56 protein-coding genes (2 of these 56 only partly in view) are annotated in these 56111 nt (G+C 58.5%); 27 read left to right on the top strand and 29 right to left on the bottom strand.

The features are described 5' to 3' along the window. Positions 1 to 471, top strand: partial view of a saccharopine dehydrogenase family protein gene (locus AC2FFE_RS17665; RefSeq protein WP_496847252.1) — the 3' portion only. The gene continues 672 nt to the left of window position 1, outside the view; only the last 471 of its 1143 coding nucleotides appear in the window; its start codon lies beyond the left edge, outside the window; its stop codon occupies positions 469 to 471. A 95-nt stretch (positions 472 to 566) separates the two neighbouring features. On the opposite strand, the gene AC2FFE_RS17660 is transcribed toward AC2FFE_RS17665, so the two are convergent. After that, positions 567 to 884 carry a DUF3775 domain-containing protein gene (locus AC2FFE_RS17660; protein ID WP_170655855.1) on the bottom strand — a complete coding sequence of 106 codons (318 nt, stop codon included), beginning with the start codon at positions 882 to 884 and terminating at the stop codon, positions 567 to 569. A gap of 87 nt (positions 885 to 971) precedes the next feature. Continuing rightward, the gene (locus tag AC2FFE_RS17655) at positions 972 to 1742 is read right to left on the bottom strand and encodes a DUF1365 domain-containing protein (RefSeq protein WP_496847251.1); all 771 of its coding nucleotides are present in this window, start codon (positions 1740 to 1742) and stop codon (positions 972 to 974) included. Positions 1743 to 2032: 290 nt separating this feature from the next. On the opposite strand from AC2FFE_RS17655, the gene AC2FFE_RS17650 reads away from it, so the two are divergent. After that, a complete protein-coding gene (locus AC2FFE_RS17650) occupies positions 2033 to 2548 on the top strand; it encodes a sigma-70 family RNA polymerase sigma factor (RefSeq protein WP_496820651.1) in 516 nt (171 codons plus the stop codon). Between the two features lie 10 nt (positions 2549 to 2558). Next, on the top strand, positions 2559 to 3209 hold the full coding sequence (locus AC2FFE_RS17645) for a ChrR family anti-sigma-E factor (RefSeq protein WP_496820650.1): 651 nt from the start codon (positions 2559 to 2561) through the stop codon (positions 3207 to 3209). 7 nt (positions 3210 to 3216) lie between these two features. Here the strand turns inward: AC2FFE_RS17645 and AC2FFE_RS17640 are convergent, their stop codons facing one another. The 7 genes from AC2FFE_RS17640 to AC2FFE_RS17610 form a co-directional block, all read right to left on the bottom strand. Further along, positions 3217 to 4521, bottom strand: coding sequence for an adenylate/guanylate cyclase domain-containing protein (locus tag AC2FFE_RS17640; protein WP_496847250.1), 1305 nt, complete (start codon positions 4519 to 4521; stop codon positions 3217 to 3219). A 50-nt stretch (positions 4522 to 4571) separates the two neighbouring features. After that, a complete protein-coding gene (locus AC2FFE_RS17635; RefSeq protein ID WP_496847249.1) occupies positions 4572 to 5801 on the bottom strand; it encodes a DNA recombination protein RmuC in 1230 nt (409 codons plus the stop codon). Between the two features lie 57 nt (positions 5802 to 5858). Beyond that, a complete protein-coding gene (mutL, locus tag AC2FFE_RS17630) occupies positions 5859 to 7715 on the bottom strand; it encodes a DNA mismatch repair endonuclease MutL (RefSeq protein WP_496847248.1) in 1857 nt (618 codons plus the stop codon). 290 nt (positions 7716 to 8005) lie between these two features. After that, on the bottom strand, positions 8006 to 8935 hold the full coding sequence (locus AC2FFE_RS17625) for a metal ABC transporter permease (RefSeq protein WP_496847247.1): 930 nt from the start codon (positions 8933 to 8935) through the stop codon (positions 8006 to 8008). Further along, positions 8932 to 10137, bottom strand: coding sequence for a metal ABC transporter permease (locus AC2FFE_RS17620; protein WP_496820636.1), 1206 nt, complete (start codon positions 10135 to 10137; stop codon positions 8932 to 8934). The genes AC2FFE_RS17625 and AC2FFE_RS17620 overlap by 4 nt, the downstream gene beginning before the upstream one ends. 3 nt (positions 10138 to 10140) lie before the next feature. Then, positions 10141 to 10944: a metal ABC transporter ATP-binding protein gene (locus AC2FFE_RS17615; RefSeq protein WP_496820635.1), complete on the bottom strand. Its 804-nt coding sequence runs from the start codon at positions 10942 to 10944 to the stop codon at positions 10141 to 10143. 3 nt (positions 10945 to 10947) lie between these two features. Next, positions 10948 to 11901, bottom strand: coding sequence for a metal ABC transporter solute-binding protein, Zn/Mn family (locus AC2FFE_RS17610; protein WP_496820634.1), 954 nt, complete (start codon positions 11899 to 11901; stop codon positions 10948 to 10950). Between the two features lie 202 nt (positions 11902 to 12103). Between AC2FFE_RS17610 and deoC the strand changes: the two genes are divergently transcribed. The 4 genes from deoC to AC2FFE_RS17590 all read left to right on the top strand — a co-directional run bounded on the left by deoC (position 12104) and on the right by AC2FFE_RS17590 (position 17108). Beyond that, positions 12104 to 13102 (top strand): deoxyribose-phosphate aldolase, encoded by a 999-nt coding sequence (gene deoC / locus AC2FFE_RS17605; protein ID WP_496847246.1) that lies wholly within the window; start codon positions 12104 to 12106, stop codon positions 13100 to 13102. 10 nt (positions 13103 to 13112) lie between these two features. Continuing rightward, the gene (locus tag AC2FFE_RS17600) at positions 13113 to 15446 is read left to right on the top strand and encodes an aldehyde dehydrogenase family protein (protein WP_496847245.1); all 2334 of its coding nucleotides are present in this window, start codon (positions 13113 to 13115) and stop codon (positions 15444 to 15446) included. Between the two features lie 23 nt (positions 15447 to 15469). Then, a complete protein-coding gene (locus AC2FFE_RS17595; protein ID WP_496820631.1) occupies positions 15470 to 16285 on the top strand; it encodes an SDR family oxidoreductase in 816 nt (271 codons plus the stop codon). A gap of 88 nt (positions 16286 to 16373) precedes the next feature. Continuing rightward, entirely contained in the window at positions 16374 to 17108 is a 735-nt protein-coding gene (locus AC2FFE_RS17590) for a Crp/Fnr family transcriptional regulator (RefSeq protein ID WP_496820630.1), read from the top strand. 3 nt (positions 17109 to 17111) lie between these two features. On the opposite strand, the gene AC2FFE_RS17585 is transcribed toward AC2FFE_RS17590, so the two are convergent. From AC2FFE_RS17585 to AC2FFE_RS17555, 7 genes are all read right to left on the bottom strand, one after another. Then, positions 17112 to 18416 (bottom strand): M16 family metallopeptidase, encoded by a 1305-nt coding sequence (locus AC2FFE_RS17585; protein WP_496847244.1) that lies wholly within the window; start codon positions 18414 to 18416, stop codon positions 17112 to 17114. Continuing rightward, positions 18413 to 19753 carry a M16 family metallopeptidase gene (locus AC2FFE_RS17580; protein WP_496820628.1) on the bottom strand — a complete coding sequence of 447 codons (1341 nt, stop codon included), beginning with the start codon at positions 19751 to 19753 and terminating at the stop codon, positions 18413 to 18415. Before AC2FFE_RS17580 ends, AC2FFE_RS17585 begins: the two co-directional genes overlap by 4 nt. A gap of 79 nt (positions 19754 to 19832) precedes the next feature. Next, positions 19833 to 20348 carry a DUF3035 domain-containing protein gene (locus tag AC2FFE_RS17575; RefSeq protein ID WP_496820627.1) on the bottom strand — a complete coding sequence of 172 codons (516 nt, stop codon included), beginning with the start codon at positions 20346 to 20348 and terminating at the stop codon, positions 19833 to 19835. Between the two features lie 49 nt (positions 20349 to 20397). After that, positions 20398 to 20874 carry a signal peptidase II gene (lspA, locus tag AC2FFE_RS17570; RefSeq protein WP_496820626.1) on the bottom strand — a complete coding sequence of 159 codons (477 nt, stop codon included), beginning with the start codon at positions 20872 to 20874 and terminating at the stop codon, positions 20398 to 20400. Then, positions 20874 to 22463: a bifunctional phosphoribosylaminoimidazolecarboxamide formyltransferase/IMP cyclohydrolase gene (gene purH / locus AC2FFE_RS17565; protein ID WP_496820625.1), complete on the bottom strand. Its 1590-nt coding sequence runs from the start codon at positions 22461 to 22463 to the stop codon at positions 20874 to 20876. The genes lspA and purH overlap by 1 nt, the downstream gene beginning before the upstream one ends. A gap of 22 nt (positions 22464 to 22485) precedes the next feature. Beyond that, entirely contained in the window at positions 22486 to 24225 is a 1740-nt protein-coding gene (locus AC2FFE_RS17560) for a heparinase II/III family protein (protein WP_496820624.1), read from the bottom strand. A 90-nt stretch (positions 24226 to 24315) separates the two neighbouring features. Next, positions 24316 to 25575 carry an RsmB/NOP family class I SAM-dependent RNA methyltransferase gene (locus AC2FFE_RS17555; protein ID WP_496820623.1) on the bottom strand — a complete coding sequence of 420 codons (1260 nt, stop codon included), beginning with the start codon at positions 25573 to 25575 and terminating at the stop codon, positions 24316 to 24318. A gap of 89 nt (positions 25576 to 25664) precedes the next feature. On the opposite strand from AC2FFE_RS17555, the gene AC2FFE_RS17550 reads away from it, so the two are divergent. After that, on the top strand, positions 25665 to 25841 hold the full coding sequence (locus tag AC2FFE_RS17550) for a DUF1674 domain-containing protein (protein ID WP_496820622.1): 177 nt from the start codon (positions 25665 to 25667) through the stop codon (positions 25839 to 25841). Positions 25842 to 25845: 4 nt separating this feature from the next. Here AC2FFE_RS17550 and AC2FFE_RS17545 read toward each other — a convergent pair whose 3' ends face one another. Next, positions 25846 to 26700, bottom strand: coding sequence for a LysR family transcriptional regulator (locus tag AC2FFE_RS17545; RefSeq protein WP_496820621.1), 855 nt, complete (start codon positions 26698 to 26700; stop codon positions 25846 to 25848). A gap of 99 nt (positions 26701 to 26799) precedes the next feature. On the opposite strand from AC2FFE_RS17545, the gene tmpA reads away from it, so the two are divergent. Both tmpA and tmpB read left to right on the top strand, forming a co-directional pair. Beyond that, complete coding sequence (gene tmpA, locus AC2FFE_RS17540) at positions 26800 to 27936, top strand: 2-trimethylaminoethylphosphonate dioxygenase (RefSeq protein ID WP_496820620.1); 1137 nt, start codon at positions 26800 to 26802, stop codon at positions 27934 to 27936. After that, complete coding sequence (gene tmpB / locus AC2FFE_RS17535; RefSeq protein WP_496820619.1) at positions 27933 to 28523, top strand: (R)-1-hydroxy-2-trimethylaminoethylphosphonate oxygenase; 591 nt, start codon at positions 27933 to 27935, stop codon at positions 28521 to 28523. Before tmpA ends, tmpB begins: the two co-directional genes overlap by 4 nt. 507 nt (positions 28524 to 29030) lie before the next feature. Here tmpB and dapB read toward each other — a convergent pair. Continuing rightward, positions 29031 to 29840, bottom strand: a complete 810-nt coding sequence (gene dapB / locus AC2FFE_RS17530; protein ID WP_496820617.1) for a 4-hydroxy-tetrahydrodipicolinate reductase — start codon at positions 29838 to 29840, stop codon at positions 29031 to 29033. Between the two features lie 90 nt (positions 29841 to 29930). Here dapB and rbfA point away from each other — a divergent pair, with 90 nt between their 5' ends. The 6 genes from rbfA (at position 29931) to rpsO (ending at position 34079) form a co-directional block, all read left to right on the top strand. After that, a complete protein-coding gene (gene rbfA, locus AC2FFE_RS17525) occupies positions 29931 to 30326 on the top strand; it encodes a 30S ribosome-binding factor RbfA (RefSeq protein ID WP_496820616.1) in 396 nt (131 codons plus the stop codon). Then, positions 30323 to 31066, top strand: coding sequence for a phosphodiester glycosidase family protein (locus AC2FFE_RS17520; protein WP_496847243.1), 744 nt, complete (start codon positions 30323 to 30325; stop codon positions 31064 to 31066). Before rbfA ends, AC2FFE_RS17520 begins: the two co-directional genes overlap by 4 nt. A 54-nt stretch (positions 31067 to 31120) precedes the next feature. Beyond that, the gene (gene truB / locus AC2FFE_RS17515) at positions 31121 to 32026 is read left to right on the top strand and encodes a tRNA pseudouridine(55) synthase TruB (protein ID WP_496847242.1); all 906 of its coding nucleotides are present in this window, start codon (positions 31121 to 31123) and stop codon (positions 32024 to 32026) included. Positions 32027 to 32047: 21 nt separating this feature from the next. Further along, positions 32048 to 32551 (top strand): DUF1643 domain-containing protein, encoded by a 504-nt coding sequence (locus AC2FFE_RS17510; RefSeq protein WP_496847241.1) that lies wholly within the window; start codon positions 32048 to 32050, stop codon positions 32549 to 32551. Between the two features lie 95 nt (positions 32552 to 32646). Then, a complete protein-coding gene (locus AC2FFE_RS17505; protein ID WP_496847240.1) occupies positions 32647 to 33666 on the top strand; it encodes a calcium-binding protein in 1020 nt (339 codons plus the stop codon). Positions 33667 to 33809: 143 nt separating this feature from the next. Continuing rightward, positions 33810 to 34079, top strand: coding sequence for a 30S ribosomal protein S15 (rpsO, locus tag AC2FFE_RS17500; RefSeq protein WP_170428415.1), 270 nt, complete (start codon positions 33810 to 33812; stop codon positions 34077 to 34079). Between the two features lie 66 nt (positions 34080 to 34145). Here the strand turns inward: rpsO and AC2FFE_RS17495 are convergent, their stop codons facing one another. The 3 genes from AC2FFE_RS17495 to AC2FFE_RS17485 all read right to left on the bottom strand — a co-directional run bounded on the left by AC2FFE_RS17495 (position 34146) and on the right by AC2FFE_RS17485 (position 37740). Next, the gene (locus AC2FFE_RS17495) at positions 34146 to 35048 is read right to left on the bottom strand and encodes a hypothetical protein (RefSeq protein ID WP_496847239.1); all 903 of its coding nucleotides are present in this window, start codon (positions 35046 to 35048) and stop codon (positions 34146 to 34148) included. A gap of 138 nt (positions 35049 to 35186) precedes the next feature. Continuing rightward, positions 35187 to 36788 (bottom strand): BCCT family transporter, encoded by a 1602-nt coding sequence (locus AC2FFE_RS17490; RefSeq protein WP_480826303.1) that lies wholly within the window; start codon positions 36786 to 36788, stop codon positions 35187 to 35189. 187 nt (positions 36789 to 36975) lie between these two features. Then, positions 36976 to 37740 (bottom strand): DUF3299 domain-containing protein, encoded by a 765-nt coding sequence (locus AC2FFE_RS17485; protein ID WP_496847238.1) that lies wholly within the window; start codon positions 37738 to 37740, stop codon positions 36976 to 36978. Between the two features lie 281 nt (positions 37741 to 38021). On the opposite strand from AC2FFE_RS17485, the gene pnp reads away from it, so the two are divergent. The 5 genes from pnp (at position 38022) to AC2FFE_RS17460 (ending at position 43569) form a co-directional block, all read left to right on the top strand. Beyond that, the gene (pnp, locus tag AC2FFE_RS17480) at positions 38022 to 40169 is read left to right on the top strand and encodes a polyribonucleotide nucleotidyltransferase (RefSeq protein ID WP_496847237.1); all 2148 of its coding nucleotides are present in this window, start codon (positions 38022 to 38024) and stop codon (positions 40167 to 40169) included. Between the two features lie 229 nt (positions 40170 to 40398). Further along, entirely contained in the window at positions 40399 to 40764 is a 366-nt protein-coding gene (locus tag AC2FFE_RS17475) for a MerR family transcriptional regulator (protein WP_496820606.1), read from the top strand. Then, complete coding sequence (locus AC2FFE_RS17470; RefSeq protein WP_496847236.1) at positions 40761 to 41471, top strand: transporter substrate-binding domain-containing protein; 711 nt, start codon at positions 40761 to 40763, stop codon at positions 41469 to 41471. Before AC2FFE_RS17475 ends, AC2FFE_RS17470 begins: the two co-directional genes overlap by 4 nt. A 215-nt stretch (positions 41472 to 41686) precedes the next feature. After that, complete coding sequence (locus AC2FFE_RS17465) at positions 41687 to 42691, top strand: Hint domain-containing protein (protein WP_496847235.1); 1005 nt, start codon at positions 41687 to 41689, stop codon at positions 42689 to 42691. Between the two features lie 188 nt (positions 42692 to 42879). Beyond that, the gene (locus tag AC2FFE_RS17460) at positions 42880 to 43569 is read left to right on the top strand and encodes an outer membrane protein (RefSeq protein ID WP_496820602.1); all 690 of its coding nucleotides are present in this window, start codon (positions 42880 to 42882) and stop codon (positions 43567 to 43569) included. Positions 43570 to 43736: 167 nt separating this feature from the next. Here the strand turns inward: AC2FFE_RS17460 and AC2FFE_RS17455 are convergent, their stop codons facing one another. Next, positions 43737 to 44387: a peroxiredoxin gene (locus AC2FFE_RS17455; RefSeq protein WP_496820601.1), complete on the bottom strand. Its 651-nt coding sequence runs from the start codon at positions 44385 to 44387 to the stop codon at positions 43737 to 43739. A gap of 212 nt (positions 44388 to 44599) precedes the next feature. On the opposite strand from AC2FFE_RS17455, the gene AC2FFE_RS17450 reads away from it, so the two are divergent. Next, entirely contained in the window at positions 44600 to 46039 is a 1440-nt protein-coding gene (locus AC2FFE_RS17450; RefSeq protein ID WP_496847234.1) for an aldehyde dehydrogenase family protein, read from the top strand. Positions 46040 to 46097: 58 nt separating this feature from the next. Here AC2FFE_RS17450 and AC2FFE_RS17445 read toward each other — a convergent pair whose 3' ends face one another. After that, positions 46098 to 46532, bottom strand: a complete 435-nt coding sequence (locus AC2FFE_RS17445; protein WP_496847233.1) for a glyoxalase superfamily protein — start codon at positions 46530 to 46532, stop codon at positions 46098 to 46100. A gap of 177 nt (positions 46533 to 46709) precedes the next feature. Continuing rightward, the gene (locus tag AC2FFE_RS17440; protein ID WP_496820598.1) at positions 46710 to 47552 is read right to left on the bottom strand and encodes a bifunctional helix-turn-helix domain-containing protein/methylated-DNA--[protein]-cysteine S-methyltransferase; all 843 of its coding nucleotides are present in this window, start codon (positions 47550 to 47552) and stop codon (positions 46710 to 46712) included. 128 nt (positions 47553 to 47680) lie between these two features. Here AC2FFE_RS17440 and nth point away from each other — a divergent pair, with 128 nt between their 5' ends. Both nth and AC2FFE_RS17430 read left to right on the top strand, forming a co-directional pair. Further along, positions 47681 to 48325, top strand: a complete 645-nt coding sequence (gene nth, locus AC2FFE_RS17435) for an endonuclease III (RefSeq protein WP_496820597.1) — start codon at positions 47681 to 47683, stop codon at positions 48323 to 48325. Continuing rightward, positions 48322 to 49311 (top strand): adenosine kinase, encoded by a 990-nt coding sequence (locus AC2FFE_RS17430; RefSeq protein WP_496847232.1) that lies wholly within the window; start codon positions 48322 to 48324, stop codon positions 49309 to 49311. The genes nth and AC2FFE_RS17430 overlap by 4 nt, the downstream gene beginning before the upstream one ends. Before the next feature lie 52 nt (positions 49312 to 49363). Here the strand turns inward: AC2FFE_RS17430 and trhA are convergent, their stop codons facing one another. Together trhA and AC2FFE_RS17420 are read right to left on the bottom strand one after the other, a co-directional pair. Further along, positions 49364 to 50011 (bottom strand): PAQR family membrane homeostasis protein TrhA, encoded by a 648-nt coding sequence (gene trhA, locus AC2FFE_RS17425; RefSeq protein ID WP_496847231.1) that lies wholly within the window; start codon positions 50009 to 50011, stop codon positions 49364 to 49366. Positions 50012 to 50101: 90 nt separating this feature from the next. Next, positions 50102 to 50587, bottom strand: coding sequence for an RNA pyrophosphohydrolase (locus tag AC2FFE_RS17420; protein WP_496820593.1), 486 nt, complete (start codon positions 50585 to 50587; stop codon positions 50102 to 50104). Positions 50588 to 50723: 136 nt separating this feature from the next. On the opposite strand from AC2FFE_RS17420, the gene AC2FFE_RS17415 reads away from it, so the two are divergent. After that, a complete protein-coding gene (locus AC2FFE_RS17415) occupies positions 50724 to 52751 on the top strand; it encodes a 2,4-dienoyl-CoA reductase FMN-binding domain-containing protein (protein ID WP_496820592.1) in 2028 nt (675 codons plus the stop codon). A 6-nt stretch (positions 52752 to 52757) separates the two neighbouring features. On the opposite strand, the gene AC2FFE_RS17410 is transcribed toward AC2FFE_RS17415, so the two are convergent. Next, the gene (locus AC2FFE_RS17410; RefSeq protein ID WP_496820591.1) at positions 52758 to 53366 is read right to left on the bottom strand and encodes a LysE family translocator; all 609 of its coding nucleotides are present in this window, start codon (positions 53364 to 53366) and stop codon (positions 52758 to 52760) included. Between the two features lie 73 nt (positions 53367 to 53439). Next, a complete protein-coding gene (locus AC2FFE_RS17405; protein ID WP_496847230.1) occupies positions 53440 to 53880 on the bottom strand; it encodes a DUF4399 domain-containing protein in 441 nt (146 codons plus the stop codon). Positions 53881 to 54106: 226 nt separating this feature from the next. Here AC2FFE_RS17405 and AC2FFE_RS17400 point away from each other — a divergent pair, with 226 nt between their 5' ends. Beyond that, the gene (locus AC2FFE_RS17400; protein WP_496820589.1) at positions 54107 to 55012 is read left to right on the top strand and encodes a LysR family transcriptional regulator; all 906 of its coding nucleotides are present in this window, start codon (positions 54107 to 54109) and stop codon (positions 55010 to 55012) included. Positions 55013 to 55063: 51 nt separating this feature from the next. On the opposite strand, the gene AC2FFE_RS17395 is transcribed toward AC2FFE_RS17400, so the two are convergent. After that, complete coding sequence (locus AC2FFE_RS17395) at positions 55064 to 55981, bottom strand: LysR family transcriptional regulator (protein WP_496820588.1); 918 nt, start codon at positions 55979 to 55981, stop codon at positions 55064 to 55066. A gap of 99 nt (positions 55982 to 56080) precedes the next feature. Between AC2FFE_RS17395 and AC2FFE_RS17390 the strand changes: the two genes are divergently transcribed. Beyond that, positions 56081 to 56111 carry the 5' portion of a sodium-dependent bicarbonate transport family permease gene (locus AC2FFE_RS17390; RefSeq protein ID WP_496847229.1) on the top strand. 932 nt of this gene lie beyond the right edge of the window, so the window shows 31 of its 963 coding nt (coding positions 1–31); the start codon lies at positions 56081 to 56083; its stop codon lies beyond the right edge, outside the window.

Raw genomic sequence — 56111 nt, 5'->3', positions numbered from 1 at the left:
GCACAGTACCATTTCGAAGATCACTGGCCGGTCAAAGAATTCGTCCGCGGCACCCTGCGCCTGAACGGCTGGGCCGACGCCTGGTCGAACGTATTCACCGAGATCGAAACCCTCTCGGGTCCCGAAGGCGACGCCCGCCTGAAAGACATGTCCGATCAGTTCTGGGCCGAGAACGCCTATGACGAAGGTGAACCGGATCGCGTGGTTCTATGCGTTGCCCTCAAGGCCGAGAAAGACGGCGTTGAAGTCTGGCACAAAACCTATGTGATCGACGCCTGGGGTGATGAACGGGGTACGGCAATGGCCCGTCTGGTGTCGATCCCGGTATCCCTGGCTATCGAAGCCGTTTTGAACCGCGCGATTCCAGCAGGCGTCCACGCGGCCCCGAATGATCCGAAACTGGTCCATCACTGGATGATGGAAATCGACACTCTGGCCCAGCATCTGCAGATCGTGGATCATCTGGCCTGACAATACCTACCCAAGCAGACCAACCATTTCTTCTTCTGTTCAAAAATACCTCGGGGAGCGCGAGGGGCTGGCCCCTCGCCCCCCTCAACACAGCACTACATCAGATCGTTCTCAACATCCTCGGCCGAAATCCCCAGCGCATCCAGCCCATTCTCCAGATGGTCTGACAGATGCGGCGTTCCGATCAGGTAGTCAGCGCACGGGGTTGAAGCTTCGGACCTTGCAGTTGCGATCGCCTCAGCTAGATCCTCAGCGAAAAAACTCTCGCGCCCGATCCACATGATCGCAACCAGCTCGGCCTGTTCGTCCTCACTCATCCGGTCGACAAAGGCGCGCAGTTCTCCTTCGGCCCGGTCCAGCTCACGGCCCATCATGGCCACCTGTGCGACTTTTCTTGCCGAGATTTCCAGCATGTTTCCAGCTCCTTCTGTTCGCGGTCTCAGACCATCAGACCCATTCCAAAGGCCCGCGTCTTTGATCTTACGCAAACAAAAGTCAGCTTAGTGCCGGGTGCGTGATACCGGGTGATCGGGCACGGGCGCGCTGCGGAACGGGCGAAACCGGGCTTTCTTGAGCCAAAGTTTCAGCGCCTGCCAAACGATCAGGGTAAACGTGCGCCGCGCTCCAAAAGGGCGGCGCAGCAAAGACCACAGGATCGTGCGATTGGTCAGTGGTTGGCGCGGCCCGGTCAACGTGGCAATCAGCCCCCCATCCGCACGTTCATAGTCAATCCAGACGCCCACGCGATCAGGGCGATAGTCAAACCGGAACGTATAGCTTCCTTCGATTTGCTGGAACGGAGACACATGCATCAGCTTGTCAGCCACCACCCGGTCAGACGGGCCAATAGGTGAAAAATTCGGCTTATGGCAGACATAGCTGTGACGGGTTCCATAGGTATTGGTGACCTCGGCAACAACCGCGTATAGCTGCGCGTCATTGTCAAAACAAAGCCAAAAACTGACCGGATTGAACACGTGGCCCAGCACGCGGGGCTGCGTCAGCAACATGATCTGCGCGGGCTGCGGCACCTCCAACTCATCAAAGCGGGCGCGCAGCCAGTTTGCACCGACACCTTGCTTTGGCACGCCTCCGTGATCAGTGCGCCGCCAGTTGAAGATATTCGCCCGATCCATCGAAAACAGAAGGGGCGTTGTCAGCTGCGCCTCGGGATCAAACAGGATGTAATCAACCGAATAGCGAAACGCATTCTCAATTGCGCCTTTGCGACCATGATAAGTATGGCCTGCGATATGGTCGATATTCTTCATGTCGTCGCGTATCCTGTCTGACCTGTAAACTGTTCGAATGGCGCTCTTTTCCCCAAAGAGCTGTCATAACTGATACGAAATCTAGCGCCGATTGGATTATTTTGTCTCAGGAAAGTGATCCGCCTTGGGCCGCCCTGCGTAATGTGGTTATGTTTACCGAGATCAATACCGTGACCTTGGACGAACCTGCGGCTGAACAGGCCGCCCGTCAGCCTTGGCGCGCGAAGAAACGCACCAGGGGTAGACAGGTGAACGGAACGAATCGCAGTTGCGACGCCAGAACCGAGTGGGTGGATCATGTCAGGCGTATCCGGGATGCGCAGGATCAGGCGGCCTTTGCCGAGCTGTTCCAGCATTTCGCGCCACGTATCAAGGCGTTCCTGATGAAATCGGGGTCAGACGCCACGCTGGCTGAGGAATGCGCGCAAGAGGTGATGGCGACCTTGTGGCACAAGGCCCATCTTTTCGATCCATCGCGGGCCACAGTGGCCACCTGGGTGTTCACGATTGCTCGGAACAAACGCATTGACGTACTGCGCAAGCAGCGCCGCCCCGAACCGGAAGAGTTGGGATGGGGTCCCGAGGCCGAGCCTGATCAGGACGATGTCCTTGCGTTACAACAGGAAACCGCGCAACTGCGCACCGCCCTGTCGGCGTTGCCAGACGCGCAGAGACAGCTGATCGAGAAGGCGTACTTCGGAGATCTGAGCCATCGAGAGATTGCATCTCAGACCGGATTGCCGCTGGGCACGATCAAATCACGGATACGGCTGGCGCTGGACCGCCTGCGCCATGCGATGAATTGAGATGAGTAAGATGAAGAACCCGATCAAACATCACCTGACGGACGATCTGCTGATGGCTTATGCCGCTGGCACTCTGCCGGAAGCGTTCGACCTGATGGTCGCGACCCATCTGTCACTGTGCGACCACTGCCGCGCGCGCGCCGAAAGCTTTGACGCTGTGGGTGGGCATGTGCTTGAGGAGCAGCTGGAGACAGCAAGCATGAGCGACACATCCCTGGCTGCCACCATGGCTTTGATCGCCCAAGGCGCACCGACCCCTAAGCCCGCGAAACCGGGCTGCGCCGTCCTGCCAACGCCACTGCAGGACTATGTTGGCGGAACCGTAGATGACATCCAGTGGAAATCCATAGGTATGGGCGTGAAACAGGCGATCCTGCCCACATCCAAGGATGCCACAGCGCGGCTGCTGTTCATTCCGGCGGGCGTTGCCGTGCCGGATCACGGGCATCACGGGACCGAGTTGACCATGGTTTTGCAAGGCGCCTTCTCGGACGAGGTCGATCGCTTTGCCCGCGGCGATGTCGAGATTGCGGATGAGGATCTGGAGCATACTCCGGTGGCCGACATGTCAGAGGATTGTATCTGTCTCGCCGTCACAGATGCGCCATTGAAGTTCAACAAGCTGATGCCCCGGCTGTTCCAGCCCTTCCTCCGCATCTGAAGTTCAGTCAGGCACTGCGATCCTGCCGGGGTATTCCGTATACATCCAACGCACCGCTGCGCCCGCGTACTTCTACCGGGGGTAGCGATAGCAGTTCGGTTTCAGCCACCGAAGCGCCTGCGGCGTCGATCAACGCGGATGATAGGATCAGAGCCATATCTGTTGAGCGCGTCTGACTTTCCAACCGGGCCGCGATGTTGACCGTGTCACCAAACACCGAATATTCCAGCCGCTCCTGATCACCAATCACTCCAACAAAAACTTCGCCCCAATGCAGGCCGATGCCCGTATCCAACGTGGGCAGCTTTGCCTGCCTGCGCTCGGTGCTCCAATCGCGCATCTCACGTGACAGCCCAAGCCCACAGCGCAAACAGCGTTCGGCCGCCCGGTCACCCTGAAAAACAATCATCACTGCATCCCCGATGAACTTGTCGATGATGCCGTTCTCTTGCCGAACCACCTTGGAGACACGGCTGCGATACGAGGTGATCAGCTCGGATACCTGCTCGGGCTGCAAGTTTTGCGACAAGGTCGTGAAGCCGCGCAGGTCTATAAAAATCACGCCGGCCAGCTGCCGCCGCCCCTGTTTCAGCGCTGACAAACCGCTTTCGCCCAGATCTCCGACCACTTGCGCAGGCAGGTATCGGGTCAGGTTCGCGCGGCGTTGCGCTTCGGTCACCGACTGGAACAACAGCGCATTTACCCGATAGGCGGCAACGATCAGGACAACACCCGCAAGCGTAATCATGAACAATCGGATCAGGTTGGGCGGCCGCGACAGGAACAACCAGATCGGGTTTGTATCTTGCCCCCGCGAAAGCCCCGCATCCTGACCGATCAGATACAATAATCCCAGTACAAGCAGCGTAACTTGCAGCGCCATGACCTTGGGATTGCCCCGCAAAACGCCAAAGGCCAGCACGACGGGCACCAGCCACACCGCTGGCAGCACAAACACCGCGTCGCCGGATAGGCCGACATTGCGCATTCCCAGCCAGACATTGAAAACCAGAAACAGCGCGTCTGCGGCGGAAACCGGCCAGGCCATCCAGCCGGCAAAGCGCTGTTGTCGCGCAACCGTCCACGTGACCAAGCCAAGCGCAAAATAGGCGAACATAGTGCCAAGGGCGGATACCCATTGCCGTTCCAACACGGCATGACCCGTATTCTGGACCGGTTGCACTGTTACCAGAAAGAAGACCCCCAAACCAAAAGCCACCAGCATACGCAACAGACCAACAATCTGTTCAGCATCCTGCTCAGCCTTGCCCAGCAGTTCGGCAACCTCTGACGGCGGAACATCTTTTGCCATATCTCTGCCAGTGCGCCCCATGATCTTGCGACGCCGATACAAGCGCAGGCTTAGCCTTCTTGGCGCGCCAGCGGAACAACGTCATGTGAGTCGTCCGGAGCTAACTCCTCAAAGTCGAAATTGTCCAGCCGGCGCGCCCTGCGCCCGGCCTTATCGGCGCTGATCTTGATCTCAGAGATATCCTTGGCCGCCTGTCCGAAATGACGATCCAGATTGATCACCCGATCGCCCAGACGCTCGACATCCTTGTGCAGCGCACCCAGTTCCTTGCGGATCGCGCCCGCCTGTTCGCGCATACGGGCATCTTTCAGGATCGCGCGCATGGTGTTCAGCGTCGCCATGCAGGTGGTGGGCGAAACGATCCATACCCGTTTGTTAAAGCTTTCCTGCACCAGTTCGGGGAACTTGGCGTGCAGCTCGGCATAGACGGCTTCGGACGGCAGAAACATCAGCGCGCCATCGGCGGTTTCGCCATCCAGAATATACTTCTCGGCAATGTCGTTGATGTGCTTGCGCACGGTGCTACGGAACATCTGCAGCGCCGCTTTCAACTCCATATCATTGGTCGAGCCAATAAGCGCCTCATAGGCCTCCAACGGGAATTTGCTATCGATCACGATGGGGCCCGGCGGGTTCGGCAGATGGATCAGGCAGTCGGCGCGCCGCCCGTTCGACAGCGTTGCCTGCAACTGAAAGCTGTCTGACGGCAGCGCCTTAGAGACGATGTCATTCAACTGAATTTCACCAAACGCGCCGCGCGTCTGTTTGTTCGACAGGATATCCTGCAGCGAAAGTACATCACCAGACAGTTTGGTGATATTGTCCTGCGCCTTGTCGATGGCCGACAGACGTTCCTGCAATTGGGTCAGCGAGGTTGCCGTCTGTTTCGACGAGCCATGCAGCGATTCCTTCATCCGTTCCTGCATCTCGGCCAGCGCACGCGCCGATTTCATCGCGTTATCGGCCAGCCGATCGTTCATTTGCTGCTGGACCGAGGACAGGCGCGCCTCGACCGTCTGAATCACCTGCACCTGCGCATTGGCCTGCGTGTCCGAAACATGCTGCAATCCACCGCGCAACTGTTCCTGCCCCTGCCCCAACTGCTGCACATGCTGACCCAGATGCGCCATCTGCCGCGCCAGCGGTTCTGTCATACGGGCCGAACGGTTGGCCGCCCGCAGCGACAGGAACAACATCAGCACAATTAGCGCAACAAACCCGGCTACGGTCAGGACGACCGGGTCATTTATTGGGATCTGTGCGCCTGCAATCTGGATCATGTGATTCAATATGTTCTCGTTTTGTTTTCGTCTTCTTAACGGGTCTGGAGCATCGGATCAACTGCGCCCGAACAGCCGCTCGATATCGCTCAGTTTCAATTCCACGTAAGTGGGCCGCCCGTGGTTGCATTGGCCGGAATAGGGTGTCGCCTCCATCTCGCGCAGCAGGGCGTTCATCTCTTCAGCGCGCATCCGGCGACCCGAGCGGATCGAGCCGTGACAGGCCACCCGGCTCAGGATCGCCTCGATCTTGGCCTGTACCATTTGGCTTTCGCCCTGATCTACCAGTTCGTCGAGGATATCCAGGATCATCGCGCGGGCATTGACCTCACCCAAAATGGCCGGGGTCTCGCGCACGGCGATAGCCCCGCCACCGAATGGCTCTAGCGTCAAGCCAAGGCGGGACAGATCATCGGAAACGGCCATCAGGCGGGCGCAATCGCCCTCGGACAGTTCTACGATCTCGGGAATCAGCAGGGCCTGCGCGGCGACGCCACTCTCGGCCATCTGAGCCTTGAGTTTCTCGTAGACCAGCCGTTCATGTGCAGCGTGCTGGTCGACAATCACCATGCCATCGGCGGTCTGGGCGATGATGTAATTCTCGTGCACCTGTCCGCGCGCCGCGCCCAAAGGCAGGTCCTGTGCCGGTGGTTCTTCGGCGACCGGTTCGATCGGGGTCGGTGCAACAATGCTGCCGCTATAGTCATTGGCCAGTTCCGCAAAACCCGGAGATTGCGCCCGGTACGCGGCCTGGCGCGCCACAGGGGTTGGCCGGTCCATCTGATAGACCCGCGCCGGGGTCGCCTGTGCCGGTTCCGGGCGCATCGCCCCAAGCGTTGCATTAGCCACGGTCGAGGATGCACGATGCCCAGCCTCGGCCAGCGCATGGCGCAGGCTGGACACGATCAGCCCGCGCGCAACGCCCGGATCCCGGAACCTCACTTCGGACTTGGCCGGATGGACGTTCACATCGACCAGCATAGGATCACAATCAATGAACAACGCCGCGGCCGAATGGCGATCCCGGCTGAGAAAATCGAAATAGGCCGCGCGCAGGGCGCCAGTCAGCATCTTGTCCCGGACCGGGCGACCATTGACGAACAGGTACTGCGCCACCGCCGCGCCACGGGAATAAGTCGGCAGGGCGGCATATCCGTACAGGCGCAGCCCTTCGCGTGTGGCATCGATACGCAGAGCGTTTTCGGCGAACTCGCGGCCAATCACGCGGGCCAGGCGGGCGTGCAGTGCGTCAAATAAATCGCCATTCTCACGGTCAGCACGAAAGGTCACGCGCCCCTCACCGCCACCCGAGACATCGCGCAGGGAGAAGGTCACGGCCGGTTCCGCCATCGCCAGCCGCTTGACGGTATCGGTGATCGCCTGACCCTCGGCCCGATCCGTGCGCATGAATTTCAGCCGGGCGGGCGTAGCGTAGAACAGATCGCGCAGTTCAACCACCGTGCCCACGCGCAGAGCAGCGGGTTTCACCGCCTCCATCTTGCCACCAGCTACGTGGATTTGCGCAGCCTCGGCACCGGGCACTCGGCTGGTGATCGTCAAACGCCCGACAGCGCCGAGCGAGGGCAGAGCCTCGCCTCGGAACCCGAATGTATGGATATTCAGCAGGTCCGAGCCGTCGATTTTCGAGGTCGCATGCCGCGACAAGGCCAGCGGCAAATCCTGGGCGGAGATACCGCAGCCATCATCCGTGACCCGGATCAAGGTCTTGCCACCATCGGCGATATCGATGGCGATCCGGCTGGCGCCAGCATCAATGGCATTCTCGACCAGTTCCTTCACAGCCGACGCCGGGCGTTCCACCACCTCGCCCGCTGCGATCCGATTGATCGCTGCATCGTCGAGTTGCCGAATAACCGGGCGAATGTCGCTGATATTGGGGTTTGCTTGCGCCATACCACCACAACTAGCACATGGCACTACGATTCCGCCACCGATTTTGGCATCGGCTTCGATTTGATTTTAAACCTGAGAGAGGGGGTGTCCGGGCAGTTGCGGGCGGGTTCCAAATAAGGTGCCGCTTGTCCTCAACCACCCGGACGTTCTGAAGTGAGTGGTAGGTAACGAAATCTTACCGTCACGCGTACCATGCGCATTTTCAGAAGGCTCATTAAGAGTCACATTCGAACAATCTGGGCAGAGTCCAGCCGATGACCTGCGGAAAGCACTGGCAGGAAAGCGCCAATTCACGCTGTCGTGTGCGCACCAACTCTGGCTCGGCAAGGGCCGAACATCGCACTCAGAGCCAGAATCACACCCGACATTGTGGCAATCATACCGGCCGCGCTGACCGCATCCGCCGCGCCCAGCCAAAGCGGTCCGTAACCGGCCAGCACATATCCCGACACAGCAGAGATCACGGCGAACACAACGCTCCAGGCGACCTGAGCCTCAAGCCGGTTGGTCATCATCCGCGCCGCAGCGGGCGGGCAAATGAACATGGCGATCACTATGATCGAGCCGACCGCATCAAACGCCGCCACAGCAGCAATTGCAGCCACAATCACCAGCGCCAGACCCAATGCATTGGTGCGAATTCCCAAGGTGCGCGCAAAGCCTTCGTCGAAGGTTGAGATTTTCAGCGGGCGCCAGAACAGCCAGGTGAACAGCAGAACCCCCAGCAATGCAATTGCGATCCGGGGCAGTTCGGGCGGCAAGCCCACCAGCGCTTCGATATCCCAAAGCGAGGACCAACCTGTGGCATCCAGCCAGATCAGGCTTTCCAGATTGCCATAGAGCGCGTGCTCCACGTCCAAATGCACGGTCGAGGTATCGGTCTGTTCCAGAAGCAGTACACCGCCTGCGAACATGGTGGTGAAGACAACGCCCATCGCCGCACCGGGTTCGATCTGACCCAACCGCCGGATCGCCTCGATCAGGATCACCGCGACAATCGCCGCACCTGCCGCGCCCAGCATCATGGGCCAGGTTGAGATTGCACCGGTGACCAAAAACGCCACAACGATACCCGGCAACACGACATGGCTGATCGCGTCCCCGATCAGCGCCTGTTTGCGCAGCACCAGAAAGTTGCCAGGCAGCGCGCAGGCAATGGCCGCAAAGGTGCCAATCAACAACGGTGTCAGGGACAGCGGAACGAACTCTTCACCACTCATGCCGGAATCTCCTGAGGGCCACCGATCTGCCGGTCGATCTCAGCGATTTGATCGCGGGTCAGTACGGTTTCGATGTCCCTCAAACCGTCATAGAGCGCTGCCGTCGCCTCATGCGCCTGATCCGCGCGCACAACTTCCCAACGCTTTTCGTCTCGCAACGCCTTGGCCGCCCGCGCCTTTCCGGCCTCGGTTGCCACCCCATCAGCACGAACCAGATCGGCACGACGCAGCAGGCGCAGCGTGAGCGGCTCGTATATCTTTTGATCTTGTGCCAGGGCCAGCAGCCCTTGCCGGATATGCACACGGCGCTGAAACCGCAGGTGACGCATAACAGCGGCCAAAACACCTCGGATCGGGGCAAATAGCAGCGACAAGACAAAGAAACCAAAGCTGACCAGAACAATGATCGGTCCGGTCGGCAGGTTCGGTGCTGTGGCGGACAACGCGGCCCCAATATAGCCTGCCACTCCACCTGCCATACCGGCAAGGACCACCACACGATCAGAACGGTCAGACCAGAACCGCGCCGTGACAGGCGGGATAATCAGCAGGGCGACAATCAGGATCAGGCCAACGATCTTCAGCCCGACCACGGTCACCGCCATCACCAGCCCCATCATCGCCAGATCAATCCGATGCACTGGCAAGCCCTGGGCCGTCGCATAGTCAGAATCAAACGCTACCAGCGTCATTGGACGACGCAGAATCATCACCAGCACCAGCGTTGCCGCGCCGCCAATCGCAATGATCATCGCATCCGCCCAAAGCATCCCGGCGGTCGAGCCCAGCAAGAACCCTTCGAGCCCTGCCTGACGACCAACGCCAATGCTCTGGATGACGGTCAGCAGGACAATGCCAAAGCCGAAAAACACCGACAGAACCGCGCCAATCGCGGCATCTTCGGCCAGCCGCGTGTGGCGTGTCAGCCAATTCATGCACAGCAGACCAATCCAGGCCGAAACCGCCGATCCGGCCAGTAAGCCCAACAGATTGCGACCATCCCCACCGAATGCGACCAGCAGCATGAAGGCAAGGCACACACCCGGTAGGGTCGCATGGCTGATCGCATCGCTGACAAGCGCGCGTTTGCGCAAAAACAGGAAGGTTCCGGTGACACCTGCTGACACCCCCAGCAGGGTCGCACCAATGGCAACAAGCGTGGCGTTATAGCCAAGCTGCAGGCTAAGCGCATCCCAAAGCATATGTTACCCGACTGCGCGCGAAATCTGATCGATCTGCGCGGTTGCCAGACGCCCACCGTAAGCGGATTGCAGGGTTTCAGCAGTGAACGCGTCAGATACCGGACCTTCAGCAATCTTACGGGTGTTGATCAGGAAGACATGTTCGAAATAGTCGGTGACGGTTGCCAGATCGTGATGCACAACCACCACGGTCTTGCCCGCCTCTTTCAACGACTTCAACACGGCAATGATGGCCTTTTCCGTCGCCGCATCGACCCCGGCAAAGGGTTCATCCAGCAGATAGAGATCAGCGTCCTGCGCCAAAGCACGGGCCAGAAAGACCCTTTGTTGCTGCCCGCCCGACAATTGCCCGATCTGGCGATCCGCAAAATCGCGCATGCCAACGCGGTTCAGGCAGTCCATCGCGCGGGCTTTGTGGCGCGCTCGAACCCGGCCCAACAGGCCCAACTGCCGCGACAAACCCATCAACACCACGTCAATCACACGGGTAGGGAAATCCCAATCCACACTGGCGCGTTGCGGTACATAAGCGATCCGGGCGCGCTGATCTTCCAGCGACTTTCCGAACACGGTCACCCGACCGGACAGAGGTTTCACGATCCCAAGCGCCGCTTTCAAAAGGGTCGATTTTCCCGCGCCGTTTGGACCAATGATCGCTGTCATGGCACCGGGTTGAACGGTCATATCGACCGAGAACACCGCCGGTTTCTGACCATAAGAAACGGTTAGACCTCGCACGGCCAACGGGCTGGATTCAACGCTCTGATCTTCGATCGAAACACCCTGTGAAGCGGCCAGTTCCAGCATCGCTCAGAACCCCGCCGACAGTTTGCCGTTCAGACCGCGCTCGGGCACGTCGGCACCCAAAGCACCTGCAATCACGGTAATATTATGGTCCAGCATGCCGACATACGTGCCTTCATAGGTGCCATCGACGCCCATGGCGTCCGAAAACAGCTCGCCCCCAACCGAAACCTCGTGCCCCTTGGCCGCAGCCCCTTCGATCAGCGCGCGCATCGAACGGTCGGAGACTGAGCTTTCCACGAAGACAGCGGTCAGTTGACGGTCGACCAACGTATCGACCAGCTCTCCGATCCGGTTCAACCCGGCCTCAGACTGGGTGGAGATCCCCTGAACGCCCATCACCTCATAGCCATAGGCCGCACCGAAATAGCCAAAAGCATCATGGGCCGTCAGCAGAACACGGCTTGCTTCCGGCACCGCCGTCAAAGACTGTTCTGCATAAGCCGCCAAAGCGTCCAACTCGGCCAGATGAGCCTCGGCATTTGCCGCGAATAGGTCTGCCGAGTCAGGGCGGGCTTCGGTCAATGTGGCCTGAACCTCAGCGACAACCTCGCCCCACAAGGCTGGGCTCATCCAGATATGCGGGTCGTATTTGTCGGCATAGTCGTCATGGGCGCGCAGCTTGGATTTATCGACGCTTTCTGCCACAGCAACCACAGTTTGTTTGCGCGCGAGGTCTTCAAAGAAGTCCTCCATCTGCGCTTCCAGATACAGGCCATGCCACAGAACCAGATCCGCACGGGTCATTGCGACGATGTCGCTGCGGGTCTGGCGATACGCATGCGGGTCAACGCCTGGCCCCATCAGGCCCTTCACGTCCACCTGATCCCCGCCAACCTGACGCACCGCATCTGCGATCATGCCGGTTGTTGCGACGACTTTCAGAGGAGCTTCGGCCCATGCGGCGAGCGGAAGCGATGCAGCAACGGCCAATGCGGCAAGGAAATGACGACGAATCATATTCAGACCTCGGATCAGGCGTTCAGTTGAGATTGAATATGAGAACCATTCGCAATTAAGTCAACGCTATTGAGAACTATTCGCAACAAATTCCACATTATTTGTCCAAATGGTCAAATAATTCCGTACCTCGCGGTTCTGATGCCTTCCATTTGGGCGCGGCCCGTGCGATTTTGGCGCAAACCTCCCAAAGGACGTGACGATGGAAACGCAGAGCTCAGACAGCCCCGTGCGCACCGCGCATCTGCCGCAAGTGACCGAACCCCGAAACCCCGGGATGGACCTCGATCTGGAATGGGTCCGCGCCGTGCAGGCAAACACCTCAGCGATCGAGCGCCGCGCAGCAACCTTGCCCGGCCGGCGATCGGTGAAGAAAGACTATCAGGCGGCTTGGCTGCTGAAAGCGATCACTATGATCGACCTGACCACACTGTCGGGTGACGACACTGTGGGACGGGTGCGTCGACTGTGCGCCAAGGCACGCCAACCGGTTGCAACCGCCACTTTACAGGCGCTGGACATGCCTGCGATCACTACTGGCGCGGTCTGTGTGTATCACGACATGATCGAAACCGCCGTCGATGCGCTCAAGGGCACTGGGATTCCGGTGGCTGCCGTTTCCACCGGGTTTCCGGCTGGCCTGTCGCCATTTCACCTGCGCGTGGCCGAGATCGAGGAAAGCGTGAAAGCCGGGGCCGAAGAGATCGACATCGTCATCTCACGCCGTCATGTGCTGTCGGGCGATTGGCAAGCATTGTATGATGAGATGAAGGCGTTCCGCGTCGCCTGTGGCGATGCCCATGTCAAAGCCATTCTGGCAACCGGAGAGCTGGGCAGCCTGCGCAACGTCGCCCGCGCCTCGCTGGTCTGCATGATGGCGGGCGCGGATTTCATCAAGACCTCGACCGGGAAAGAAAGCGTTAATGCCACTTTGCCTGTGTCACTGGTGATGATCCGGGCAATCCGTGACTATTACGACCGCACCGGCTATCGCGTGGGCTACAAGCCCGCGGGCGGGATTTCCAAGGCCAAGGACGCGCTGGTTTACCTTTCGCTGATCAAGGACGAACTTGGTGACCGCTGGCTGGAACCCGACCTGTTCCGCTTTGGCGCCTCGTCGCTGCTGGGCGATATCGAGCGGCAGTTGGAACATTATGTCACCGGGTCCTACTCCGCTGGCTATCGTCACTCCATGGGCTGAGGACAAAACAATGACAGTCAAAGAGATTTTCGAAACCATGGATTATGGCCCTGCCCCAGAAAGTGCTGCTGAGGCGTTGGCCTGGCTGGTCGATCAGGGCGACAAGTTCGGCCACTACATCGACGGGGCCTTCACCAAACCCGGCAAGGGGTTCGACAGCCGCAACCCTGCAACCGGAGAGGTTCTGGCCAAGCTGACCCAGGCCAAGCAGGCTGATGTGGATTCTGCAGTCACCGCCGCCCGCAAGGCGCAACCGAAATGGGAGAAACTTGGCGGCGCAGGCCGTGCGCGGTATCTCTATGCCGTAGCACGTCTGTTGCAGAAGCATTCCCGCCTGTTTGCGGTGCTGGAGAGCATGGATAACGGCAAGCCGATCCGCGAGTCGCGCGATATCGACATCCCACTGGCCCAGCGGCATTTCTACTATCACGCGGGCATGGCGCAGCTGATGGAAAGCGAGCTGCCCGACGCGCAGGCCTTGGGCGTGTGCGGCCAGATCATCCCGTGGAACTTCCCACTGCTGATGCTGGCGTGGAAGATCGCGCCTGCGCTGGCGATGGGGAATACGGTGGTTCTGAAACCGGCCGAATATACCTCGCTGACCGCGCTTTTGTTTGCCGATATCTGCACGCAGGCCGGTCTGCCGAAGGGCGTGGTCAACATCGTGACCGGAGACGGCGCAGTGGGTGAGATGATCGTAAACGCAGACGTAGACAAGATCGCCTTTACCGGCTCGACCGTCGTGGGTCGCCGCATCCGTGAGGCGACGGCAGGCTCGGGCAAGGAGCTGACCTTGGAGTTGGGCGGCAAGTCGGCTTACGTCGTGTTCGACGACGCTGATATCGACAGCGCCATCGAAGGGCTGGTCGACGCGATCTGGTTCAATCAGGGTCAGGTCTGCTGTGCTGGTTCGCGGTTGCTGGTGCAGGAAGGCATCGCCGACCGGTTCCACGAGAAACTGCGCGCTCGGATGGACGGCTTGCGCATCGGTGATCCGCTGGACAAATGCATTGACGTCGGCGCGGTTGTGGACCCGGTTCAGTTGCAGACCATCAAGAGCATGGTCGAAAGCAACACTGTTGGACAGATGCATCAAGCCGCCTGTGAGTTGCCGGAAAATGGCTGTTACTACCCGCCGACGCTGATCTCGGGGCTTGAGACCTCGGACCCGCTGATGCAGGAGGAAATCTTCGGCCCGGTTCTGGTGTCGTCCACCTTCCGCACCCCGGAGGAGGCGGTCGAACTGGCCAATAACACCCGTTACGGTCTGGCCGCGACGGTCTGGACCGAGAACGTGAACCTTGCACTGGACATCGCGCCCAAGCTTGTTGCGGGCGTGGTCTGGGTCAACGCCACCAACCTGTTCGACGCCGCCGCCGGGTTTGGTGGTGTACGCGAAAGCGGTTTTGGTCGCGAAGGCGGTTGGGAGGGGCTGACGGCCTATACCAAACCCAAAGGCAAGGCGAAACCTCTGGCCAAGGTCGAGGCGGTCATGGGTGAAGGGGCTCCGGTCGACCCCATCGACCGGACCGCCAAGATGTATATCGGCGGTAAACAAGCGCGACCCGATAGTGGATACTCGAAGCCCATCTGGGGTAAATCCGGCCTGTTGGGCCATGTGGGTCTTGCCAATCGCAAGGATGTGCGAAACGCGGTTGAGGCTGCGGCGGGTGCCAAAGGCTGGTCCAAGACCACCGGCCATCTGCGGGCACAGATCCTGTACTATATCGGCGAGAATCTCTCCGCCCGCGCCGGTGAGTTCGCTGCGCGTATTGACAGCATGACCGGCAAGAAGGACGGCGCGAAAGAGGTCGAAACCTCAATCCAGCGCCTGTTCACCGCTGCTGCCTGGGCCGACAAATATGACGGTCAGGTGCATGGTGTACCGATCCGGGGCGTGGCCATCGCCATGAAAGAACCCGTTGGCGTGATCGGCGCGCTTTGCGCGGATGAGGCCCCGCTGCTGGGCCTGGTCTCGGCCATGGCCCCGGCGATTGCGATGGGTAACCGGGTGGTTCTGGCCGCCTCTGAGCCCTATCCGCTGGCCGCGACGGATTTCTACCAGATCCTCGAAACCTCGGACGTGCCCGCCGGTGTGGTCAACATCCTGACCGGCAGCCATAACGAACTGGCGAAACCGCTGGCCTCACACCTGAACGTGGACGCGGTCTGGTCCTTCTCATCCACCGACCTCTCGAAAGAGATCGAAGCCGTCTCAGCCGGGAACCTGAAACGGACCTGGGTCAATAACGCGACAGCAATCGATTGGAGCGTGGACCAGTCGCGCCGCTTCCTGCAAGCTGCGACCGAAGTCAAAAACATCTGGGTGCCCTACGGCGAGTAGGGCTCCTGCCAACGGAGGCCTACATGGATTTTTCAGGAAAGACCGTCATCGTCATTGGCGGGACCAGCGGTATTAATCGTGGCATTGCCGAGGCCTTTGCAGCCTCGGGCGCGAAACTGGCTGTGGCCAGCCGGTCGCAGGAAAAAGTGGATGATACCATCGCAGCTCTGAAAGAGGCGGGCGCTGAACAGGTCATCGGAGCAGCCTTTGATGTGCGCGATCCCGAGGCCGTTGCAGAAGGCCTGAAACAGTTCCACGATGCGCTCGGCGCATTCGACGTTCTGGTTTCGGGCGCGGCGGGCAACTTTCCGGCGCTGGCGGCTGAGATGTCGATCAACGCCTTCAAGACGGTGATTGACATCGACCTGATGGGCACGATCCATGTGATGAAAGGGGCCTACCCCTATCTGAAACGTCCCGGCGCAAGCATCATCAACATCTCAGCCCCACAATCCTATCTACCTTACGAAGGCCAATCCCATGTCTGCGCCGCCAAAGCAGGCGTAGACCAAATCACGCGGACGCTGTCGATGGAATGGGGGATCGAAGGCATCCGGGTGAACTCGGTCGTGCCTGGGTTCATCGAAGGAACCGAAGGCGCCAAGCGCCTGACACCTTCCGAAGACGCGCATGAAGAAATTCGCAAGGACATCCCACTAGGCCGCTGGGGGCAGCCGCAGGATGTGGCCAATGCCTGTCTGTTTCTCAGCTCGGACCTGGCCAGTTACATCAGCGGAACGGTAATGGCCGTGGACGGAGCGCTTTATCAGCGCGGTTCGGGAAAGTTCGGGCAGATGATGGGGGGTATGCTGCGCGCTCAGGCAAAAACACGGACTTAATGATTAATAGCCTGTGAAGCTGTTCATATACAGCGCATGGTCTTGAACACAATCTTGGGCCCATCACATCGCAAGGGTGGGCCTGAAGATGCTAACACTGCCGACAGACGTCACAGACATTGCACAGCTGATCGTTATGATCGGCGTATTTGGAGCCGGGTTATACATCCTCAACTACTTTCTTTTGCAGATGGGGATCGTGCGCGGGTCCGGCGTTCTATATCCCGTTCTGGTCATCGTTGCGGCAAGTTGCGTGCTGATCAGCATGGCGGAAGAGTTCAATCTGGCAGGATCAATCATCCAGCTGGCTTACATCCTGATCTCGGTGCTGGGCCTGTTGCGCGGATATCTGTCGCATCATCTGGTGCGATTTTCCGAGCCCGAACGACAGTTCGTTGACAACTACCTTGAAACGCTCAAACCCCATCACGCGCGCAAGCTGCTGAATACGGCAAAGCTGATCACATACGAACCCGGCGTTACCCTGATCGAAGACGGCATGACCATTGACTTTCTCGCTTACGTCCTGTCGGGCCGAACAACGATCCTGAAGAACAGTCAGGTCATCAATCAATGTGGCCCCGATCAGATATTGGGAGAGCTGACATTCGGCATCGGCCTGCCCGCCACAGCCACGGTGCGCACCGACGAACCGACCACCTGTCTGGTCTTTGACAGCCAGCGCCTTGGCCAAGTATTGCGACGCAACCAACAGATCGACGATGCGCTCAAGGCCGCGCATTTCCGGCATGCGCGCCAGAAACTGCTGAGCAGCAACAATCACACGGTGAAGGCGCGCACGATGTTGGCGGCCGCGGCCTGAACGTTATCCGTCCAGGCCGACCGGCTTACCCACAACGGTGAAATGCAAACCTTCTGGGTCCAGCAGTTCACTCGCGACCCGATTCACATCCTCCAAGGTCACCGCATTCACCTGATCGTTGCGGGTTGCAATATAATCGATAGGCAGACCTTCCATCTGCATTCCAACCATGATCCCGGCGATCTGACCATTGCCGTCAAAGCGCAAAGGGTACGCCCCCGTCAGATAGGTCTTGGCATCATCCAGTTCTTTCTTTGTCACGCCTTCGCTAGCGGCGCGTGCCCATTCGTCACGAATGACCTCAACCGCTTCGGCGATGCGATCATTGGAGGATGAGACCGATCCAATATAGACCGAGGCCAAATCCTTGGGCACAAGATAGGTGCCGACACCGTAAGTCAGGCCGCGCTTTTCGCGCACCTCCTGCATCAGGCGACTTTCAAACCCACCGCCGCCAAGGATGTGATTCAAGATATAGGCCGCGAAGAAATCCGGATCGTCCCGGTCGATCCCTTTCTGGGCGAACAAGGCAACCGATTGCGGCGTGTCAAAGTCGACAACGGTGACCCCGCCTTCGATCGACACTTCTGCCTTGCCCGGAATTGGCTTTGCGCTGTCAGGCAGATCAGCCAGCAATTTGTCCAGAAGCACGCCCAGTTCTTCGGCGGTGATGTCACCAACCGCACCGACATAAATCCGGTCTTTGGCGAAGACATTGTCATACGCCTCGACCACGTCATCGCGGGTCAGGGATGCAACACTGTCGATGGTGCCTTTCCCTTCGGTCCCGTAGGGGTGATCGCCATATGCCATGGCCGAAAAGCTAAGGCCAGCAATGTCATTGGGGTCGTTGGCATCTGATTTGAGTCCGGATAGGATCTGCGCCTTGACCCGCTCGACCGCGTCCTCATCAAACCTGGGTTCGTGGATCGTGGTGCGCAGAAGGTCCGTCACCTCATCGCGGTTCTCGGTCAGAAAGCGCGCTGAGATCGAGACGGTGTCATCGCTCGCGTTGTAGCTGAATGACGCGGCCAGCGCTTCAAGCTCGCGGGCATAGGTACGGGCGTCCATATCGCCTGCACCTTCTTCGATCAAACCGCTCATCAGGTATACCGCACCGCGTTTTTCGGGGTCATCCAGTGATGTCCCACCACGGAACCGCAATTCCAGCGCGGTGAACGGGATCGCGTGATCCTCGACCAGCCAGGCGGTGATACCTCCGGGCGACGTCACCTCTTTGATTTCGATCTCAGCCCATGCGGGCAGCGCAACCAAAAGGGCGACCAGAGTTGTAAAAAGCCGTTTCATTGCGTCACCTCATCGTCGCGCATCAGCCAGCCGGTCACCGAGGTTTCGCGCTGCAAAACCTCGCGCGCGGCAGCGATGATCTCTTCGCTCGTGACATTCTGCAGAACATCCGGCCAGGCCTGTACATCTTCAACGGTCAGACCACTGGCCAAGGCACGGCCATAACGGTTGCCAATCCCATCTACATTGTCGCGGGCATAGATCTGTGAGGCGCGGAGCTGCATCTTGATCCGGTCCAGATCCTCTTGGTTCACCCCTTCAGCGATGAAGTCTGCTACGGCCTGATCCATGGCGTCTTCGGCCTCTTGCAACGTTACGCCCTGCGCTGGGACAACCAGCAGATCAAAGGTCGTGTCATCCAGCGATACGCCGCGATAGAACGCACCGGTATAGACGGCGATCTGCTGATCGAATTGCAGTTCTTCGTTTAAATACGAGGTTGTGCTGCCCCCCAACAGTTCGGCCAGTAGGAACAGGGCGGCGGCTTTCTCCTGCGCGCCCGGGTCACGTTCGGGTGCCAGATAGGTACGGTGCACATAGGGTTGCGCCACGCGCGGGTCCTTGTAGGTCAGGCGACGCTCCGCTGTCTGCGGTGGTTCCTGTGGGCGGGCACGCTCGGCAATCTCGGGATTTGATGGGATAACGCCATAATATTGATCGGCCAACGCGCGCACCTCTTCAGGATCCACATCACCGGTGACTACAAGGATGGCGTTGTTTGGTGCATAGTGATCTGCGTAAAAGGACAGCGCATCGTCCATGTCCAGCGCCTCCATCTCATGCATCCAGCCGATGATTGGCATGCCGTAGCCATGGTTGAGATACTGTGCCGCGCTCAGCTGTTCGCCAAACAAGGCACGTGGGTTGTTTTCGGTTCTCTGGTTCCGCTCTTCCAGAATCACGCCGCGTTCAGCGGTGATATCGTTTTCGGTCAGACGCAGATTTCGCATCCGGTCGGATTCCATCTGCATCATTAGCTCCAGCCGATCCGCAGCGACGCGCTGGAAATAGGCGGTGTAGTCGTATGAGGTGAAGGCGTTATCATCGCCGCCATTGGCTGCGACCGTAGCCGAAAACTCCCCCTGTTTCAGGGTGTCCGTCCCTTTGAACATCAGATGTTCCAGGAAATGCGCGATACCTGATACACCCGCAGGCTCATCCGCCGACCCCGCCCGATACCAGACCATATGCTGCACGACAGGCGCACGGTGGTCTTCGACCACGACCACTTCCATTCCGTTATCAAGCGTAAATGTCGTGACCGCTTCTTGACCATCCTCGGCAAAAACCGGGGTCGCGGCAATCAGGGCGGCAGAAAGTGCCAAGGCCCGAACCATGGGGCATCCTCCGTTTCGTTATGAGCATAAACTACGGTGGTACGCGGCAGGTTCAAGTCAGATGACAAAAAGTTAAAATTTATTCATCTGGCGGTGACGAGGGCGTTTCGAGCCCGGCACGACGGGCAGCTTCCGTCTGCGCAAAGGGGTCCAACGCCTGACGTTCATAGACCTGCTGATAGCGATCCACCGGGAACAGGCGCAGGCCGGTCCACCGGCCACGACGCTGGCGGAACTCATCGTCTTCGGCCTGAACGATCTGGCGCGTATTCGCCGGCACACCATAGCGGCTGGTCGCGGTCACCAGCGCGGAATCCGAGGCCGGGATCGCCCCGTTCGGATTCGTCGCTGCCGGGTTACCACCCAGTGCAAGAACCGCATCTGCCTTGGGATTCGGATCTGTCAGATTACTACCACCCGGGGTTGGGGCGGGCAGAAATGCATAATCCTTGGGTTCTGTCAGAGGTTTGACCGGCAGCACCGAGAACTCATCGGGGCCATCCCCCGGAGGCGTCAGTTCGCGCAAACCAGGGTTCGAGCACGCCGCAACCGCAGCGGCAAAGATCAAAACATAGGGTGCGCGCGACAACCGCATCAGAGTCTCCAACCAGTTTCGGACGTTTTACCGCAAATCCATCGGCGCGTCACGAGGGCTTTTTCCCATCGAACAGAACGAGCCCAATGGCCCCTGCGAAGACAAAAACATCCGCCAAATTAAACACATACGGGTTGTTGATACCGCAGCAAGACATGTTCAGGAAATCCAGAACAAAACCATAAAGCACCCGGTCGACCACATTGCCCAGCGCTCCACCGATCAAGAACCCACCGCAGATCAGCATCAGTTTGGACGGTGTTGAACGGCGCAGCCAGACAAAAACGGCGATACAAATCGCAACGGAAATCGCGACCAGAACCCAGCGCGCGGCATCGGAATCACCCTGAAACAGACCAAAATTGATGCCGCGATTTTCACCGTATTTGAACACAACCAAAGGCGGCAGCACGTCGATACCGCCTGGCTGTTCGGCCACGCGCATGACCCGAACGACCAGATACTTGCTGATCTGGTCGATCAGAATGGCTGCCAGTGCAGCCCAGTAGAGCAGCCGATAGGACATCAGTGCCGGAAGTGCCGCATGCCGGTGAAGACCATCGCCAGCCCGGCCTCATCTGCCGCTGCGATCACCTCATCATCGCGCATTGAGCCACCCGGTTGGATCACGCAGGTGGCACCGGCTTGGGCCGCTTCCATCAGACCGTCGGGGAAGGGGAAGAACGCGTCCGACGCCACGGCCGAGCCGATGGTCAGCGATTCGGCCAAGCCTAGCGCCTCGGCCATGCGTTCGGCTTTCTTGGCCGCAATAAGTGCCGAGTCCACGCGGCTCATCTGCCCAGCACCGACGCCTACGGTAGCACCGCCTTTGACGTAAACGATAGCGTTGGATTTGACATGCTTGGCCACTTTCCAGGCGAACAGCAGATCGCGCATTTGGTCTTCAGTCGGCGCTTTCTTGGTGACCACCTTCAGGTCATCCATGCCAACGAAACCGTTATCCTTGTCCTGAACCAGCAGGCCACCGGCCACCTGACGCACGGTTTTACCGCCCGCCGTTACATCCGGCAGACCTTCGGTGGTCAACAGGCGTAGATTCTTCTTGGCCGCAAAGATCGCCTTGGCCTCATCCGACGCGCCCGGCGCGATAACGACCTCAGTGAAGATCCCGGTGATTTCTTGCGCAGTTTCCGCATCGAGCGGTTGGTTCAGCGCCACAATGCCCCCAAAGGCTGAGGTCCGATCACAATCGAAGGCCGATTTATACGCCTCTAACAACGTCGCGCCCGTCGCTACGCCACAGGGGTTGGCGTGTTTGATGATGGCGCAGGCCGCGCCCTGTGCCGGGTCAAACTCCGCCACCAGCTCAAAGGCCGCGTCAGTGTCGTTGATGTTGTTATAGCTCAGCTCTTTGCCCTGATGCTGAACTGCGGTCGCTACACCGGGACGGTCGCTACCATCGGTATAGAACGCTGCCTGCTGATGGCTGTTTTCACCATAGCGCAGGGTCTGTTTCAGTTCGCCGGCAAAGGCACGGCGCGTAGGCGCCTCAAGCTGCAGCGCGTCAGCCATCCAATTCGACACCGCTGTGTCATAGGCCGCCGTGCGGGCATAGGCCTTTTGGGCCAGCCACTGCCGGAACCCGTATGAGGTCTTGCCGTAATTCTCTTCCAACTGATCCAGCAGGGACGAGTAATCTTCGACATCCACAACAACACTCACAAAGGCATGGTTTTTTGAAGCCGCGCGGATCATCGCTGGGCCGCCAATGTCGATATTCTCGATGCATTCATCATAGCCTGCACCTTTGGCGACAGTGGCCTCAAACGGGTAGAGGTTCACAACCAACAGGTCGATTGCACCGATGCCATGTTCGTCCATCGCGGCGACATGGGTGTCGTTGTCACGCAGCGCCAACAAGCCGCCATGCACCATAGGGTGCAGCGTCTTGACACGGCCATCCATCATCTCGGGGAAGCCGGTCACATCGCTGACGTCCTTAACCTCAAGCCCCGCGTCACGCAGCGCCTTGGCAGTACCGCCGGTCGACAACAACTCAACCCCGCGCTCGGCCAATGCCTTTCCCAGCTCGATCAACCCGGTCTTGTCGGAAACGGAAAGCAACGCGCGGCGCACGGGGTGAAAATCTGTCATGGGTCCAAAGGTCCTTTTGGCGTCAGTCGAATTCTGGCTCGTCCCGGTGCAGGTCACGCACGGCATAGGCAGTATCCTGCGCCTTGCTCAACGTCCACTGGATGCGCGTCGCATACTCCATTGCGCGGCCAGATAGAACGATCTGTTTTGTCGCGCGTGGCTTTAGGCGGCCTTTTTCAAGGTAAACGCTTGGCTGAACGTCCAATTTTCCTATGCCATCATGGCGGAAAACCCAGATCTCGCCGCTCTTGAGCGCCATCGACACCGCCGCGCCACCCAGATCAACCGCTGTGTCCACATCCGGATGCAGGTGAAAACGGATATCAAAGGGCATACCCGAGAGGCCCGAGGCATCCATTACCTTGTCAAATTGCCGTTTGGCCTTATCGGTTGCGGTCAGAAGGATATCTTCGACCGTCAATTGACGCCCGTCAAAACGCAACTCAAACGTGCGCGCATGGGTCAGGCCAAACACTTTGGCGTAACCGTCATGCCCGGACATAAAGCGGATGCCTGCGATTGCATCCTCGAAATCTGTTGGAACGCTGCGTGGGGCATCTACAAGCGCCTGCTGCTCACTGCCTGGAACCGGCTGGGCCAACCGGGCGCTGGAATAGCCGTCCAGACATAAGGTGGAATGCGACGGCGTTGCCCGGCCCGCCCGTCGCCAATCCAGCCCGAAACTGGCCCCAGACCCGCAATTGACGATCAGAGGCCGACGGCCCGACGTTAGTTCAAATGCCAAGGTCGAGGCATGCGCGTTGAACGAGGCCGCACCGGATGGCGGCGGGCTGGCATCGATAACAACCGTGGTCCGTCCAGCAGAGAGGCAAGAATACCCCATCGGCAGCTCGGTCGCCGCCTTGTGTTTGACCCCGCTTTGCGCCAGCGCCTGTTCCAGCCGTCCCTCGACCCCGCGCCCGCCGCCATGGAACCGGGCCAAGGCTCCATCCGCATGGCGCAAACTGCGCAATGTGGGAGCAATCCGCTTGATCGCGCTGGCCTGCGCCACAGGTGCACCCCGGCCCACATCGTTCAGGGCGGCGGCGGTCCAGCTGAGCAGGGTGAAGACTTCCAACAACTCCTCGGGGTTGCGGGTCGGGATGCCCCCTTGCGCATCCACCTGACGTTCGCATTCCCGCGCCAGAGCGCGGACTGCCGGGTCAGCCATTGCCTCCAGCCCTTCCAAAGCCAACCCCGATTGCACCAGCCCAGCTAGCGCTTCGAACCGTGGCAGGCCCGGCGTCGCCGCATGCCAACGCTTGGACAGGAACCACGTTTGTTGCGCCAGAGACCGAAAAAACAGCTTGCTTTGGGCATCATCGACGCCGCGCAGCAAGAACAGCGCATGGTTGATCCAGCGCATAACCCGTCGGCCCGTCAGATCGGGCACCCACCCGGGCCCGCGGCCGCGGCCATGGGCAGCGATCCAGCCCCAGACCCAGCGCTGCGCCTTTTCCCGCGCACGACTGTCTCCAACCGCAGCCAGATCATCCAGCCAGGCAAAGCCGTGGCGTTCATCATCAAATCCAACACTTGGGGCCGCGACTTCCCACAAACCAGTGTCTTGCGCCTCGACCAGATAGCCGGAGAACAGCAGGTTTCCGGCGACCAGCTGACGCCCCCGCGCATAAGACCCAACGGTACGCGGTTCAGGCTGTAAAACAAACCCGGTCACCGCCCGCTGTCTTTGACTTAGACGCGCATAAAACCGGTTCTGAAACCGCATCCACCGGCTGGTCATGGTGTCCGTTTCTGACATGACGCGTTTTACTCTGCCCCTTGCGCTCTGCTGGCGCTTGCGACCCAACGATAGACCGGGCTGATCGTCAAGTCATCGAAAAGCGTGACCTCAGGCGGATTTACTCAGGCACGCGATGTAGAACCCATCCATGCCGCCCCGATCCGCCCAATAATCCGGCCGCAGGCGCAAGCCGCCTTCTTCGGTGATCCAGTTGCTGTCCACGCCCGGCAAGCTGAGCGCCGCGCGATCTACAGTCATGTCGGGATGACTTTCCAACGCCTCTTCGACCTGCACCTCGCCTTCATCCGGCAACAAGGAGCAGGTACAATAAACCAAACGACCACCCGGTTTCAGCAGACCCCAGGCATGGGCGAGCATTCGCGCCTGAAGGTCAATCAGACCACCGAATTCGGAACCGTCCTTTGCAAAAGGCAGATCAGGGTGCCGGCGGATGGTGCCGGTGGCAGAACAGGGCGCATCCAGAAGGATCGCATCATATTGGCCCGCATGGTCCAGCGCGTCGCCGACAACAACCGTTGCAGTCAGGCCGGTCCGCACAAGGTTCTCTCGAACCCGCTCGATACGCGCCTCTGAGATATCCAGCGCCGTGACATCCGCTCCGGCAGCGGCCAGTTGCATCGTCTTGCCGCCCGGCGCGGCACAAAGGTCCAGCACCCGTTCTCCCGGTTTTGGCGCCATTACCCGCACCGGCAGGGCGGCCGCTGCATCCTGCACCCACCATTCCCCGGCCTTATATCCTGGCAAGGTCGAAATCTGACCCGCCTCTTTGATACGTACCGATCCAGTTGGCAGGGTTTCACCCGACGGGACAGAAGCCCCCGGCTTCACGGTCAGATCCAACGGAGCCCCGGTAAAATGAGCCTGTTCCATTCCAGTAACGGCATCCGTGCCCCAAGCAGTGATCAGGGGATCACGCAACCATTCGGGCAGACGCGGAACGCGCATCTTGGGCCATGCTTCGGGCCCTTCAGCCGCCACCTTGCGCAATACCGCGTTAACCAGACCCTTCAGCCGCCCGTGCTTGCGTGACCGGCTGATGATCTCGACCATGGAATTCACCACCCCATGGGCCGCTTCGCCATTGCACAGCTCGACCGCCCCCAAGCGCAGAGCGTTGTGGACCGTCAGGGCAGGCGCCCGGTTCAAATGATTGTCGAGCAGCCGGTCGGCGCGCTCCAGCCCGCGCAGGGTTTCCAGCGTCAGACGCTGCGCCCGCGCTCGATCCTCGGGGCCCAGCCGGTCCAACGCGCCGACGGCCAGACATTCGGACAGCAGCCGCCCTTCTCCCAGAATCTGATCCAGCAGATAGATCGCGCTGCGTCGCGCCGCCGTTGCGTTGTCGGACATGGAACCGCCTTTGATGTGACCCTCGCCCGCATTGCCAAGGGCGGACGGGGGCGTATATCAAGCCCCTGCACGGAAAGGAACCCGATGTCATGAATGACGACCGCACAGACCTGCCCCCCGCCGCCCAGCGCGCATTGGCCGAGGCCGAGGAACGCCGCAAAAAGGCCAAAGCAAAAGAACTGCCCAAGGAACTGGGCGGCCGCGACGGACCTGACCCTGCCCGCTATGGTGATTGGGAGAAAAAAGGCATCGCCATCGATTTCTAGGCGCCTAGCCGCGCAGCGCCTGCAGAAAGTCCTGAAGCAACGCACGCTGTTTTTTGGACTTGGCTCGGTCTTCGGGCCATGTCAGCCAATAGCCATCCTTGGTCTGCAATTCTGGCAAATCGAGCCTGCGCAATCGACCCGACCGCAAATCCGCTTGTGCCAGAGGCACCGAACCCAGTGCCACACCCTGCCCCTGACGGGCTGCGGAAATCGCATGCTCCATCGAATCAAAGCTCACTTTTGACGGTGGCAATTCCACCCCGCCCGTTTTCCTTGCCCAGTCCCGCCAGCCCGGGCGTTCGCCACGCAGATCAATCAGCGGTGTGCCCCAAACTACACCGGGCGCGGCTATCGGCACCAGTATTTCGGACGCGATCAATGCAGCATCGCGCCCCGGCCATGTCCCGCGCCCATAGCGGATTTGCAGCCACGTCCGTTCCTCATCCAACGATGACCGCCGCGCCACTGAATCGGTCATCACCCGCACTTTGGGACGCATGCCCTGAAACCGGTCCAGACTGGGAAGAACCAGCGCATGAATGCTCGACGATAGCCCTGCGACGCGCAGCTCGCGCGGGGATTTGCCGAACAAATCTTCTGTATTACGTTCCAGCGCCTGTAAACTGTCCTGCACCAGCGGCAGATAGCTTTCACCTTCGACCGTCAGTGACACGCCCCGTGCTTCACGCACAAACAAGGACCGGCCCAGCCAGGATTCGAGGTTGGCAATGCGCTGGCTGACTGCCGCCTGAGTCAGCCCAAACTCTTTCGCCGCCGCCGAAAACCCGCCCAACCGGCCCGCAGCCTCGAACACGCGTAACCAGTCCAAGGGCGGCAATCCGATCTTTTTCTTAGCCATAAGATTTTCCAAGCCTCAGCCGCAAGAAGGATTAATTGTGGTAATGCCATGAACGGCGTATCTGCTCAACCAAAGCTCGCGCCGAACAGGAGAACCCCAATGCTGCGCACAGCCACTCACACCGCCTCGGTCGTCACTGTCGTGTTTGACACTGGGGCCGAGGCCCGCTTTCACGCCATCTGGCTGCGCGACAACGCGCTGGACCCGGACACTCGCGCGCCCGGCAACGGCCAACGCCTGATCACCATCGGTGACATCCCCTCCGACGTCTCGGTCAGCGCGGCACAGGTCGTTGCGGGCGATCTGCACGTGACGTTTCAGCCCGAAGATAAGACGGTCACTTTCCCCGCCGACTGGCTGGCGGAACATTGCTATGACCGCGATCACGATGCCGCACTGGGCCGCGTCGCGCATGGCCTCACCACATGGGAACGCGGCATTGATGCGCCCAGCGGTGATTGGTCCGAGGTTCACGCAACCCCCACCGCCAAGCGCAACTGGTTGGCAGCGATCGCCGAGTTTGGTTTTGCCAAGCTAACCGGCGGCCCGGCCGAGGCGGAATCGCTGCTGAAAGTGGCCGACCTGTTCGGCTATGTGCGCGAAACCAACTATGGCCCCTATTTTGAGGTCCGAACCGAGGTGAACCCGACCAACCTGGCTTATACCGGGCTTGGATTACAGGCCCATACCGACAACCCTTACCGCGACCCGGTGCCAACGCTGCAAATCCTCTATTGTCTGGAAAACTCTGCCGAGGGTGGCGACTCCATCGTGGTCGATGGATTCCGTGCGGCCGAAAAGCTGCGCGATCAGAACCCCGAAGGTTTTGCCCTGCTGACGGGCTACCCTGCCCGGTTTGAATACAAGGGCTCAGATGGCGTCTGCCTGCGCTCGCGCCGCCCGATGATCGAACTGTCACCAGATGGTGAGCTGATCGGCATCCGCTTTAACAACCGTTCCTCGGCCCCGTTTGTTGACGTGCCCTTTGACAAGATGGAAGCCTACTACGCTGCCTATCGCCAACTGGGTGACATCATCGATGATCCGGCGATGGGCGTATCCTTCAAGCTGGAACCGGGTGAGAGCTTCATCGTCGACAACACTCGCGTGTTGCACGCTCGTCTGGGCTATTCCGGCGCGGGCTCACGTTGGCTGCAGGGATGTTACGCCGACAAAGATGGCTTGCTGTCGACCTTGGCCGCAATGGAAATTGCCCAACCGGAGGCTGCGGAATGAAACCCGATTTCACAACCCTAAACCGCGACAATATCGTGGCCTTCATCGGCGACATCTTTGAACGTCGCGGCGGTGAAGAGTATCTGGGAGAACCGGTCACCATGGCCGAGCATATGTTGCAGGGCGCTACAATCGCAGAACAGAACGGAATGCCCGAAGAGATCATCGTAGGCGCATTGCTGCACGATATCGGGCACTTCACGTCCGAGTTCGGCACGTATCACCCCGATGACACCGAAGACCGCCATCACGAGGATGCCGGGGCTGAAGTGCTGGAGCAGTTCTTCCCCTCGGTCATCACCGATTGCTGCCGGTATCACGTCGCGGCCAAGCGCTATCTCTGCGCCACCAAGCCGGAATATTTCAACCGGCTGTCAACCGCGTCCGTCCATACGCTTGAGCTGCAAGGTGGCCCCATGAGCGCCAAGGAAGTGGAAGACTTCGAGGCCAATCCAAACCTGAAAGAGATCATTCAGGTGCGCTACCTCGACGAAGCCGGCAAGCGCGCGGATATGGAAACACCGGATTTCGCTCATTTTGCCCCGATGGTGCAGCGGATGGTGGACCGGCATCTTGGCGAGGGTTGATCACAGAATTCAGCCTGCCAACTGTTTTGCAAACATCTGCCGAGCTTTGCGGAGCAGGCCTATGCTCTGCACACGGGGTGATTGCATTCCTCTCTTACGGGATGCACTCTAGAATCCGTCGGATCGGAGGCAGACTTGCTGACTGTACTGTTATTCATACTCGGCTGCTTAACCCTCATGAGTCTGTCAGTTTTTGCAGCCATGATTTTTCTCACCTCAGTCTGCCCAGCCTTCAATTTCAAGGATGAATTTATTTCGTTCTGGATCAGAACACGCGGCACCCCACCCTCGCGCAGACGGATCATTCTAAACGCATATGGCGCAGGCAACTATTTCTTCATGGCTGAAAAGTGCTGGGATCAGCACACCACCAATGCGATACGTCTTATACCCAACAGGAATCTGGTTTTGAGTTTAGCCCTAGGGTGTGCGTCTTGGATAACAGCGATCCTGTTCTGGAGTGCGGCCTTTGTCTTACATAGTTATCTGAGATTGCTGTTCTAGCCACTATAATCCCAGAACATCCACCATGTCATACTGACCCGGTTGCTTGCCCTGTCCCCAAAGCGCGGCTTTCAGCGCGCCTCGGGCAAAGATTGCGCGGTCGGTGGCCAGATGGCGCAGGACAATGCGTTCGCCAGGGGCGGCAAACAGAACGTCATGTTCCCCCACAATGTCGCCACCACGAATGGCGTGGAATCCGATATCCCCACGCTTGCGCGCGCCGGTGATGCCGTCGCGACCCCGATCCGAGACATCAGCCAGTTTGACACCGCGCCCTTCGGCGGCGGCCTCACCTAGCATAAGGGCTGTGCCCGAGGGCGCATCGACCTTGTGGTGGTGGTGGCCTTCGATGATCTCGATATCGAAATCTTCATCCAGCGCCGCCGCGACCTTTTTGGTCAGCTGCATCAGCAGGTTGACGCCGAGGCTCATGTTTCCAGCACGCACGATCACCGCATGCCGCGACGCGGGTTCCAGCGCCGCGACTTGTTCATCACTCATTCCGGTGGTTCCGATAACATGCACGCAACGCGCCTGTGCGGCCAGCGCAGCAAACTCCAGCGTCGCCTCGGGCGCGGTGAAATCGATCACCGCCTGCGCCTGGGCAAACGCCTCCAGCGGGTCATTCGTGACGGTCACGCCCAGCGCCTGCCCGCCTATGGCTTCGCCAACGTCCTGACCGATCCAGTCATGGCCCGTACGCTCGACCACACCAACCAGTCGCGCCTGATCACTGTCGGTGACAGTCTTGATCAGCATCTGCCCCATACGGCCCGAAGCCCCTGTGATGACGATCCCCGGAATATGGGTCATGGCGATGTTCCCTTGCTGCAAACTGCTCAAAGCCTCCTACCCCGTTCGCGCCCGCTTGGCAAAGCCTCGCTTTGTGCTTAGATCGGAGACATGGCAAAGAACAAATTCCATGATGGCCCCGGCCCGTCCCAACGACAGCTGCGTGTCGGCGAACTGATCCGCCGCACCCTGTCCGAGGTTCTGGCGCGCGGAGATGTCCACGACCCCGACCTGAACCGCATGTCTATTACAGTCGGCGAAGTACGCACCTCGCCGGATCTAAAAATCGCCACCGCCTATGTGCTGCCACTGGGCGGCAAGGGGCAGGAGGACGTGATCGAACTGCTCGCCCGCAACAAGGGTGAGTTACGCCGCATGGTCGGCAAGAAAGTCGGTCTTAAGTTTGCGCCCGATCTGCGGTTTCGGCTGGATGACACGTTCGACCGGCTCGATGACACCCGCCGCATGTTCGAACAGGACGCGGTGCGCCGCGATCTGGACGAGTGATCCGTCTGGCCGTCACATCAGGCGCAATCCTCTGGGCCGCGCAGGCCTGGGCGGTGACGTGCGAGAAGGTCACGCATCAGGACAAGCGCTATACGATCTGCGAAGTAGATGCCGCCAACGAAGACCTGCGCCTGTTTCTGAACGATGAAACCGGCGATCTGTTGGGGCATTTTTCCTCGGTGAACGAGGCGCTTGCCCCCGGTGGCGAACGTCTGGCCTTTGCAATGAACGCTGGCATGTATCACGATGATCGTTCTCCCGTCGGCCACTATGTTGAAGAGGGTCACGAGCAGATGCGCGTGATTGCCAATCCGGGCCCCGGCAATTTCGGCTTGCTGCCTAATGGCGTGTTCTGCATCCGCGACGGGCGCGCCGATGTGTTTGAGACCATGTCCTTTGTCGAGCAGGCGCCCCAATGCCGCTTCGCCACTCAATCCGGCCCGATGTTGGTGATCGATGGTGCGCTACACCCGCGCTTTCTGCCCGATTCGACCTCGGTCTATGTGCGCAATGGGGTCGGCACCAGCGCGGAAGGCACGCGCGCAGTGTTCGCGATCTCGGATGACTACGTCACTTTTCATGAATTCGGCAGCCTGTTTCGGGATGTTCTGAAAACACCAAATGCGCTGTTCTTTGACGGCAATATCTCGCGTATGTATGAACGCGCCAGCAACCGGTCGGATGTCGGGTTTTCGCTGGGTCCGATCGTCGGCGTGGTCGAGGAAACGCCTGTAAATTGACAGCGTCTGGGCGATCCGCTAACTCGCGCGCCTCAGCAAGATTCTAGGTGCAAAATGGGACGCAAACGCAAAGGTCGCGATATCTCTGGTTGGCTGGTTGTGGACAAGCCTGCGGGCATGACCTCGACATCTGTGGTCAACAAGGTGCGTTGGGCGCTGGACGCCAAGAAGGCGGGCCATGCGGGGACACTTGACCCCGAAGCCACCGGCGTTCTGGCCGTAGCCCTGGGCGAGGCGACCAAGACCGTTCCCTATATCACCGACGCTTTGAAGGCTTATACGTTCACGGTGCGGCTGGGTCAGGCCACCAATACCGACGATGCCGAAGGTGAGGTGATCGCCGAAAGCGATGCGCGCCCTTCGGATGAGGAGATCAAAGAGGCACTTGCGCCCTTTATCGGCGAAATCATGCAGGTCCCACCCAAATTTTCAGCTGTAAAGATCGACGGCCAGCGCGCCTATAAACTGGCCCGTGATGGCGAGGATGTGGAATTGGCGGCCCGTCCGCTATGGGTCGAGGAGCTGGTTCTGGTCGACCGTCCTGACGCCGACCACGTGACGCTGGAAATGACCTGTGGCAAGGGCGGCTACGTGCGGTCGATCGCCCGTGATCTTGGGGCGGCGCTGGGTTGCCACGGCCACGTCAAAGAACTGCGCCGCATCTGGTCCGGCCCCTTCGAGGTCGAGGATGGTCTGAGCATCGAACAAATCGACGAGATGGCCAAAACCATTGCGTTGGATGATTACCTGCACCCGCTGGAAACCGGGCTGTCCGATTTGCCCGAACTGAAATGCACCGCTGAGGGCGCCACCCGCCTGCGCAATGGCAATCCGGGCATGGTACTGGCCAGCGACGTGGAATATGGCGATGAGGCCTGGGCCTCGCTGGATGGAAAGGCCGTGGCTGTGGGCATCTACAAATCCGGCGAATTGCACCCCAGCCGGGTGTTCGTTGCCTGATCCACGTGCTAGGCGAAGGGCATGATCACCCGAACCCATACCAAGGGCGACGCGCCCTCGACCGCCATCTATTCCGATTGCGAAAAATACCGCTATAGCCTGACCCGCATCTGGGACCCGACCGGGCGCAAGGCGCTGTTTGTGATGCTGAATCCTTCGACTGCGACCGAAGTACAGAATGACCCAACGGTCGAGCGCTGTGAACGCCGGGCGCGGGCCCTGGGGTTCGGCGCGTTTCAGGTGACCAACATCTTTGCCTGGCGCGATACTGACCCGCGCAAGATGCGCGCGGCTGCCGATCCGGTGGGGTCCGCGAATGACGCAGCCATTCTGGACGGGGTTACCTGGGCCGATCAAGTCGTGGCCGCCTGGGGTACCCACGGCGCGCATCTGGATCGTGGCCCGGCGGTTGAAGCGCTGCTGCGGAGCACCGGCCAGCCTTTGTTCCATCTGGGCCTGACGAAAGACAGGCACCCCAAGCATCCGCTCTACATCGCTTACACCCAACAACCCGAAGCCTGGTGACAAAGGGTTAACCACACCTCCAGCTTGGCTTTGACCAACCAACAGGTCGGATGGGATAGTTCACCCTCGGAGCAGTTTGCTTTCGGAGGGTTCCCATGTTTCTGGCCGGACTACTTGGATTGGCAGCCGTCGGCGGCGCGGCGTATGCGATGAGCGATGTCCTGACCTCGGAAGACGACGAGCGGGACGAAGACGAACCGCAGGACAACATTGCCGACGAAATCCCGGAAGGAGAGTTTCTGGAGGTCGGCGAAAATGTCGATCCGCCCGCGACAGACGACATCCCCGACATTTCAACCGGCACGGTGATTTCCGAACATCTGGGCGATCTGGTGATCGCAGGAACAGACGGTGTGGATGAGATCACCGGGCAGGAGGGGAACGACCAGATTAACGGCTATGGCGGTGATGACCTGATCAATGGCGGATGTGGCGATGACGTTATACATGGCGGCGACGGGCAGGACGTGATGTCCGGCGGTCATGGGCAGGATACGCTGCACGGCGAAGACGGTGACGACCTGCTGTTCGGCAATCAGGGCGACGACTTACTTGCGGGTCATTTCGGTGACGATGAACTGGACGGGGGCGCAGGCGACGATACGCTCTATGGTGGTCAGGGTGATGACTCTCTGGCGGGCGACAAAGGAGATGACGCGCTGCATGGCGGATATGGCGATGACAGGCTGACCGGAGGTGCGGGCCAGGACACGCTGTTCGGGGGCGATGGCGATGATCTGCTGCTTGGCGGCGACGACGAAGGGTTTGACCAGACCGACTTTCTGAACGGGGGCGACGGGGACGATACTATCGTGGCCCATACATCAGATGTGGCCAACGGGGGCAACGGGGCCGATGACATCGTCCTGAGTTCGGAAGCCGAAGATGTGACCATCATGGGCTTTGAACCGGGTGAGGACAAATTGTTTATCACTTGGGAAGACCAAACCAATCCCGACATTCAGATCGAACCGGATGAGGACAACCCCAACCTAACCCGCATCGTGGTCGACGGAGAGGAGGTTGCCCAGGTCTTTGGCGCAGACGGTATCAGCCATGACGATATTCAACTGATCACCGAGGCCGAGCTGGCCCAATATGGATCGATGGGTTAGGCCCTCAGAATCCCTTTGCCATTCCCTGCAAAAGCGCCTATACGCGCCCATCCGTATCGGAATCGGTGCGGATTTCTCCATGGGCCTGAGCTGGACGACATCCCGGCCTGCGCCATTAACTCTAACCTTTAAAGGAGACCCCGATGTCGATTACTGCCGCTGAAAAAACACGCGTCATGAAAGAATTCGCAACCAAGGACGGCGACACCGGTTCGCCAGAAGTCCAGGTTGCCATCCTGACCTCGCGCATCAACACCCTGACAGAGCACTTCAAGACCCACAAGAAAGACAACCATGGTCGTCGCGGTCTGCTGAAAATGGTCGCCCAGCGCCGTAAGCTGCTGGACTACCTGAAGGGCAAAGAAGAAGCGCGTTACCAGGACCTGATCAAAAAGCTGGGCATCCGCCGCTAAGGTTGGATCTCACCGCTTGCAGATTTCAAACGCCCGCCACTTTGGCGGGCGTTCTTGGTTTCCGGCCTAGATCGCCTGCCACTTTTTGTAGGTATCAACCGCCAGCGCGGTATCGATTACGAACATCGCCACCGCAGCGACCATCGCGACCATCGACAGCCAGAACGATCCGCTGGCCGAAGCCAAAGCCAGTGTCATGCCGCCCACGCAGGTGGCAATCGCGGCCGCCTTTTCCAGACCGCTCATATCGGTCAGAACGATACCTGCCAGCTTGGTGAAGCCGACCGATGCTTTGGCCACGCCCAGCATGGCCTTCATCTTGGCGACATCACCGCCTGCTTTGCCAGCCTTTGCGATGGCACCTGCATGGCGGGCAATCGGTTTGCTACATTTGACAGCGATACCGGCACCTGCCTTTGTCACGGTTTTGCTGCCTAGCGCTTGATAGACCCCCAAGGCGGCCATCGCCATGGTGATGATATCGGCAAAAGCCTTTGCTGCCGCGCCGATAAACGTATTCAATGCAGCCTTTTTCTTCTGGCTTTTGCTGGACCCAAGAGGCGCGCCCAGCAGTGGCGTATTGCCTTGCATCAGGATTAGACTGTCCGCCGTTTCTTCAATCGAGAAAGGCGCATCATCGATCGGGACAGTCGCGGCATCAGCTTCGGAGATCGGGTCCGGCGACAGGAAACGCGCCTTAATCTGTACCTGCTGTTCTTCGGGAAGCGACCGGATATCGGCCCCCTCTTCAGAGTTATAAAGCTCTTGCCACGCGCTTTCCATGATCGCGGCAACATCCGCGTCACTTGGCTCGGCGGTTGGCGCGGCGGTCATCAGCGGCATTTCAGTAGTTTCGTCTATATCAATATCCTCGACCGCATCTTCGGGAAGATTGTCGAGCATATCGACAAATGATTCATCGAACACATCGGGATTGAATGAAATGCCTGAGGCGGAATGAAGCTGCATGAGAAAACCTTTGCTAAACTATGAAACAACAACGCGGGTAGAATAGACGGGTTTTGGATTTTCTCTGTGGTCAACCTCACACATAAAAAACGCCCGCCAAATAGGCGGACGTTTCATTTTCTCATGGCTTAAGGCGTTTTACATCTTCGCCTTTTCTGATTTCAGTGCCAGCCACAGGCAGTAGCACATGATCAAAACCACCAGCGTGAACGGTATGCCCGTAGACACCGCGGCACCCTGCAGGGCAGATAATCCGCCACCCAGCAACAGCGCGATGGCGACCAGACCTTCGAGCGTGCACCAGAAGACCCGCTGGATCACCGGCGCGTCCATCTTGCCACCTGCGGTGATCGTATCGATCACCAGCGAGCCCGAGTCCGACGAGGTGACAAAGAACACTACGATCAGGACCAACGCGATGGGCGCGACGATCCCGTAAAGCGGCAGCTCTTTCAGGAAGCCGAACAAGGCACCTTCGGGCGCATAGCTGTCAATCACCGTGGCACGCACGCCTTCGGCTCCGCCCGCGTTCAGCATGTCGATGGCGGCGCCGCCAAAGGTTGACATCCACAGCGCGCAGACCGCTGTCGGAGCCAGTAGCGCGCACAGGATAAACTCACGCACCGTGCGACCCTTTGAGATGCGGGCGATGAACATGCCCACAAAGGGTGACCACGCGATCCACCAGGCCCAGTAAAAGGTTGTCCAGCCATGGAAATAGCTGGTGTCTTCGCGCCCGAACGGATTGGATAAGGCCGGAAGGTGGTAGACATAGTCGACCATGACGTTGAAATATCGCGCGATGGCAGTGCCGACGCCGGTCACGACGATCACAAAGATGAACAAGCCGACGGCCATGATCATGTTGATCTCGCTCAGCCGTTTGACACCTGCATCCATGCCCATCAAGACCGACCCCAAAGCGATCAGCGTGATCCCGATGATCAACAGAACAGTCACGGTCGGGCTGGGTTCGATACCAAACACCTCGTTCAGTCCAGCCGCAACCTGTTGTGCGCCCAGACCCAGCGAGGTTGTCAGACCGAACAATGTGGCAAATACCGCCAGCGTGTCGATAAGGTGGCCCCACCAGCCCCAAACGCGCTCGCCTAGGATCGGGTAGAAAGCCGACCGCAGGGTCAGCGGCAGGTCCAGATTATAGGCAAAGATCGCAAGGCTCAGACCAACAGCTGCGTACACCGCCCAGCCTTCTAGACCCCAATGGTGGATCGTCCCCACAATACCGGCGTATTCATTGCCCGGAACCGCGATGTCGATACCCAATGGCACAGCGTTTCCGCCTTCGGCAAAGTTGTAATAGACCGGTTCCATCACACCAAAGAACAAGAGACCGATGCCAATACCGGCCGCGAACATCATCGCAATCCATCCGGCATAGGAATAGTCAGGTTTGGCATCCTTGCCCCCGATCCGCACCTTGCCAACCGGCAGGACGATCAGAACAAGGCAGAACAGGGTGATTGCATCCACTGAAAGCACCAAAAACCAGTCAAACGTGCTGGTCAGCCAGGGCCGCAGCCAACCGAAGAATGTAGCAGCGGATTCCTGATTGGCCAAAGCGATCAGAACGAACGCAAAGATCAGGATACTTGAGATCAAAAAGACCGGGTTGTGGATGTCCAGACCGAAGGGTCGGACATTATCCTGCCCCAGCTCGTATTCGGTCTCAAAATCATAGATCCGTGGATCCGGATCCAGCATTTTCTTGGTTTGTGCCATTCGACTTACCCTCAGTTTGCTAGGTGCAAACGCCAAGGTCTTCGGTCGGAGGCGGCATCTGTTTTGTGTTACCTTGGCGCGTTACCGTCCTCACGACCATAGGTCTTGTAGTCCAAGCCTACACTGTCACTAAATTTACACAAAACTATTCTGCTTTTCGAATGTATCTTTCGCCTCATCGCACTGGCTAAGGGGCATCGGCAGCGTCACTGGATTTGTGCCGAAGCGCTGCGCGCAGACGATCATGCAGCGTCAGGAATTCATTAAACTGTTCCTCACCACCGTCCAGAATGTCGGCCTCTTGCACCTGCATGGTGAAGGTTGCGCGCATCGGGACCGGACCGTCGATGACAAACATCTCATACTCGGTTGGTGCAATCGCCAGACGACCGGTCAGACGCACATGCTCATAATAGCTGTCCGGGGCCCAATGATCTGATAGCAGGAGGCGGATCATCTGATTGGGCGGTGGGGGCGGCAGATGACTGCACATACCAGGCTGTGGCACCAGATAGGCAATGGCACGCCCCTGTTCATCGGGCGCTGCGGGGATGACATAACCAGCGATCGAAACGATCTGATCGTCGATCGCGGGATTGCCTGTGTTATTGGCAGTCTCACGCCGCTGGATCACCGCCTCGCGCTGAGACATAAGCCAATCGATATCGATTTGGTCGACCGCGAGAGCTTCTTCGGTTTCATCCAACATCTCTTGCCAATTCCGCCGTTCTTCCACGCTGCCGACATCCTGTTGCAATCGCCCACGCAATCGAAGCGCAAACCTGATATCATCGGCCTGCTCGTCATTCAGATCACGAAACGGATCCTCGAAAACCTGCACGGCCGGATCCGGCAAGGCGGACCACTCAACAGGTTGGATAGACGCTGCCTGTGATGGCGCACCTAAAAGGGCCAGTATGAGGACGGTCAGAAACCGCTGACAAAAGGTCATGGTATCCCCAGATATCGGAGTTAATCACTATGTAATCAATTCCTCGCCCCTTGCCACGGGTGTTCATCCGGGCAACCAATGCATGCGGGATGGCGGCCCACCGCCGCATTGTGCGGTTTCGCTTCCCTTCGGCCCCATTCTCCTGTATGCGCGCGCTATCTGAGACGTTGTGCCCTGACCCCGGCACTCGAATGGAAGATAAAGTGGGGTCGGCGGCAATGGGGCCGCCATGCAAACCGGAGACCCGCAGGGGCGGGAGTGCTCCGTTCTAGGATACGCATATGTTTGATGTAACGAAGAAATCAATGCAGTGGGGCGAAGAGACGCTCACACTGGAAACCGGCAAGGTTGCCCGTCAGGCCGACGGCAGCGTGATTGCCACGCTGGGTGAGACCAGCGTCATGGCAAACGTGACCTTTGCGCGGGCGCAAAAACCCGGTCAGGACTTTTTCCCGCTGACCGTGCACTACCAAGAGAAATATTACGCCGCCGGTAAGGTTCCAGGTGGCTTCTTCAAGCGCGAGGCGCGCCCGACCGAGAAAGAGACACTGACCGCGCGTCTGATCGACCGTCCGATCCGCCCGCTGTTCGTTGACGGCTTCAAGAACGAAGTTCTGGTGATGTGCACCGTGCTGTCCCACGACCTGGTCAACGACCCCGACATCGTTGCAATGATCGCTGCATCCGCTGCCCTGACCATTTCCGGCGCGCCGTTCCGTGGCCCGATCGCTGGTGCCCGTGTTGGGTTTGAGGATGGCGAATACGTCCTGAACCCGACCGTCGACGACATGCAGGACCTGCGCCTGAACCCCGAACAGCGTCTGGATCTGGTTGTCGCTGGCACCAAAGACGCCGTGATGATGGTTGAATCGGAAGCCTACGAGTTGTCCGAGGCGGAAATGCTGGGCGCCGTGAACTTTGCTCATGAGCAGATCCAGCCGGTGATCGACCTGATCATTTCGCTGGCCGAAGAAGCCGCAAAAGAGCCGTTTGACTTCCAGGCGCCGGATTACTCTGAGCTGTCCGCTGCCGTTAAGGCCGCCGGTGAAGAGCAGATGCGTGCCGCCTTCGCGATCACCGACAAGCAAGAGCGCACCGCCGCTGTTGCCGCAGCACGTGAAGCGATCAAAGAAGCCCTGACCGAGGAACAGCTGGAAGACAGCAACCTCGGGTCGGCGATGAAGAAGTTGGAAGCCGGCATTCTTCGCGGCGATGTCGTCAAAGGCGGCAAGCGGATCGACGGTCGTTCGACCACCGATATCCGTTCGATCGTTGCAGAAACCTCAATGCTGCCGCGTACACACGGTTCTGCCCTGTTCACCCGTGGCGAAACGCAGGCGCTAGCCGTGACCACGCTGGGCACCGGTGACGATGAGCAGTTCATCGACGCGCTGCACGGAAACTTCAAATCAAACTTCCTGCTGCACTACAACTTCCCTCCCTATTCGGTTGGAGAAGTTGGCCGCGTAGGTGGACCTGGCCGTCGTGAGATCGGCCACGGCAAGCTGGCATGGCGTGCCCTGCAAGCGGTTCTGCCTGCGGCGACCGACTTTCCCTACACGATCCGTATCGTGTCTGAGATCACCGAATCCAACGGCTCCAGCTCGATGGCGTCGGTCTGCGGTGGTTCGCTGTCGATGATGGATGCTGGCGTTCCGCTGAAAGCACCGGTTGCTGGTGTAGCTATGGGCCTGATACTGGAAGATGACGGCAACTATGCCATCCTGTCCGACATTCTGGGTGACGAAGACCACCTAGGCGACATGGACTTCAAGGTGGCTGGTACCGAAAACGGCATCACCTCGTTGCAGATGGACATCAAGGTTGCTGGCATCACGCCCGAGATCATGGAGAAAGCCCTGGCGCAAGCCAAGGACGGCCGGATGCACATTCTGGGTGAGATGGGCAAAGCCCTGTCCGAGACCAACGAATTCTCGGTCCACGCGCCGCGCATCGAGACCATGAACATCCCCACCGACAAGATCCGCGAAGTGATCGGCTCGGGCGGTAAGGTCATCCGCGAGATCGTCGAGGTTTCGGGTGCCAAGGTCGACATCAACGACGATGGCGTCATCAAGATCGCCTCGCCCGATGGTGAATCGATCCAGAAGGCCTATGACATGATCTATTCGATCGTGGCTGAGCCGGAAGAAGGTCAGATCTACACTGGTAAAGTGGTCAAGATCGTCGACTTCGGTGCCTTCGTGAACTTCTTTGGCAAGCGCGACGGTCTCGTGCACGTGTCCCAGATCGAAAACCGCCGCCTGAACCATCCGTCGGATGTTCTGAAGGAAGGTCAGGACGTAAAGGTCAAGCTGCTGGGCTTTGATGACCGCGGCAAGGTCCGCCTGTCGATGAAAGTAGTCGATCAGGAAACCGGCGAAGAGATCGTTCCCGAGAAGAAAGAAAAGAAAGAAGACGCAGAATAAACTGCCCTTCTTTCCCACATCAAAGGCCCCGGTTTCGACCGGGGCCTTTTTGTATGGTCGCTTGTGGTAGCGCGCTTCCCTACAGGTGCTCAGTTCATTCCCGATGTCGGCTACGAGCCCACTTTGCTTGATGCTTGCACGACGCACGAAGGTCAGCTTTCTCCAAAATCGCCATTGACTTAGAGTTACTCTAACTCGGTATCTAGAGGTCAGAGGAACACTTGCAAAGATGAGAATTGCTGAGGCGGCGGAAGCCTGTGGGCTGTCTGCACATACGATAAGATTTTACGAGAAGTCGGGAATGCTGCCGGAGATCGAGCGTGGTCCCGATGGCCAACGTCGGTTCACGCCTCGTTTGATCGAATGGCTGAATCTGCTGTACTGGCTGCGCGAAACCGGCATGCCCTTAAAGCAAATGCGCCGGTTCACGACGCTTGCCAAAGCAGGCGTTGCCGGTATCGAAGAACGTCGCCAGATCCTTTTGGATCATGCGGCAACGCTGAAGGCTAAACGCGCAACGCTCGAAAAATGCGAGAGCATCCTTGCCATCAAGATCGCCAGCTACGGCGAGGACACGTCAGAGGATGACCCATGAAGTTTGCCTACCTTATCGAACCGCCGTTCAATTACATCGATGCGACAGGCCGTGTCACTGGCTGCGATGTGGAACTTGCACGATATGTATTGGCAGAGCTTGGTATTGCAGATTTTGAGCCGGTAGAGACGGAATTTGCTGAACTACTGCCCGGTGTCGGCGATGGCCGATGGCGCATGACGACCGGTCTTTTTGGAACAGATGAGCGCAAGAAGAACGCATTGTTCAGTCGACCGATCTGGGCATTGCCGGACGGGCTCTTGGTGGCAAGCGGGAATAAGAAGGGTTTGAGCGGCTATCAATCCGTCGCCGAAAATTCTGACATCCGATTAGCTGTAATCCGCGATCAGTTTCAGCATCGCTCGGCGGCTGAATTTGGCGTCAGTGTAGACCGCATCATGATTTTCGAAACGTACACCGAAGCCGCACGAGCTGTTCGCGAAGGTACTGCCGACGCCTATGCGAGCGTTGGTCGAGCGCATAGCGGCTTCATCGAGCAGAACCCGTCATGGGGGCTGGAACTGGTCCTAGTGCCAGATTCAGAAAAGCCTCCCGCGTTCGGATCATTCGCGTTTGGTTTGAGCGACACAGACCTGATGAAAGAAGTCGATGCAGTTCTTTCGCGGTTTCTTGGGACCGATGCTCATCGGGAAATGGTCGCTTCGTTCGGTTTTTCGACTGCCGAAGTTGATATGGTAGCTACCTGACACATCGAAAGCAGACTCTGGCCGTGGGTTGCGCAAAGTCGGTTTCGTCCCGCATCGCTACAATCGACCGCCCACTGAATGGCACGGTATTTCTCGCGCAGCTCCGCCCATGACACGACTGCACCTTGGATTGGTAAATCAATTGTTAACTCTTATTGCGTGTATTTGCTCAAGCTTAAGATTTATTTTGTCGTTTCTAAGGGTGCCTTTCGACCGTGGCCTCAGTTACCGTATTCGAAATCAGCGCGGATCCGTTCAGCAATCGTAGCGTCGACATCACGCAGGCGTATTCAGTTGAGATCATCGACAATGATGCATTTCTCCAAGATCCTGATCCCGACAGTGCGCAGCTTGATCTCGCATCTCTGCCTGGATTTTCAGGCTCATCCCAGAATTTCAGCACGTTTGAAAGCTATACAGGTACCGTCAACGGAGCCCCTGTTCGATTTACCCTGATCCAGTTCAGCAATCCACGCTACATCATTGTCACCTCAGGTCAGGCTGCGCTGGGGGACACGATCTCGGATACGGGCTTTGCCGGAACCGCGCAGCCCGCAGCGTATCAAACCCTGCCTTCCTTCGTATGTTTCACATCCGGCTCGCTGATCCTGACACCCCGCGGCCTGCGCAAGGTTGAAAACCTCCAGCCCGGCGATCCGACCTGTGTTGCCCAAGGTGAAACCCGTATCATCCGCTGGATTGGGCGACGTCGCCTAAGCCGCCGCGATTTGCAGGCCAACCCCCATTTGTGCCCGGTTCGGATCAAGACAAACAGCTTTGGCCCCGGTTGCCCCTGCAGCGATTTGCTGGTCTCTCCACAACACCGGATCGCCGTTGCGTCCCCCGTGATGGAGCTGACGCATTGCGAACCACTTATGCTGGCCCCGGCCAAAGGGATGATCAACCAGAAAACCATCCTTCAAGAGACACCGGAAAACGGTGTTGAGTACATTCACATCCTGTTCGACAAGCATGAGTTGGTGAATGTCGAAGGTGTCTGGTCGGAATCCTTCTTTCCAGGGGACACCACCATTGACGCTCTGACCCCAGCCACACGTCGAGAGTTGTTCGAACTTTTCCCGAGCCTGGTAAAAGGTACGAGGGGTTACGGATCAACTGTTCTCCCTGTGTTGAAACCTTACGAGGTGCGGGCTCTGCAATCTGTCCTGACCACTCCGCAATGGGATGATCATCGCCCCGCCAATGAGAAAGCAGCGTAGCCCGAAACAAAGAGCTTGCCGATTTCGCAACCAACGCGCACGACCCGTGAGAACAGCTTGGAGCAGAGATTTATTCTCTCACAGGCGCATAAATTAGAGTGATCCAATGTGAAGGCCCGCTGCCTTTTTATCTCCGCCACCGCACTCATATTGCCGCCAGAAGCCAATCGGAACAAAGGACAACGATTATGGTCATTCGCGGTATCCTGGCATCGGCAACGCTGGCCCTTGTCGCAACTCATGCCTCAGCTCAAAATCTGAGTGAAGGTACATATATACAAGGGTTTCTGGGCTATAGTCAGCTTCAGGACAGTGACTTCTCCGGCACGGTCGGAGGCACAACACAGTCTGTCGATACCGATTTCGATGCAGGATATGGCATTGGTATCGCGATCGGAAAAGAAATTCCGCAATGGTCAAATGACCGGATCGGCACTCGCCTGGAGCTGGAACTGTCCTATCGCGACAATGATGTCGATGGCGTAAACTTCTCGGGCAACGGGCCAGCGCTAGAAGGCAATATCTCGGGCGATATCGCGCAAACCTCTTTGTTTGCCAATGTTCTGTTTGATTTCAAACAGTCCGGTAAGGTTACCCCGTTTGCTGGTTTTGGTCTGGGCGCTACCTATTCTGACATCGACTTTGCCTACGGCCCAGGCGTTGCGCTTGATGACAGTGACACCAATTTTGCTGCGCAGTTGATCGCGGGTGTGGCTTATGAAATCAACTCAGACACTGCCTTCACGGTTGATGCCCGCTATTCACGCGCTTTCGATGTGTCATCGGATCGCTCGACCCCCAATGGCGCGCTGACCGGCACGGTCGAAGATGATCTGGAAACGTTCAGTGTGAATTTCGGGCTGCGCTACAGCTTCTGATCTGCGAAAGCTCCTCGGTCAGACGGCCCCCGTGTCAGTTGCATGGGGGCAGCATGTATCCCCAAAAGTCCGGCCCCACGTGCTTCATCTGGCCATAAATATCCTCGGGGGGAGGCGCGCCAACAGGCGCGGCGGGGGGCAGACAGCCCCCCTGACCCGGTCCCGCCTTACGACGGGGCCTTGGTCTTACGCAGATAGGGAAAAATCGTTTCAAACTCACCAAATTTCGCCTTGGCATCTTCGTTTGAAACACTCGGCGGGATGATCACATCCTCGCCCGGAACCCAGTTCGCAGGTGTCGCAACACCCTTGGACGACATCTGCAACCCGTCCAGCGCCCGCAGGATTTCGGCAAAGTTCCGACCCACGGTCATCGGGTAGGTCATCGACAGTTTCAACTGCTTGTCGGGACCGATGATAAAGACGGACCGCACGGTTGCGCTGTCGGCCGGGGTGCGGCCATCGGGCAGGTAGGCTTCGGCGGGCAGCATGTCAAAGGCTTTGGACACAGCCAAACCATCATCCGCAATGATCGGAAAGCCGGGATTGGCCTTACCGTATTCCTCGATGTCCTTCTTCCACTTCTTGTGGTCCTCAACCCCATCGACTGAAACGCCAATCACCTTGGTGTTGCGTGCAGCCCATTCGTCGTTCAATTGAGCAACAGCTGAGAACTCGGTCGTGCAAACCGGGGTAAAGTCCTTGGGATGCGAAAACAGGATCGCCCAGCTGTCACCAATCCAATCGTGAAACTGAATGGTGCCTTGATCTGTTTCTGCGGTAAAATTCGGGACCGTGTCGTTGATGCGCAAACCCATGGGGCATCTCCTTCTTTGGTTGCTGACCGAGTCGATTGCTGTGAACCTAACCACTTTGTGCCAGAGTTAAACCTTTCGCAAATCCGGCTTTGTTTTTTTCTGAAAACACATCCGTAAGAAATTTGATCAAATTCCCCTCTTGTCGCGCGCCAGGGTCAATGACAGTGTGTGCGCAACCCCAGTTTCGGACATCACGACCAGGAGAATTCGCCATGATCGAAAAGCGTAATTTCTATATCAATGGTCAATGGACCACCCCGTCCCAGGCCCATGATTTTGAGGTGATCAACCCATCAACCGAAGACCCTTGTGCAATGATTTCACTGGGGTCAGAGGCAGACACAGATGCCGCCGTGGCAGCAGCCAAATCCGCGCTGCCCGGCTGGATGGCCACGCCGGTTGAACAGCGCATCGCGCTGGTCGAAAAACTGATCGAGATTTACCAGACCCGCAGCGAAGATCTGGCCCAAGCCATGTCACTTGAGATGGGCGCGCCCATCGATATGGCCCGCACGCAGCAGGCTGGCGCCGGAACATGGCATCTGCAAAACTTCATCAAAGCCGCCAAGGCGTTTTCGTTTGAACGGCCCTTGGGTGATCACGCACCAAATGACCGCATCATCTATGAAGCGGTTGGCGTCGCCGCCCTGATCACCCCCTGGAACTGGCCGATGAACCAGATCACGCTCAAGGTGGGTGCGGCTGCAATTGCGGGATGCACCATGGTTTTGAAACCATCGGAACAAAGCCCGCTGAACGCGATGATCTTTGCCGAGATGATGGATGAAGCAGGTTTCCCGCCCGGCGTGTTCAACCTTGTGAACGGCGACGGGGTCGGGGTTGGTTCGCAACTGTCGGCACATCCGGACGTGGATATGGTCAGCTTTACAGGTTCCACTCGCGCCGGGACGGCCATTTCCAAGAATGCAGCGGATACCCTGAAGAAGGTGCATCTGGAACTTGGCGGCAAGGGCGCCAATGTGGTCTTCGCTGATGCGGATGAGAAAGCCGTCAAGCGCGGTGTGCTGCATATGATGAACAACACGGGCCAAAGCTGTAACGCCCCCAGTCGGATGCTGGTGCAGCGCCCGATCTATGATCAGGCCGTTGAAACCGCGGCCGAAGTGGCCAATTCCGTTTCAGTCGCCAGCGCAGCGGAGGAAGGCCGTCATATCGGACCCGTGGTGAACGAACTTCAGTGGACCAAGATTCAGGACCTGATCCAAAAAGGCATCGATGAAGGTGCCCGCCTTGTCGCCGGTGGTACCGGGCGACCCGACGGGCTGAACAAGGGCTACTATGTCCGCCCCACGGTCTTTGCCGACGCCAATAACCAGATGACCATCGCGCGCGAGGAAATCTTTGGCCCGGTTCTGACCATGATCCCTTTTGATACTGAAGAAGAGGCCATCGAGATCGCCAATGACACGCCCTATGGTCTGACCAACTATGTCCAGACGCAGGACGTTGCACGCGCCAACCGCATGGCGCGGGTGTTGCGGTCGGGCATGGTTGAGATGAACGGCAAATCGCGCAGCGCAGGCTCTCCGTTCGGGGGTATGAAGCAATCCGGAAACGGGCGCGAAGGCGGCATCTGGGGTTTGGAAGATTTCCTGGAAGTCAAAGCTGTTGGCGGCTGGGCTGCCGAGTAACTCAGCGCGTATCTAGCTATGAAAAGGCGAGGCGCATCCTTTGCCTCGCCGCGTTTTTTCAGGCCGGTTGAACCACAAGCTGAGGCTCGCCATCCGAGGTGCACCGGGTGGATCGGCCATCCCAACCGATCACGCCTGTAACGCGCTGCCGGATCGCCGAAAAACTGTCGAACCGCACCACATCCACGGGCGTGTCAAAATGCAGGGTCAAACGGCGTTTCGCGCCATCACCCAGAACGGTCAATCCGCGAATTACGGCCGTGAAGGGCTGACCCAGATATCGGCCCTGTACCCGGTCACCCACGCTGAGATGCATCCGGTTTCCCGCGATTGCCGTCAGCGTGTTCCAATCCCGTACACCGTGCTGCCGGGCCAGAAGCTCCAGCGCCGCGCTGTGCGAAACAACTACCCCGGTGGTTTTCAAAGCCTCCCGCAGGCGTTTCGCTTGTGATTTTAGCTCCATCACCGGAGCGATTGAGTCAGATCGTGTCATCATGTGCCTCGTTTTCTGCAACGGGCGCGAAGTCAGAACGGGGTTCGCATTTCCATCCACGCGCCAGAAAAGGGCAACAGATGTTCATTCAACCGGGTTTCACCAAAGCCAAAGGCTGCGAACGGCAGGAGACCCGAACCTGCCGCGCCTTTTGGCGATATCTGTATGGCTTGTCAATCAGGCGTCTGCTTGCGCCGCCTCGTAGGCCAGCATCGCCCGCTTGACCGGCAGACCCCAGTGATACCCACCAAGGCCACCCGATTTGCGCAGCGCACGGTGGCATGGGATCAGCCAACTGACGGGATTACGGCCAACGGCGGTACCTACCGCGCGAACAGCCTGAGGGGACCCCACGCGCTGCGCGATCTCGGAATAGGTGGTGACCTGACCCGAGGGGATATGCATCAGCGCTTCCCACACTTTGATCTGCAAGGGTGAACCGATCAGGTGCAAAGGCGTCTCGGACCGGTCAGACCCAAATGAGGCTTCGACCCATGGGCGCAACTTTTCTGTGTCCTCGACATAACTGGCCTTGGGCCAGCGCGCGGTCATATCCTTCATCGCGGCCTCTTCACCTGTTTCAGCTCCGAAGGCCATACCACAGATGCCTTTGTCCGTACCCATAACAAGGGCCGGACCAAAGGGGCATTCGAACCAGCCCCAATAGATCGTCAGATCCGCACCTTTGCGCGCATATTCACCGGGGCTCATCGATTCCCATTTCAGGAACAGATCATGCAGGCGCCCACTGCCGGACAGGCCGACATTATGTGCGGTTTCGAGCGTCGTAAACCGTTCACGCAGCAACGCCTTGGCATGGCCCAGCGTCAGATATTGCTGATAGCGCTTCGGCGATACCCCGGTCCAGCGCGAGAACAGGCGCTGGAAGTGGGCCGGGCTCATATCCATCTGACGGGCCAAATCTTCAAGACTCAACAACTCACCACCCTGATCAATCAGGTCAATAGCGCGGCGCATAACGTTGTAATGGTATCCGGTCTCGGGGGTCTGGACGTTCATGGCGGTCACCTCATTCGTTGTGCTGACCATATCGCGCGCGCCCGTTGCGTGCGACCCGGAACATGCGCAATGACCGCGCAAAACCTTTTGGCTTGTCTAGTCCAGACCAAGGCGGCATTAAGGCCCGGATGGCCAAGCAACTCGATTATCATACGATCCGAGAGATCTTTACGCGTTTTCAGGCAGCCGACCCCGAACCCAAGGGTGAGTTGGAGCATGTGAACGTCTATACGCTGGTCGTGGCAGTGGCGCTTTCGGCGCAGGCGACCGATGCGGGCGTCAACAAGGCCACGCGCGAATTGTTCAAGATCGCCGACACCCCGCAAAAGATGCTGGATTTGGGCGAAGAGGGCCTGATCGAACATATCAAGACCATCGGCCTGTTCCGTCAGAAAGCCAAAAATGTCATCAAGCTGAGCCGCATTCTGGTCGATGACTACGACGGTGAGGTTCCCAATTCCCGCGCCGCACTGCAATCGCTGCCCGGTGTGGGGCGCAAGACAGCCAATGTGGTTCTGAACATGTGGTGGCGGCAACCCGCACAAGCGGTGGACACCCACATCTTTCGCGTCGGCAACCGAACCGGCATCTGCCCCGGCAAAGATGTCGACGCGGTCGAACGCGCCGTCGAAGACAACATTCCAGCTGACTTTCAACTCCACGCGCATCACTGGCTGATCTTGCACGGTCGCTATCACTGTAAAGCGCGCAAACCCATGTGCGGAACCTGTATCATCCGCGATCTCTGCGAATTTGAGGACAAGAACCTATGAAGACCTACCAACTGACCGGCATCGGAAATGCCGTTGTGGACGTCATTTCCCAAGCCGATGACAGTTTCCTGGAACTGATGGGCATCGAAAAAGGCATCATGCAACTGATCGAGCAGGAGCGCGGCGAAGTGCTCTATGCCTCGATGGAGGGTCGGGTGCAGACGCCGGGCGGCTCGGTCGCGAACACCATTGCGGGCGCGGGTGCGCTGGGTCTGGATGCCGCCTTTATTGGCCGCGTGCATGATGACGCACTGGGTCGTTTTTATGCCGATACGATGAACGAAGACGGCGTGGATTTCGTCAACCCGCCTGTACCGGGTGGCGAGCTGCCGACCTCACGCTCGATGATCTTCGTCTCGCCCGATGGTGAGCGGTCGATGAACACCTATCTGGGGATTTCCTCGGAACTGTCGTCTCAGGACGTGTCGGACGAGGTCGCGGGCAACAGTCAGATCATGTTCCTTGAGGGGTATCTGTTCGACAAGGAAAAGGGCAAGGCGGCATTTCTTGAAGCCGCACGTGCCTGCCACAAAGGTGGCGGCAAAGCAGGGATCGCAATCTCTGACCCGTTCTGCGTGGAACGTCATCGGGTCGATTTCCTGCTGCTGATCGAGAATGAGCTAGACTTCGTGATAGGCAATGAGGCCGAGATCAAATCCCTGTTCGAAACCGACGATCTGGAGGAGGCGCTGGCCAAAACAGCCGGTATTTGCCCGCTGGTCGTGTGTACACGGTCGGGCGACGGCGTGACCGTGCTGCATAATGGTCAGCGCGTGAATGTGCCCGTCGAAAAGGTGGTTCCGGTGGATGCAACCGGTGCAGGCGATCAGTTCGCCGCCGGGTTTCTGTTTGGCATGGCCACGGGCCGGGATTTTGAGACATGTGCCAAGATCGGCAATGTCTGCGCCCGCGAAGTGATCAGCCATATCGGCCCGCGCCCTGAGGCAAACATGGTTGAACTGCTGAAAGGCGAAGGGCTGCTTTAGCCGGGTCTTCTGGTTGAATTCAGAAAGGCCGGGGTGCACGCTCCGGCCTTTTTCATTTGTCCGAGAACAGCGCGAGCCAAATTCCGGCGAACATGAATACCCCGCCGAGATTCACACAGACATGCCAGATCGCATAACGAAACGGCATGGTTTTTTGCGCGTAGAAAACCGTTCCGATAACATAACTGGCGGCCCCGGCGACGATGCACCACAGGGTCGCCATCGGTACAGTCGTCATATCGGGCATCGCGCTTAACCCGATGGCCCCAAGCCCCAGATAAGAGGCGGTCGACCATTTGGATTTGATGGTTTCGTTGGCGATCTTGTTCCAGACAGCCACGATGGTCAGACCCCAGCAGACCCAAAGCAAGGTCATGGTCCACGTCGTGCCCGCCTGAACGAAGAAGGGCGTAAACGTTCCGCAGATACTGGGGTAGATTGCTGCATGATCGATCCGGCGCAACACCATGCGACGATCATGCCAGGGGGCGAAGTGATAGGCCCAGGACGCCAGGTTCGAAGTCAACGCGCACAGAACATAGACCACAACCGCAAGAAACAAAGCCGTCTCAAGTCGGGCATAGGCATTGATCAAAAGAACGCTGCCTGCTGACAGGATCAACAGCAACCCGACCGCATGAACGGCCATGTCTGCACTACGGTGTGCCTGAGAGGTGCTTGGATAGGTCGTATACGTCATGAGAAATCCGGAAATGTCATCTCGGCGCTAACCACCAGCCTGGGAAATGTCCAATCTTCCCCGACGTTAGACGCCGCGCAAACGGTGCCTTCAGGACAGATGCGCTTTGAACGCGCTCAGAACCTGTTCGTAAACATCACGTTTGAATGGCACGATCTCGTTCACCAGTTGGTTCGGCTCTTGCCATTTCCACTGGGTGAATTCGGGATGATCCGTGGCGATATTGATCTGATCGTCAGTCCCCTTGAAATGCAGCAGGAACCACTTCTGCTCTTGCCCGCGATAGCGGCCTTTCCAGATGTTCGGAACGATGTCATGCGGCAGATCATATGGCAGCCAGCCGTCGGTTTCGGCGATGATCTCGACCAGATCAGCGGTCACCCCGGTTTCTTCCCAAAGCTCTCGCAAGGCCGCATCGCGCGGGTCTTCGCCCTTGTCCACCCCACCCTGCGGCATCTGCCATGCGTCTTGTGGGCCGTCGTTTCGCATACCCACAAAGATCTTGCCCTCGGCATTCATCAGCATCAGCCCGACGCAGGGGCGATAGGGCAGTTTGGCAATCTCTTCAGGGGTCATATGCGGCCTCGTCACTTGTGAGGCCAACCTCTAACAAGGGTGAAAGCGCACGCAAAGGGGGTGACGTTAGGTTTTGCGTGACAAAGGTGACGTGCAGGTCAATTTAGACCACAACTTCGGGAGGGAGAGTTTCGCCATGACTGCGTACCCAAACATGCTGGCCCCGCTGGATCTGGGCTTTACCACGCTGAAGAACCGCGTGCTGATGGGCTCGATGCATACCGGACTGGAAGAAACCGGTGACTGGAATCGGGTGGCCGAGTTCTATGCCGCCCGCGCGCGTGGTGGCGTGGCGCTGATGGTCACGGGCGGCATCGGGCCGAACCTCGAAGGCTCGGTCCTGCCCGGAGCCGCGATGATGACCAGCGACAAGGATGTGGCCAACCATTCCATCGCCACCGACCGGGTGCATCAGGCGGGCGGCAAGATCGCCATGCAGATCCTGCATGCGGGCCGCTATGCCTATGGGCCGAAATGCGTGGCGCCCAGCCCGATCAAGTCTCCGATCTCACCCTTTCCGCCGACCGAGCTGGACGAGGACGGCATCGAGAAGCAGATAGGCGACATCGTCAACGCCGCCGTGCTGGCGCAAAAGGCGGGCTATGACGGGGTCGAGATCATGGGGTCCGAGGGGTATTTCCTGAACCAGTTTCTGGTGACGCACACCAATAAGCGCGAGGATCGCTGGGGCGGGTCCTATGAAAACCGCATGCGCCTGCCGATTGAGGTGGTGCGCCGAACGCGCGAAGCTGTAGGCACGGATTTCATCATCATCTATCGCTTGTCGATGATCGACCTGGTGCCCAATGGCTCGACTCATGACGAGGTCGTGCAACTGGCGCAAGAGATCGAAAAGGCTGGGGCCACAATCATCAACACCGGCATCGGCTGGCATGAGGCGCGCATTCCAACCATTGCAACCAGCGTTCCACGTGCGGCTTTTGCTTGGGTGACCAAGAAACTGATGGGCAAGGTAACGATCCCGGTCATTACCTCGAACCGGATCAACACGCCCGAAGTGGCCGAAGAGGTGCTGGCCACCGGCTGTGCCGACATGGTGTCGCTGGCCCGGCCAATGCTGGCGGATGCGGATTTTGTGAACAAGGCTATCGCGGGGCAGTCGGCGCAAATCGCGCCCTGCATTGCCTGCAATCAGGCCTGTCTGGATCACACATTCAGCGGCAAGCTGACCTCGTGTCTGGTCAACCCGCGCGCATGCCACGAAACCGAATTGGTGATCGAGAAAGCCGACGCACCGAAATCCGTAGCCATCGTAGGCGCGGGCCCCGCAGGCCTGTCCACTGCGATGACTGCGGCCCAGCGCGGCCACAGCGTCACCCTGTTCGACCGCGCGCCCGAGGTCGGCGGGCAACTAAACATGGCCAAGCAGGTTCCGGGGAAAGAGGAGTTCTGGGGCCTTGTCGATTGGTACCGCACCATGATGGACGATCTGGACGTAAACGTGGAACTGAACCGCGAGGTCGGTGTGGATGACCTGATCGGCTTTGATGAGGTGGTCATCGCCACCGGCGTCATCCCCCGTGATCCGGAAATCCCCGGTCAGGATCGGGACAACGTGCTCAGCTATATCGACGTTCTACGCAACAAGGCTGATGTCGGGAGATCAGCGGCTGTGATCGGCGCGGGAGGCATCGGGTTTGACGTCTCTGAATTCCTTCTGGAAGACGGGCACAGCGCCACCACCGATCTGCCGCTATGGATGAAGGAATGGGGCGTGACGGACCCTGCCGAACACCGCTCGGGCCTTGCACCCGAAGGGCCGCAGCCCGAAGCGCCTGCGCGTCAGATCACCCTGCTTCAGCGCAAGAAACAGGCACATGGCAAAGGCTTGGGTAAAACAACCGGCTGGATTCACCGCGCGACGCTGAAGATGAAGGACGTCAATTTTGTTGGCGGCGTGAATTACGAGCGGATCGACGAAGATGGCCTGCACGTCAGCTTTGGCGAAGAGCGCGCCGATCCTACGGTGATTGCGGCGGACACGATTGTCCTGTGCGCAGGTCAGGTCTCGGACCGCAGCCTCGCCGATGCACTGATTGATCGCGGGATCACCCCGCATGTGATCGGCGGCGCCGATGTGGCGGCCGAACTGGATGCCAAACGGGCGATCAACCAGGGGACAAGGTTGGCGGCAGCGCTTTAGGCGCTGTCAGTCAGATAGGGCCAGCTTGACCCCAAGCGCACCAAAGGTTGTGGCAAAGCAGCGTTTGATCCACGCCATGACCGATGGTCGGTGGACTATATAGTCACGCGCAAACGCAGCGCATGCGCCATACACAACAAAGACAATAAACGTCATCACCATAAAGATGGCGGCAAGCTGAATCAGTGCCACACCCGCATGGGCTGTGTCAGTTGGTAGGAACTGAGGCAGGAAAGCTAGAAAGAACAGCGAAAGCTTAGGATTCAACACATTGATCAAAGTGCCGGTCACGGCAATCTTAAGGTAGCTCCGGGCAGACTTATCGGCATTCACTTCCATCGCACCGCCATCGCGGAGAATTCCCCAGGCCATATAGAACAGGTACAACACGCCAAGGTATTTGAGCACCTGAAAGGCCAAAGCGCTTGTATGCAAGAGTGCCGCCAGACCAACGATGCTTGCCAAAGCCGCTGGAAGGATACCAACAGTACACCCAACCGCTGCCGCGACGCTGGCGCGGAACCCACGCCCGAGGCCAATCGCCAACGTGTAGATCACACCCGTACCCGGCAATAGCACAACGATCAAAGACGTGAATAGAAACTCAAGCGACATGGTCCCCTCCGACTTGTCCGCGCAGAGTTCATCACTTCTGATAGGATGTAAACAGCGACCGCAATCGCGCCGCTTATTCGACGGTAATCGTGATCACCTCGGACATCACAGGTGGATTATGCGGCACGTGGCCCGCATCCCCCAGCACCAGCTGAAGCGTATGTTGTCCGGCAGGCAGGCCCAGTGTCACCTCCGTCTGGCCGCCGCCAAAATGCATGTGGTTGTCATCGGCGGGCAGGCCATAGGCCAACTCATCCGCTCCGTCTTCGCCCTCACCAATCGGTGGGCGGTTGATCAGCAGGTGGTGATGACCCGTATTCTCTGCCTCGGTTCCCGCAGGCGCAACACCCATTCCGCTGAGGCCAAAGACGACAGTGACCGGAGATTGAACGATGTCGCCATCGGCAAGATTCACAAAATAGACCTTGGCATCGGGATTCGAAGGGGTCTCGCCCCCAGCCCAGGCAAAACTTGCGCTCAGACAGAACGCGGCGATGGTTAGAAACGATTTCATAGACTCCTCCCAGGTCACAAAATTGCCATTCTAACCATAGCACAAACGCGAAATTATGTAGAATTCGGTGCTTATCGTCGATGCTGACGGACCGGAAACCACTGTTTCCGCGTTTCTGAACTGCAAACGATCCGATTCAAAACCCTGATATTATCCCATGTCTGCCCCGTTTCCGCCCAGATTCGGAACCAATATCACCTTCGAAAGCAAGACCTGGGGAACGAGTATGGATCGACTGACCGAAATGGAAGCCTTCGCTAACGTGGTGGACCAAGGTGGCTTCACCGATGCGGCCAAGAAGATGGGTATCTCCAAATCGGCAGTGTCCAAACACGTGTCGAGCCTTGAGGCGCGGCTGGGTGCACGGCTGTTGAACCGCACCACGCGTCGGGTTTCACCAACCGAGATCGGGCTGGCCTATTATGACCGCGCGCGCCGCGTTCTGAATGATGCGGGCGAGGCGGATGCGCTGGTCACTTCGATGCAATCGGCACCCTCGGGCCTGCTGCGCATCAGCGTTGCAACCGATTTTGGCGTCAATCACCTGTCGCCAGTCCTGTCCGAGTTTCTGTCAGCCTATCCCGACATCACCGTGAACATGGTTTTGAATAACCGGTATGTTGAGCTGATATCCGAAGGCTTTGACGTGGCCGTTCGCATTGGAGAGCTGGAAGACAGCACCCTGCGCGCCCGTAAGCTGACGGAAACCGTCAAACGCATGGTTGCGGCGCCCAGCTACATCGAAAAGTTCGGACGCCCGCAAAAGATCGACGATCTGAACGAACACAAACTGCTGCATTATTCCAGCCAGTCCTCGGGCAGTGTGTGGAAACTGACCGCACCTTCGGGTGAAAAACGGCAGGTCCGCACCGCCGGCTGGCTGAGTGTGAATGACGGGCAGTCTCTTTTGAATGCCGCAATTTCGGGCTTGGGCATCGCCCACCTGCCTAGCTACCTTTATGCGGAAGCATTGAAATCCGGCCTTGTGCTGGATGCTATGCCATCGCTACCGGATGAGGTGCAGGGAGTATATGCGGTCTATCCTCCCGGCCGCTTTACCCAGCCGAAAGTGCGCGCATTCATCGATTTTCTGGTCGAGTCCTTCAACGAGAAGGGTCCGATGGATTGGTAAGTCTCTCCCTGTGAACTGGAACGGCCCGTGCAGAAATGTGCGGGTCTTTTTTTATGGGCGGATTATCGACAGACCTATAGACCGGGCGGAAGAGCGCAAAGCGTCCTTCAGCACATTTTGACCCGGCGGTGGGGTCTCAGAATTGCGTGCCAGCAGGGCGATATCACGATTGGCGTTGGGAATGGACAACGGACGCAACCGCACCTCGTCACGGTAAATCCCTTGTCTACGGGCAAATAGATCAGGCAGAATCGCAACACCAACACCTGAGGCGGCCATGAGGACAATGGAATCGAGGGTCGTGCCCTCATATTCATCCGAAACGACTCCTCCACATTCTGCCGCCAACCCGTAGACGATGCGCGACAAGCGGTGACTCTGATCAAGGGTCAGGAACAATCGATTCTGCAAATCCGCAGCGCTGACACCATGGATATCTTGCGCCAACACGTCATCCACTGCCACGGCGATCCAAAGCGTTTCGTTGAACAAACGGTATTGCAGCGTGTTGGCGTGGTCTTCTGGTGTTGACAGGATCAAATCAAATCGGCCAGATTTCAGGCCCTGCTCCAGATCCAATGTGTTTTCCTCGCGCACGACAATGCGCAACCCTGGACGCTGCCGATGCACCTCCTTGATGGCTTGCGGCAACAAATATGGTCCGATTGACGGCAGGACGCCCAGTCTCAACCTTCCCCCGACCGGCATATCAGTGGTCATCGCGTGGCGAAGGTCTTTGACGTCCGCAAGAATCTTTTGAGCGCGCGAGATGAACTCTTCCCCTTTTGTCGTCACCTGAATTCCACCTCGGTTGCGCTCGAAGATGCGAGTGCCAAGCTCTTGTTCTACAGTCGAAATTTGTGTCGAAAGGCTGGGTTGGCTGACATTCAGCACTTCAGCCGCGAGGCTGAACCGCCCAAGGCGGCTGACCGTGACGATGTATTCCAACTGACGCAAGGTTGGGCGCATTTCATAGCCTTAAACTAATTATAATTTAGAAAGATAGTATTTGGCGAAAATGAATTTGCAAGGCACCTAGCCCGAAACCGAGGGAACAGGAGCCTATAAATGCCCGGAGTGATCGAGACGCTGTCCAGCA

It is taken from the genome of Ruegeria sp. YTSA168 (assembly GCF_059610045.1).
Note: the sequence above shows the minus strand (reverse complement) of the source record. Positions and strands in the feature narration are given on the sequence as shown.

Bases quoted from the DNA above. Each gene is read 5' to 3' on its own strand.
- trhA (WP_496847231.1), bottom strand. From the start codon at position 50,011: ATGACGTATACGACCTATCCAAGCACCTCTCAGGCACACCGTAGTGCA.
- AC2FFE_RS17585 (WP_496847244.1), bottom strand. From the start codon at position 18,416: ATGAAACGGCTTTTTACAACTCTGGTCGCCCTTTTGGTTGCGCTGCCC.
- AC2FFE_RS17590 (WP_496820630.1), top strand. From the start codon at position 16,374: ATGCTAACACTGCCGACAGACGTCACAGACATTGCACAGCTGATCGTT.
- AC2FFE_RS17395 (WP_496820588.1), bottom strand. From the start codon at position 55,981: ATGCGCCCAACCTTGCGTCAGTTGGAATACATCGTCACGGTCAGCCGC.
- AC2FFE_RS17555 (WP_496820623.1), bottom strand. From the start codon at position 25,575: ATGTCCGACAACGCAACGGCGGCGCGACGCAGCGCGATCTATCTGCTG.
- AC2FFE_RS17625 (WP_496847247.1), bottom strand. From the start codon at position 8,935: ATGAGTGGTGAAGAGTTCGTTCCGCTGTCCCTGACACCGTTGTTGATT.
- AC2FFE_RS17410 (WP_496820591.1), bottom strand. From the start codon at position 53,366: ATGTCGCTTGAGTTTCTATTCACGTCTTTGATCGTTGTGCTATTGCCG.
- AC2FFE_RS17405 (WP_496847230.1), bottom strand. From the start codon at position 53,880: ATGAAATCGTTTCTAACCATCGCCGCGTTCTGTCTGAGCGCAAGTTTT.
- AC2FFE_RS17490 (WP_480826303.1), bottom strand. From the start codon at position 36,788: ATGGCACAAACCAAGAAAATGCTGGATCCGGATCCACGGATCTATGAT.
- AC2FFE_RS17550 (WP_496820622.1), top strand. From the start codon at position 25,665: ATGAATGACGACCGCACAGACCTGCCCCCCGCCGCCCAGCGCGCATTG.
- AC2FFE_RS17420 (WP_496820593.1), bottom strand. From the start codon at position 50,587: ATGACCCCTGAAGAGATTGCCAAACTGCCCTATCGCCCCTGCGTCGGG.
- truB (WP_496847242.1), top strand. From the start codon at position 31,121: ATGGGACGCAAACGCAAAGGTCGCGATATCTCTGGTTGGCTGGTTGTG.
- dapB (WP_496820617.1), bottom strand. From the start codon at position 29,840: ATGACCCATATTCCGGGGATCGTCATCACAGGGGCTTCGGGCCGTATG.
- AC2FFE_RS17505 (WP_496847240.1), top strand. From the start codon at position 32,647: ATGTTTCTGGCCGGACTACTTGGATTGGCAGCCGTCGGCGGCGCGGCG.
- AC2FFE_RS17610 (WP_496820634.1), bottom strand. From the start codon at position 11,901: ATGATTCGTCGTCATTTCCTTGCCGCATTGGCCGTTGCTGCATCGCTT.
- AC2FFE_RS17400 (WP_496820589.1), top strand. From the start codon at position 54,107: ATGGATCGACTGACCGAAATGGAAGCCTTCGCTAACGTGGTGGACCAA.
- pnp (WP_496847237.1), top strand. From the start codon at position 38,022: ATGTTTGATGTAACGAAGAAATCAATGCAGTGGGGCGAAGAGACGCTC.
- deoC (WP_496847246.1), top strand. From the start codon at position 12,104: ATGGAAACGCAGAGCTCAGACAGCCCCGTGCGCACCGCGCATCTGCCG.
- AC2FFE_RS17560 (WP_496820624.1), bottom strand. From the start codon at position 24,225: ATGTCAGAAACGGACACCATGACCAGCCGGTGGATGCGGTTTCAGAAC.
- AC2FFE_RS17620 (WP_496820636.1), bottom strand. From the start codon at position 10,137: ATGCTTTGGGATGCGCTTAGCCTGCAGCTTGGCTATAACGCCACGCTT.
- AC2FFE_RS17440 (WP_496820598.1), bottom strand. From the start codon at position 47,552: ATGAACGTCCAGACCCCCGAGACCGGATACCATTACAACGTTATGCGC.
- AC2FFE_RS17445 (WP_496847233.1), bottom strand. From the start codon at position 46,532: ATGACACGATCTGACTCAATCGCTCCGGTGATGGAGCTAAAATCACAA.
- lspA (WP_496820626.1), bottom strand. From the start codon at position 20,874: ATGTCCTATCGGCTGCTCTACTGGGCTGCACTGGCAGCCATTCTGATC.
- nth (WP_496820597.1), top strand. From the start codon at position 47,681: ATGGCCAAGCAACTCGATTATCATACGATCCGAGAGATCTTTACGCGT.
- rpsO (WP_170428415.1), top strand. From the start codon at position 33,810: ATGTCGATTACTGCCGCTGAAAAAACACGCGTCATGAAAGAATTCGCA.
- rbfA (WP_496820616.1), top strand. From the start codon at position 29,931: ATGGCAAAGAACAAATTCCATGATGGCCCCGGCCCGTCCCAACGACAG.
- AC2FFE_RS17635 (WP_496847249.1), bottom strand. From the start codon at position 5,801: ATGATCCAGATTGCAGGCGCACAGATCCCAATAAATGACCCGGTCGTC.
- AC2FFE_RS17655 (WP_496847251.1), bottom strand. From the start codon at position 1,742: ATGAAGAATATCGACCATATCGCAGGCCATACTTATCATGGTCGCAAA.
- AC2FFE_RS17575 (WP_496820627.1), bottom strand. From the start codon at position 20,348: ATGCGGTTGTCGCGCGCACCCTATGTTTTGATCTTTGCCGCTGCGGTT.
- AC2FFE_RS17470 (WP_496847236.1), top strand. From the start codon at position 40,761: ATGAAGTTTGCCTACCTTATCGAACCGCCGTTCAATTACATCGATGCG.
- AC2FFE_RS17495 (WP_496847239.1), bottom strand. From the start codon at position 35,048: ATGCAGCTTCATTCCGCCTCAGGCATTTCATTCAATCCCGATGTGTTC.
- tmpB (WP_496820619.1), top strand. From the start codon at position 27,933: ATGAAACCCGATTTCACAACCCTAAACCGCGACAATATCGTGGCCTTC.
- AC2FFE_RS17600 (WP_496847245.1), top strand. From the start codon at position 13,113: ATGACAGTCAAAGAGATTTTCGAAACCATGGATTATGGCCCTGCCCCA.
- AC2FFE_RS17595 (WP_496820631.1), top strand. From the start codon at position 15,470: ATGGATTTTTCAGGAAAGACCGTCATCGTCATTGGCGGGACCAGCGGT.
- AC2FFE_RS17485 (WP_496847238.1), bottom strand. From the start codon at position 37,740: ATGACCTTTTGTCAGCGGTTTCTGACCGTCCTCATACTGGCCCTTTTA.
- AC2FFE_RS17415 (WP_496820592.1), top strand. From the start codon at position 50,724: ATGACTGCGTACCCAAACATGCTGGCCCCGCTGGATCTGGGCTTTACC.
- mutL (WP_496847248.1), bottom strand. From the start codon at position 7,715: ATGGCGCAAGCAAACCCCAATATCAGCGACATTCGCCCGGTTATTCGG.
- purH (WP_496820625.1), bottom strand. From the start codon at position 22,463: ATGACAGATTTTCACCCCGTGCGCCGCGCGTTGCTTTCCGTTTCCGAC.
- AC2FFE_RS17475 (WP_496820606.1), top strand. From the start codon at position 40,399: ATGAGAATTGCTGAGGCGGCGGAAGCCTGTGGGCTGTCTGCACATACG.
- AC2FFE_RS17545 (WP_496820621.1), bottom strand. From the start codon at position 26,700: ATGGCTAAGAAAAAGATCGGATTGCCGCCCTTGGACTGGTTACGCGTG.
- tmpA (WP_496820620.1), top strand. From the start codon at position 26,800: ATGCTGCGCACAGCCACTCACACCGCCTCGGTCGTCACTGTCGTGTTT.
- AC2FFE_RS17580 (WP_496820628.1), bottom strand. From the start codon at position 19,753: ATGGTTCGGGCCTTGGCACTTTCTGCCGCCCTGATTGCCGCGACCCCG.
- AC2FFE_RS17430 (WP_496847232.1), top strand. From the start codon at position 48,322: ATGAAGACCTACCAACTGACCGGCATCGGAAATGCCGTTGTGGACGTC.
- AC2FFE_RS17460 (WP_496820602.1), top strand. From the start codon at position 42,880: ATGGTCATTCGCGGTATCCTGGCATCGGCAACGCTGGCCCTTGTCGCA.
- AC2FFE_RS17450 (WP_496847234.1), top strand. From the start codon at position 44,600: ATGATCGAAAAGCGTAATTTCTATATCAATGGTCAATGGACCACCCCG.
- AC2FFE_RS17510 (WP_496847241.1), top strand. From the start codon at position 32,048: ATGATCACCCGAACCCATACCAAGGGCGACGCGCCCTCGACCGCCATC.
- AC2FFE_RS17660 (WP_170655855.1), bottom strand. From the start codon at position 884: ATGCTGGAAATCTCGGCAAGAAAAGTCGCACAGGTGGCCATGATGGGC.
- AC2FFE_RS17645 (WP_496820650.1), top strand. From the start codon at position 2,559: ATGAAGAACCCGATCAAACATCACCTGACGGACGATCTGCTGATGGCT.
- AC2FFE_RS17455 (WP_496820601.1), bottom strand. From the start codon at position 44,387: ATGGGTTTGCGCATCAACGACACGGTCCCGAATTTTACCGCAGAAACA.
- AC2FFE_RS17615 (WP_496820635.1), bottom strand. From the start codon at position 10,944: ATGCTGGAACTGGCCGCTTCACAGGGTGTTTCGATCGAAGATCAGAGC.
- AC2FFE_RS17640 (WP_496847250.1), bottom strand. From the start codon at position 4,521: ATGGCAAAAGATGTTCCGCCGTCAGAGGTTGCCGAACTGCTGGGCAAG.